The sequence below is a fragment of the Klebsiella ornithinolytica genome, assembly GCF_030505655.1.
Classification (GTDB): Bacteria; Pseudomonadota; Gammaproteobacteria; order Enterobacterales; family Enterobacteriaceae; genus Klebsiella; species Klebsiella ornithinolytica.
Window position 1 is genome coordinate 512,569 of sequence record NZ_CP130153.1, and the last position, 55,525, is coordinate 568,093.

Below are 55,525 nucleotides of genomic sequence, written 5' to 3' on the forward strand. Positions count from 1 at the left end.
ATTTCAAATTCATTATCAGGGCGCACGCTGTACTCAAGCCACGAATGGCTGGCGAGATCGGCCGGTTTTTCCGGGATCCCCGCCTGCTGCAGGTAGCTTTTCGCTGCGCAGAGCACCATCGGCATCGAGCCAAGCCGGCGGGAGAAGAGACTGGAATCCTGCAATGCCCCGACACGGATCACCACATCGAGCCCGTCAGCAATCAGGTCCGGCGCCGGAATTCCGGTAACCAGGTTGACGGATAAACCCGGGTACTCTTTCAGCATTCCAGCGGTAATGTGGGCCAGGACATTCTGTGCCATAGTTGAAGAGCAGCCGACGCGCAGCGTACCGATGGGCGTATTGTTAAACGCGTACAGTTGCTCATGGACGTCCTGCGCTTCGAACAGCATTCGTCGGCAGCCCTGGTAATAGATCTTGCCGGCTTCTGTTAAGCCAAGGCTGCGGGTGCTGCGGTTGAGCAGCTTCACCTGGAGTTCATCTTCCAGTCTGGAGACAGTCTGGCTGATGGATGAAACGCTCATCTGGAGCTGGTGTGCCGTGGCGGTAAATGAACCAAGTTCAACCACTTTGGCAAAAACGGACATGCGTTTTAATCGTTCCATTGTTCACTCTGACTTAAAAGTGATTTAGATCACATAATATAGATCATGCTGCAATTGTTACGTTACTATATTGTTAGCTACATAATAAACGCTTCACGCATATCACCTGTACGCTTCTTATCAAGGTCATCATGAGTCTGTTTCCTGTCATCGTGATTTTCGGCTTATCGTTTCCGCCGATCTTCTTTGAGCTGCTAATATCGCTGGCCATTTTCTGGCTGGTACACCGGCTGCTGGTTCCCACCGGCATCTATGATTTTGTCTGGCACCCTGCACTGTTTAATACCGCGTTATATTGCTGCCTTTTTTATCTGATATCGCGTTTGTTCGTTTGAGGTCGATGTGAAAACACTAACAAGAAATATCTTCCGTACCGCAATCACTGTGATACTGGTTATCCTGGCATTTGTCGCGATTTTTCGCGCCTGGGTCTATTACACCGCGTCTCCCTGGACGCGCGACGCGCGATTCAGCGCCGACATCGTGGCTATCGCACCCGATGTATCCGGGCTGATTTCCCAGGTAAATATCAAGGATAACCAGCTGGTTAAGAAAGACCAGGTTTTGTTTGTGATTGACCAGCCGCGTTATCAGAAAGCCCTCGAAGAAGCTCAGGCCGACGTTTCCTATTACCAGACTCTGGCGCAGGAAAAACGTGTTGAAGCCGGCCGCCGTAACAGGCTGGGCGTACAGGCGATGTCTCGTGAAGAGATAGACCAGGCCAATAACGTCTTACAAACGGTAGAGCATCAGCTGGCGAAAGCCGTGGCCAGCCGGGATCTGGCAAAGCTCGATCTTGAACGCACGGTTGTCCGCGCGCCGGCCGATGGTTGGGTGACCAACCTCAACGTTTACAACGGTGAATTTATTACCCGTGGCTCGACAGCCGTGGCGCTGGTTAAGCAAAACACCTTTTACGTGGTGGCCTACCTTGAAGAGACCAAACTGGAAGGGGTACGTCAGGGATACCGTGCGGAAATTACCCCGCTGGGAAGCAGCCGCTCGATTAAAGGTACGGTGGATAGTATCGCCGCCGGGGTGACCAACGCCAGCAGCAGCAGCGACGCCAAAGGGATGGCTTCCGTGGATTCTAACCTTGAATGGGTTCGTCTGGCGCAGCGCGTGCCGGTCCGCATTCGACTCGACAAGCAGCAGGGCAATCTGTGGCCAGCGGGGACAACCGCGACGGTGGTGATTACCGGTAAAGAAGACCGCGATACAACCCAGGTGAACTTCTTCCAGAAACTGGCGATGCGCCTGCGTGAGTTTGGTTAATCGCCATGGGGATCTTCACCATTTCTCCCCGGCACCTGCGCTTCGCGATTAAATTAGCGTGTGCGGTGGTGCTGGCACTCTTTGTCGGCTTCCATTTTCAACTGGAAACGCCGCGCTGGGCGGTACTCACGGCGGCCATTGTCACCGCGGGTCCCGCGTTTGCCGCCGGCGGAGAACCTTATTCTGGCGCGATCCGCTATCGCGGGATGCTGCGTATTGTCGGGACGTTTATCGGCTGTATTGCCGCGCTGGCGATAATCATTCTGATGATTCGCGCGCCGCTGCTGATGATGCTGGTGTGCTGTCTGTGGGCGGGTTTCTGCACCTGGATCTCCTCGCTGGTTCGCGTCGAAAACTCCTATGCCTGGGGGCTGGCAGGCTATACCGCGCTGATCATTATTATCACCATTCATACCGATCCGATGCTGGCACCGCAGTTTGCCGTTGAGCGTTGCAGCGAGATTGTGGTGGGGATTGTCAGCGCCATTATGGCGGACCTGTTATTTTCCCCGCGCTCGATTAAGAAAGAGATCGATCTTGAGCTGGATAACCTGCTGATCGAACAGTACCGCCTGATGCAACTTTGTGTGGCGCATGGCGACAGCGAAGTGGTTGATAAAGCATGGGGTTCGCTGGTGCGTCGGACCAGTGCGCTGGAAGGAATGCGCAGCAACCTGATTATGGAGTCCTCGCGCTGGGCCAGGGTCAATCAGCGCCTGAAGGCCATTAATACTCTTTCTTTAACGCTGATTACTCAGGCCTGCGAAACGTACCTGATCCAGAATTCGCGCCCGGAAATCGTGACCAGTGATTACCGCGAGCTGTTTGCCGAGCCGGTTGAAACCGTACAGGACGTCCATCGACAGCTGAAAAGAATGCGCCGTTTTCTGACCTGGAAGGGGGAGCACAATACGCCGGTCACTATTTACAGCTGGGTTGGCGCCGCGACACGCTATCTGCTGTTGAAGCGCGGCGTGGTCGGCAATACCAGGATCAGCCGGGTTGAAGATGAAGTGCTGCAGGGTGAGGTGGTGATAAAGGCAGGGTCCGCCGAGCGTCATCATGCGATGGTCAACTTCTGGCGCACCTCCATTTCCTGCATTCTTGGGACGCTGTTCTGGCTGTGGACCGGCTGGACGTCCGGTAGCGGGGCGATGGTGATGATTGCGGTGGTGACGTCGCTCGCCATGCGCCTGCCCAACCCACGAATGGTGGCAATAGATTTTCTCTACGGTACGCTGGCGGCCTTACCGCTGGGGGCGCTGTTCTTCCTGGTGATTATGCCCGCCACGCAGCAGAGTATGCTGCTGCTGTGTATCAGCCTGGCGGCGATGGCGTTCTTTATTGGTATTGAGGTACAAAAACGGCGGCTGGGATCGCTGGGGGCGCTGGCGAGTACCATCAACATTCTGGTACTGGATAACCCTATGCAGTTTCAGTTCAGCCAGTTTCTTGATAGCGCGCTGGGCCAGATCGTCGGCTGTTTTCTGGCGCTGATGGTGATTCTGCTGGTACGGGATAATTCACAAGCGCGTACCGGACGTGTGCTGCTGAATCAGTTTGTTTCGGCCGCGGTGTCATCCCTGACGACCAATACCTCTCGCCGTAAAGAGAACCATTTGCCGGCGCTTTATCAGCAGCTGTTCCTCTTGCTGAATAAGTTCCCCGGCGATATCGCCCGTTTCCGCCTGGCGCTGACCCTGATTATTGCCCATCAGCGTCTGCGGGATGCGCCTGTGCCGGTGAACGACGATCTGTCGGCATTTCACCGCCAGCTGCGCCGCACTGCGGACCATGTGATTTCCGCAGGCAGCGATGATAAACGACGTCGCTATTTTGCTCGTTTGTTAGAAGAGCTGGACGTTTATCAGGAAAAACTGCAGGTCTGGGAGGCGTCACCGCAGGTGACGGAACCGGTCCGACGGCTGGTGGATATGTTGCGTAAGTACCAGCATGTATTGACCAATAGCTAACTACCTGAACCGACGCTGAAGCGTCGGTTTTTTTATCACTATACTTAATCGTCGGGGATATTCGCGTTTCGTTCAGGGAAGCAGGGAGAGAAAACCCGGCGCGTGGAGGCATAGGCAGTATTGGCAGGTGGCAATAGCGCGATGTTGACAGGGTGTGGGCGATGACTATCTATACATTTGATTTTGATGATATAGCCGATCAGCAGGATTTCTATCGTGAATTTTCGCGGAGCTTCTCGCTCAACCGCGAGCAGGTGAACAATCTGGACTCATTGTGGGAAGCCGTCACCAGCGGTCTGCTGCCGCTGCCGCTGGAGATTGAGTTTATTCACTTAAGCGATAAGCAGCGTCGGCGCTTTGGCGCCTTGATATTGCTGTTTGATGAAGCGGAAGAAGAGCTGGAAGGGGAGCTACGGTTTAACGCCAGGCAGGCATAAAAAAGCCCCCGACAAGCGGGGGCAAGTCGTCGGATAAGACGACGAGGGTTTATTTGTACAACTCAGCTGTAGCGTGCCAGCTATCGCCGGTACGGGCTTCAATAATACGGTAGCTGCTTGCGCCTTCTTTTTCGGCTTTAGCCGCCAGTTCATGGCGCATATCCATCGGGGCGCTGCCTACCTGAGAAACAGAGATGGTGCCCATCGACTGCAGGTTTTGAGCTTGTTCCGCGTTGACCTGATGTACGGCGGCGCTAGCGCCGAAGGAGAGAACGGAAGCCAGGCCCAGGGATGCGATGATCATTGAACGTTTCATAATCTTTACTCCAACCATTTGTTGCAGCGGCGGGAGGCTTTATATGGGCCTGGGCCGCTGTGAATTATTCGTATTTAGTTCGTAACCGACAATCATTACGTCTTATTTATAAAGCTCTGCCGTAGCGTGCCAGTGGTCACCGGTACGGGCTTCGATGATGCGATAAGAAGACGCACCTTCTTCCTGAGCTTTTTTGTTCAGCATCTCATGCATATCCATCGGGGAAGAACTCACCGCGCCGACGGAAATGGTACCGATTGACTGACGGCCTTGCGCCTGATCGCTGTTGATAGAGTCAGCGGCGAAAGCGCCAAAGGACAGAACAGACAGGATGCTTAGTGCAGCTACAGTTGTTTTGATTTTCATGATGTTCACCTCGTCGAATCTTATTATTGAGGGCTCTTCGTTTCGTGACCCTCATCACAAAATCAAGTATACACTAATCACCAAAAATATTAATACCACGCTAATGGTTGTATGAGTAAATAATTACAAAGAATTGTCGTTTTTATAACGTATAAGAATTAGAAATGTCATTTACTCGCCATAGAAGTCTGATATAGCGATTAAAATCATATAGATAGGGTATTTTGATATTTTGTGCGCTTCTGGCCCGTTCATTCGGTAAAAGTATGTATAGAGGCCGAAAACCACACTAAATGTTAAAGAAATGCAATATTTTTGAAAAGACCCTCTGGTGGTAACCAGAGGGGAGGCTCTCAGAGTTCCTGTTCAAACAGGACGAGAATGGCGTCGTACAGATCTTTGACGGTGAAGCCTCTGGCCGGGGTCGTAAAGATAGTGTCATCGCCGGCAATGCTGCCGAGAATCCCTTCCGCCTTCCCGAGAGAGTCCAGCAGGCGAGCAATCAGCTGCGCAGCGCCCGGGCTGGTATGGATAACCACGACCGCATCGTTATAGTCGATATCCAACACGAGGTTTTTCAGCGGGCTGGAGGTCGTAGGAACGCCAAGTTCGGCAGGCAGGCAATAGACCATCTCCATTTTGGCGTTACGGGTACGAACCGCGCCAAATTTTGTCAACATGCGGGAGACTTTCGATTGGTTGATATTATCGAAACCTTCTTCCTGCAGCGCCTGGACGATTTCACCTTGAGAGCTGAACTTTTCTTCTTTAAGCAGCAGTTTAAACGCTTTAACCAGTTCTTCTTGTTTTGCCGAACTTCGCATAAGTCACCCAAATTATGGTGGTAAAAACAACATCATTATGCATAGTAATGAATTTTTATGCAAATAATCCGCAGGGGGATAAAGTAAATAATGTTATGAAGGGGGCATATTTTAGCAAATAACCCTGCTAAGGAACATGCCTTCATCACAGCGCGTAAATCGCTGTAAAAGTAAACTAAATGTTATGAGAATGATGTTGTTTTGCCGAGTGAGCTGGGTGTATTGTAACCAATAGTCGATCCGGTACTACGTTTTGCTGGATGGTCAGTCTCAGGGATGAAAATGCGAAGCGGATGCATCGCTGCGCACCAGAACGCATTCTTCAACCATACTTATTGTAATTGTTCATCTTGTGAATTAAGGTCCAGGCGACGGAGTAACGAAAGACTATATTAACCATAATAAGGAGTTTAGGATGAAAGTTGCAGTCCTCGGCGCCGCTGGTGGAATCGGCCAGGCGCTTGCCCTACTACTTAAGACCCAACTGCCTTCAGGTTCAGAACTCTCGTTGTACGACATTGCTCCGGTCACGCCGGGCGTGGCGGTTGATCTTAGCCATATTCCTACCGATGTAAAAATCAAAGGTTTCTCCGGTGAAGACGCAACTCCGGCGCTTGTTGGGGCTGATGTGGTGCTGATTTCCGCCGGCGTAGCCCGTAAACCAGGCATGGATCGCTCCGATTTATTTAACGTTAACGCTGGTATCGTGAAGAACCTGGTACAGCAGATAGCGAAAACCTGCCCGCAGGCCTGCATCGGTATCATTACTAACCCGGTGAACACCACGGTGGCCATCGCGGCAGAGGTGCTGAAAAAAGCCGGCGTTTACGATAAGAACAAACTGTTTGGCGTGACCACGCTGGACATCATCCGTTCAAATACCTTTGTGGCTGAGCTGAAAGGTAAATCCGCATCCGACGTTGAAGTGCCGGTTATTGGCGGCCACTCCGGCGTGACCATCCTGCCGCTATTGTCACAGATTGCTGGCGTGAGCTTCAGCGAGCAAGAAGTTGCCGATCTGACAAAACGCATCCAGAACGCCGGCACCGAAGTTGTTGAAGCGAAAGCCGGTGGCGGTTCTGCCACGCTTTCTATGGGGCAGGCGGCCGCCCGCTTTGGTCTTTCCTTAGTGCGTGCGATGCAGGGCGAGAAAGGCGTGGTCGAATGCGCTTATGTTGAAGGTGATGGCCAGTACGCGCGTTTCTTCTCGCAACCGTTACTGCTGGGCAAAAACGGCATCGAAGAGCGTCAGTCGTTCGGTAAGCTAAGCGCATTTGAGCAACAGGCGCTGGAAGGCATGCTCGATACGCTGAAGAAAGATATCGCCCTGGGCGAAGATTTTGTTAACAAGTAATTGTTCTGATTTGCCAATGATATAAACGAGCGGGCAGCCTTGCCCGCTCGCTGTTTTTAAAGCCTCCGCCGTTTCGCCCCGCTGTTGATTGTTATCAAAATGTGATCGCCTCTGCAACTTCGGCAATCCCTTCCTGATTCTTGATTTTTTGGTCACGCCCCGCCCGAATTTCCACCCGGCTCTTAAGGCGGCCCGGCTTTTGGCTGGCTTATATTGATTCCACCTTGCCGCCATCACCGGGAAAAACATGACCTCCTTAATGCTCAAGCGCAGTGATTACTTCACTAGTGCCGCCCATCCGGTGGCGGTGGAGCACCGCTGCCCGCAGGATATCTTTCCTCTGCATCGCCATGATTTTGACGAAATCGTTATTGTCTGGCGCGGCAACGGATTACACATCTGGAACGGACTGCCGTACCGCATTACCTACGGTGACGTGCTGTATGTGACCCAGCAGGATAGCCATTACTACCAGTCGGTCGATAACCTCGAGCTGGGCAACATCCTGTTTTGCCGCGACCGCCTGCGCCTGGGCACCGACTGGCACAATCTGCTGCCCGGCACGGAAACCCACCAGCAAAGCCGTAGCTGGCGATTAACCCGGGAGTCGCTGGCAGTGATCCGCCAGCACGTCGAGCGCCTGGCCAGCGAGTGCGGCAGGCGGGACCCTGTTTCTTTACGCCTGAGCGAGTCGATATTTCTCGAACTGGTGCTTCTGCTGATGCGCCACCGCTACGCGCCGGACAAGCTGGCCTCTCACGCCCGTCAGGATATCGATCTGGTCATCGCCAGCCTCGGCTCGCGGCTGAATGAGAGATTTGAGCTGGAATCCCTCTGCGCGCAGCACCAGCTTTCTCCGCGTTCGGTACGCGACGCTTTCAAACAGATAACCGGTATGACCATCAGCCGCTACCAGATGCAGCGCCGCCTGTGCCGCGCCATCACGCTGCTCGGCACCAGCGACCTCTCCATTGCAGAAGTGGCGGAGGTAAGCGGTTTTAGCGACAGCAACTATTTCTCGGTCATCTTTCAGAAAAGCTTTAACCAGTCTCCCAGCCATTGTCGACGAGCGCTTCAGGCGCGGGGTCTGGGACGTGGACATTTTCCTTTCTCAGACGATTTATCCTCATCAGGAGACAACCTATGAATATACCCGCCACGCTTAATACCGCGCTATTTGGTATCGGGCTCAATACCTACTGGCCGCAGTTCAGCGGCCTCGAACAGCGCCTGCTGGGCTACCTGCAGGAGATTGAAGAGCAGCTCTCTGCGCCATCGCTCACGGTGCTGAACGGTGGGCTGGTGGATTCGCTGGAGAAAAGCGATGCGCTGGCCCTGCGTCTCAGGCAGTTTTCCCCGGACGTTATTGTGATAGCCATCAGCACCTATGCCCTGAGCTCCACCGTGCTGCCGCTGGTGCAGCAGTTTAGCGTGCCGGTGCTGATCCTGGCCCTCCAGCCGGAGCGGACGTTGCCGTACAGCGTGATTCGCGATCTGCCCGATCGCGGGGCGCGCACCGGCGAGTGGCTGGCGCATTGCCAGGCGTGCAGCGCGCCGGAACTGGCGAACGTCTTTAATCGCGCCGGGATCCACTGGGAAATGATCGTCGGAGCATTGCACAACGATCCCCACGTCTGGCGGGAAACCTGCGCCTGGCTGACGGCGCTGACGCTGAAAAAGCAGCTGGCGCAGACGCAGATTGGCGTGCTCGGCCACTACTACAACGGCATGTACGACGTCTATTCCAACATGACGAACCTCTCAGCGAAGCTGGGCGTTCGCTTCCAGCCGCTGGAGATGTGCGAGCTGCTGAGCTGGCGCGAGCAGGTTTCCGACAGGCAAATAGAAGAGAAACGGCGGGAAATAAGGGAAAAGCTGGTCATCGATGACAGCTGCGATGAGCGGGAGTTGCTGCGGGCAACGCATACCGCCGTCGCTCTCGACGACCTGGTACGGGAAAACAAACTGCACGCGCTGGCGTACTACTACGAAGGCACGCCGGGCAGCGCCCATGAAAATATCGTCACCTCGCTGATTCTGGGCAACACGCTGCTTACCGGGCGGGATATTCCGGTTGCCGGGGAGTACGAAGTTAAAAACGTTATCGCGATGAAAATTCTCTCTTTACTCGGGGCCGGAGGCTCGTTTGCCGAACCTTACGGCATTGATTTCGATGATGATGTCGTGCTGTGGGGGCATGACGGCCCGGCTCATCCGGCGATGGCCGAAGGTGAAGTGCGCCTGGTGCCTTTGCCGGTTTATCACGGTAAGCCCGGCAAAGGGATCTCGATCCAGATGAGTGTACGCAACGGGCCGGTCACCTTCCTGTCGGTGGTGGAGGACGTCAACAACCGGGTGATTTTGCAGTACGCCGAAGGAGAATCGCTGGCGGGAGAAATACTGGATATCGGCAACACCAACAGCCGCTACCGCTTCGCCTGCGGCGCCCGGGCCTTCACCGAAAGCTGGTCGCGCGGCGGGGCGGCTCATCACTGCGCCATCGGTATCGGGCACCACGGTACGACGCTTGAAAAGCTCGCCAGTCTGCTCGGCGTGACGGCTACCCGCATTGTATAACCGCAAAGGAGAACCTTTATGAGTGCAAAAATTGGTATTTTCGCCATCGGTCTTGAAGCGTACTGGCCGCAGTTTTCGGGCATGAAAGAGCGGCTGATGGAGCATCATCAGCGGCTGCTGGAGAAATTCTCGCCGCGCGACGTCGTTGCCGCAGGCATGGTGGACAATCCGGCAAGAGCGCGGGAGGCGGGGCTGCGCTTTCAGGCGGAAGATGTGGATATTATTTTCTGCCACCTGACAACCTACGCCTCGTCCGAGGCCCTGCTGCCGGTAGTGCGCGCGCTGGGCAACGTGACGCTGGTGCTGCTGAACGTGCAGTCGGTTCCCGCGTTGGATCTGGATAGAACCTTGACTATCGACGACTGGCTGGGCAAAGGTTGTACCTGCGCCGGGCTGCCCGAAATGACCGCCGTGCTGCGCCGTTTCGAGCATCCTTTTGCGGTGGTTTCCGGCTACCTTGAAGGAGATACGATCCTTGATGAGAAGATTAGCCAGTGGTGCGACGCGGCCAACGCCTGCCGTCGCCTGAAGTCGGGGAACATCGGCATTCTTGGCCGTCCGTATCCGGGGATGATGGATCTCAACGTCGATGAGACGCAGATTTTCCGCACCTTCGGCAGCTACGTGAAGCATCTGAACTGGGAGGATATCGCGGCCAATATTGCCCACGGCTTTAACCAGGACGACATCGAGCGGGCGGGTCGGGAGGTGAAAGAGGTTTTCCGCCTGCCGGAGGATCTGGATGAGCAGCATCTGACCTCAATGATTGAGGTCTATCTGGCCACCCGCAGGCTGGTGGATGAGCACCGGCTGATTGCGCTGTCGAACCACTTCGAGGTGCAGCCCAGCGGCTATATGCACCAGATTATCTCCGCATCGAATCCGGTCTTCTCCATGCTGACCCGGCAAGGGATCGCCTGCCCGGTTGAGGCCGACGTCAAAACGGCGATCGCGCTGACGCTGATGAAATCCCTGGCCGGCAGCGCAACGCTGACCGAGCTGTATTCGATGGATTTCAATCAGGATCTTTGCATCGTCGGGCACAGCGGGGCGGGCGATCCGGACATCGCCGATGAAAAATCCCTGCTCAAAATGAGCGCCGTCTTCCACGGCAAGCCGGGCAGCGGTTTTCTGACCCAGTTTACCCCGGCCACCGGGCCGGTAACCCTGGCTTCCGTTACTCAGGGGGCCGACGGTCAGTACATGCTGGTGCTGGCCGAGGGCGAGCTTGTGGAAGGCAAAACGCTGCAGCTTGGGGATACGAACGCCCTGTTCCGCTTCCGCAAAGGGCTGCGCGCTTTTGTGGATGACTGGTCCGCCTGCGGCCCGACCCATCACTGCGCGATGGGACGGGGATACCACGCCCAGGCGTTTCATAAACTTGGGCAGCTGTTGAAGATCCCTGTCCACGAGGTGTGATCTTCAGGCGCACGATCGTCCTGATCCAATTGCTGTCGCGCGCCGTACGACCTGTGGGAAGCCCGCTTTCTCCCATTTAATCCTTACTTTTTTGTGATACCCGCTATCGCCTGGCCTCCCTTGGCCGAAATTTGGCCCGGGGAGCCTGACTATTCTCTTGTGAGGTTAATATGAACACGTTATCGACCTGTCCCACGGCCGTCGCCCACGGCAGACGCTACAGCTTTCTGGTCGCCATCGGGGCAAGCATCGGCGGCCTGCTGTATGGCTACGACACGGGCATTATTGCCAGCGCCTTGCTCTTTCTGCGCGAGGATTTCGCCATCGCGGACAACGCCTTTATGCAGTCGGTGGTCACCTCCGCCACGCTTCTCGGCGCGATATTTGGCGCGCTGCTGACCGGCCCGCTCTCGGATCGTCTGGGGCGGCGCAGAACCGTCATCGTCATCTCAATACTGTTTGCTTTATTCGCTCTCGGCTGCGCTTTAGCGACCTCCCTCAATATGCTGATTGTCATGCGTTTCCTGCTTGGCCTGGGCGTCGGAGGCTCCTCGCAAATTGTTCCGATGTATATCGCCGAGCTGGCGCCTGCCCATCGGCGCGGCGCTCAGGGCGTGCTGTTCCAGATGATGATCTGCGTCGGCACGCTGCTGGCCTACGCCGTAGGCTATCTGCTTGGGCCGTCCGGCGCCTGGGAGTGGATGCTCGGGCTGGCGGTTATCCCGGCGGTGATTTTTATCGTGATGATGCTGTATCTGCCGGAAAGCCCGCGCTGGCTGGTGGGCAAGCAGCAGGCTAAACGGGCGGAGGAAATCCTCGTCCGCGTAGGGCGCACCGGGCACGAAGCCGCTCAGGAAGTCAAGGAGATAGGGCGGCTGCATCAGGACCAGCAGTCGAGCTGGAGAGAGCTGTTCCAGCCCTGGGTGCGGCCCGCGCTGGTCGCCGGTCTGGGCATCGCTATTTTCTCTCAGGCTACCGGCATCAGCGCCATCATCTATTACGCCCCTTCCTTGCTGGTGATGGCGCAGTTTGGCAAGTCGGTGGCGATCCTCGGCTCCGTCGGGATCGGTGTGGTGCTCACGGTATTCACCCTGTTAGGCATTTGGCTGCTGGACGTGCTCGGGCGGCGGCGCCTGATGCTGATTGGCCTGCCCGGCGCGGTGGTGGTGCTGGCGGTGATGTCGATGCTGTTGCCATGGTCCGCCCACGCGCAGGAGCTGCTGAGTGACGGCCATAAAATTATCGTGCTGGCCTGCCTGCTGGGATATTTCGCCTTCAACGGCGGCAGCCTGTCGGTTGTGACCTGGCTGTACTGCGCCGAAATCTTCCCCCTTGGCGTGCGGGGAAAAGGCACGGCTTTGTGCTCGTTTGCGCTGTGGGTGGTCAACTTCCTCGTCACCCTGCTGCTCTATTTCACGGCCGATGCGCTTGGCATCGGCCTGGTGTTCGGCGCGCTGGCCGCGGTCAACGCGCTCGCCTGGGTCTTCGTGTGGCGCTATGCCCCGGAGACGCGGGGGAGAACGTTGGAGGATATCGAACAGAGCCTGCTTAACGGGCAGTTCAACGCGCGCAATGCCGCTTCTTCGGGCGTTTTGCTCAATAAAATCAACTCAGACTGAGAGGTCGTTATGGCATTTGAAACAGATATTCCGGACAGCCAGCGTGCGCTGTTCCTGATGGCGAAAGAAACCCTTGAGCTACAGACTACCGCCGTGCCGCAGCCGCAGGCCGGGGAAGTGCTGCTGAAAATCGGCTCGGTCGGCGTGTGCGGTTCGGATAAGCATTTTTACTTCGACGGCCGCTGCGGCAGCGAAATGATTACCGCGCCGATGATTATGGGACACGAGTTTGGCGGTGCGATTGTGGCGGTGGGGCAGGGAATTTCGCCGCACCGCGTCGGGCAGCGCGTATCGGTGGATCCGCTGGTACCCTGCGGCCGCTGCCGGCACTGTGTGCAGGGCAATTATAATATCTGTCCGACGCAGAAGTTTTTCGGCGTACCGGGTACCTATGGCGCCATGCAGCAGTATCTGTGCGTCCCGTCAGGCAACGCGCACGCTATCAGCGACGCCATTAGCGACGGCGCGGCGGCGATGGTTGAAACGATTTCAGTCGCGCTGGCAGGGGCGCAAAAAGGGCAGATTGGTCTGGGGTCCCGCGTGTTAATCACCGGCGGCGGCCCGGTGGGGTTATTCGCCGTTCAGGTCGCTAAAACGCTGGGCGCCACGGAAGTGGTGCTGGTTGAGCCTCAGGAGGGGCGGCGCAAAATTGCCCATGAGCTGGGGGCTGAAACGCTGAGCACTCTGGCCGATAACGACCGGCAGTATGACGTGCTGCTTGAATGCACGGGCGTACAGTCCGTGCGCCACGACGCCTGTCTGAGCGTACTTTCCGGCGGGCGGGCAATCATGATCGGCGTGGGTGAACAGGTGGGCGGCTTTCCCATGTCAGCGGTGATAGAACGCGAAGTCACCATTCACGGGGTGATGCGCTATAAGTTCACCTGGCCTGCGGTTATCGCGGCGCTGGAGGAGCAGAGGCTGAACGCCGATATTTTGATCAGCCGACGTTTGCCGCTGGCGCGCGCCCAGGAAGCATGGACGCTCCCGATGACGAATGAAATTAAGACGATGATCGACGTTAACGCCTGATTGACGTTAACGTCACTGTCAAAAGCTAAAGCCCGGTCTCGGGCTTTAGTTGGTTGCCGGATATTCCTGAACGGCGATATGCAGCGTGATTTTTTTGTCATCGCGCATGATAACCACCGGAATTTCTGAGCCTGGGCGGATTTCCGCGACCTGGTCCATGGTTTCGAGAGCAGAAACCGCCGGTTTGTCATTCACCGAAATGATCACGTCGTTGGCGCGGATACCGGCCTGGGCCGCCGGACCATCCGGAGCAACGTCATTAACCACAATCCCCTGCAGCTGATCGATGCCGCCGCCCTGAGCATGCAGCGGCGCGATCTCGCGGCCGCTGATACCGATATAACCGCGGATCACGCGGCCATCGCGGATCAGCTTATCCATAATCTTGGTTGCCAGCTGGAAGGGAATCGCAAAGCCGATCCCTTCCGGCGTTTCGCCATCGTTGCTTTTATCAAATGACAGCGTGTTGATGCCCATCAGTTCGCCCAGCGAGTTCACCAGCGCACCGCCGGAGTTGCCGTGGTTGATTGAGGCGTCGGTTTGCAGGAAATTTTGCCGTCCGGTCGGGTTCAGGCCGATACGACCGGTAGCGCTGATAATCCCTTGCGTAATCGTCTGACCGAGGTTGTAAGGGTTACCAATCGCGAGGACAACATCGCCGATATGCGGCACCCGTTTCGGGTTGATAGGAATGACCGGCAGGCCGGCATTGGCGTTAATTTTTAATACCGCCAGGTCAGTCAGGGTATCAGAACCAACCAACAACGCTTCAAAAACGCGACCATCCTGCAGGGCGACAATAATCTGATCCGCGTCATTGATGACGTGTTTGTTGGTCAGAATGTAGCCACGCTGGTCCATGATAACGCCGGAGCCCAGAGTCAGCTGATTATGGCTGGTACCGTTCAGCGCGCGGTTATAGACGTTGACCACCGCAGGGGCAGCGCGGCGAACGGCAGAATTATAGCTGGCGGGCGACTCGTCCGCGCTATCGTACTGGGTCGTCGTCGACAGTTGCCATTGACGCAGCGAAGGCATTACGGCCAGCAGCAGGCCTCCGACGATCAAACCAATGAGTACAGAACGTAAAAACTTTCCAGGCATGATACCGGTATCGTTGATGGATGGACATGCGCAGCATAGCACGAGTTATCCGGACATCGTACTGCGGGCGATGTCCGGAAAGGCGTGTTATCGCAGCAGCAGATAGATGCTTTCGTTACCGCGAATGACGTTCAGGGCGATGACAGCCGGCTTGCTCTCCAGCACTTTACGTAGTTCGGCAATAGAGCGCACGCGCTCGCGGTTAAGGCCGATAATAATATCGTCCTTATGCAGGCCAACCTGCGCCGCCGGGCTTCCTTTATCGACGTTGTCGACGGCGACGCCTTTGGTGCCGTCTTTCAACTGACCGTCGCTCAGCGATGCCCCCTGAAGCGCAGGGATGATGAGATCGGCGCTGGCGGTAGACGAGGTGCTCTTATCCAGAGTGACTTCGACATCCAGCGGTTTCCCGTCGCGCAGCAGGCCCAGCTTCACTTTGGTGCCCGGCTCGGTCGTGGCAATTCGCGAACGCAGCTCGGCAAAGCTGCTCAGCGGTTTACCGTTCATGCTGACAATCACGTCGCCGGACTTAATCCCGGCTTTCGCTGAACCTGAATTTGGTAAGACTTCGCTGACGAAGGCCCCGCGCTGAGCGTCGATATTCATCGCTTTAGCAATATCCGCGCTCATTTCCATGCCTTTAATTCCCAGCAGGCCGCGTTTGATTTCACCAAACTGGATCAGCTGTTGAGCGAGGGTTTTCGCCATATTACTCGGAATGGCAAAGCCTATGCCGACGCTGCCGCCGCCTGGCGCCAGAATCGCGGTGTTGATACCAATCAGCTCGCCGTTCAGGTTCAGCAGCGCGCCGCCGGAGTTACCCCGGTTGATAGAGGCATCGGTCTGGATAAAGTTCTCCAGCCCTTCAAGGTTGAGACCGCTGCGACCGAGTGCGGAAATAATACCGGATGTGGCGGTCTGCCCGAGGCCAAACGGATTACCGACGGCCACGGCGAAATCGCCAACGCGAAGTTTATCGGAATCGGCGATCGCGATTTGCGTCAGATGGCTGGGGTTTTGTAATTGCAGCAGGGCGATATCGCTCTGATCGTCGCTGCCGACCAGCTTCGCATCAAATTCGCGGCCATCGTTAAGCTGAACGCTGATTTTCTGTGCCTGGCTGATCACGTGATTATTGGTTAAGACATAGCCTTTGGCGGCATCGATGATGACCCCGGAGCCCAGACCTTCAAAAGGCTGAGCCTGCTCCTGCGGCGCATTGTCGCCAAAGAACTTTTTCAACTCTTCCGGCATGTTTTGCGCCGGGGCGGCGGTCCCTTCAACCTGTACGCTCACGACCGCGGGCAGCACTTTTTCCAGCATCGGCGCAAGGCTTGGCAAAGCTCCCTGGCCGGGTACCTGCGTGGGTAACGATGCCGTCGCCGTAGGTAAAACCGACAACGATAACCCGATGCTTAACGCTAACGCACTCAACAGCAAAGTCTGTTTCTTCATTAGATGCTGGCTCTCGTAACCTGAGGTGTATGGAAAAACGTCCCGAATGGCCTGATGTTATTGAATTTTCAACCGGCTAACAATGCGGTCAATGATTAAATAATAGCTGGGATGTGGGGTTGAGGCGGGCGCAGAGAGTGCGCCCGGATAATATTTTTGCTGGCAGGGATAAATCAGTCGCGTTTTGCGCCACCGCGCAGCAGGCCGGATGCGCCTTCAGAATAATCGCGCGGCATCTGGACCGGTGCCTGATCGTTACCGGCTTCTGATTCTGCCAGGCGATTGCGGAACGGGTTTGCATCCGCCATGGTATCCGGCAGCAGACTGCTGGAGCTTTTAGCCATGTGCTGATACAGCTGGCGGTAATCATCGGCCATGTTATCCAGCAGTTCAGCGCTGCGGGCAAAATGACTGACCAGCTCTTCACGATACTCTTCAAGCTCTGTTTTATTCTTTTCCAGTTCGAACTGCAGCGCCTGCTGTTGACGTAATTTGCGGTTGCCAAAACGCATGGCGACGGCACCGATGATGATACCGACAACTAGCCCAATTAGCGCATATTCCCAGGTCATGTACATCTCCCGTTGTTTTGTGGTTCCGTAGGGTGGCTGTAAGGCTCTCCGCCTGCGCCCGATAGTGCCACTATAACCGCTAATTCCACAGAAGTGGAATCCTGGCGTATCATCGCGTAGTGTAGAACGGCCTTTTTTTCGTCAATCGTGAGCTTCAGCATTACGGTTTTCAAGGAATAACAATTAGATCATGCAAAGCCTGTCCCCAACATCGCGTTACCTTTTAGCTCTCAAAGAGGGCAGCCATCAACCTGACGACGTCCAGCAGGAAGCGGTAAGCCGCCTCGATACTATCTATCATGAACTGCAGAATAAACCCGTTCCGGCGCCGCAAAGCAGCGGCCTGCGGGCAAAATTCGGCAAACTGCTGGGTAAGCGTGAACCTACCGTCGAGACGGCTGCCGTACGTGGCCTCTATATGTGGGGGGGCGTCGGGCGAGGGAAAACCTGGCTGATGGACCTGTTTTATCATAGCCTGCCCGGCGATCGTAAGCAGCGCCTGCACTTCCATCGCTTTATGCTGCGCGTCCATGAAGAGCTGGTGGCCCTGCAGGGACACAGCGACCCGCTGGAAATCCTCGCCGATCGCTTCAAGGCGGAAACCGACGTTCTCTGTTTTGATGAGTTTTTTGTCTCCGATATTACTGATGCCATGCTGCTGGGCGGTCTGATGAAAGCCCTGTTTGCGCGTGGCATCACGCTGGTGGCTACCTCGAACATCCCGCCAGATGAGCTCTATCGCAACGGCCTGCAGCGCGCCCGTTTCCTGCCCGCGATCGAGGCGATTAAACAGCATTGCGACATTATGAATGTGGACGCGGGTATTGATTACCGCCTGCGCACGCTGACGCAGGCCCATCTTTGGCTGTCGCCGCTCGATGCGCAGACGCAGCAGCAGATGGATAAACTGTGGCTGGCCTTAGCGGGGGCGAAACGCGAGCAGACGCCGACGCTGGAAATTAACCATCGACCGCTCCCGACATTAGGCGTCGAAAACCAGACGCTGGCGGCCTCGTTTGCTACCCTATGCGTGGACGCGCGCAGTCAGCACGATTACATCGCGCTTTCGCGCCTGTTCCATACCGTCATGTTGTTTGATGTACCGGTGATGACGACGCAGCTGGAGAGTGAAGCCCGGCGGTTTATCGCCCTGGTGGATGAGTTCTACGAGCGGCACGTTAAGCTGGTTGTCAGCGCCGCGGTGCCGCTGTATGACATTTATCAGGGAGAGCGGCTGAAGTTTGAGTTTCAGCGCTGCTTATCGCGCCTGCAGGAAATGCAAAGCGAAGAGTATTTGAAACGCCCGCATATGCCTTAACTGGCGGGCGTTCCCCCGCGCATCGTGTTGCCATGACATAAGGATATCGCGCGGCAACGCGCCGCCGAAAAAAGCAGGTTCAAATCACATAAAGGGGTCGATCTTTGGCCCCGACTTCTCTATAATCTTGCGACCCCACGTTACAAGAAGGTTTTTTTCCCAAAACTTTCTATAGTGCCGGCATAGGCTATTCGAAGGGGTAGGTTTGCTGGACAATGTCGTGTGAACCTCAACTGACTAAACGTTTGGGTGTTCACCAACGTGTAACTTATTATTTGGGTAAGCTTTTAATGAAAACTTTTACAGCTAAACCAGAAACCGTAAAGCGCGACTGGTATGTTGTTGACGCGACCGGTAAAACTCTGGGCCGTCTGGCTTCTGAACTGGCTCGTCGCCTGCGCGGTAAGCATAAAGCGGAATACACTCCGCACGTCGATACTGGTGATTACATCATCGTTCTGAACGCAGAAAAAGTTGCTGTAACCGGCAACAAGCGCGAAGACAAAATGTACTACCATCACACCGGCCACATCGGTGGTATCAAAGAAGCGACCTTTGAAGAGATGATTGCTCGCCGTCCTGAGCGTGTGATTGAAATCGCGGTTAAAGGCATGTTGCCAAAAGGCCCGCTGGGTCGTGCTATGTACCGTAAACTGAAAGTTTACGCGGGTAACGAGCACAACCACGCGGCACAGCAACCGCAAGTTCTTGACATCTAATCGGGATTATAGGCAATGGCTGAAAATCAATATTACGGCACTGGTCGCCGCAAAAGTTCCGCAGCTCGCGTTTTCATCAAACCAGGCAGCGGCAAAATCGTTATCAACCAGCGTTCTCTGGAACAGTACTTCGGTCGTGAAACTGCCCGCATGGTAGTTCGTCAGCCGCTGGAACTGGTCGACATGGTTGAGAAACTGGATCTGTACATCACCGTTAAAGGTGGTGGTATCTCTGGTCAGGCTGGTGCGATCCGTCACGGTATCACCCGCGCTCTGATGGAGTATGATGAGTCCCTGCGTGGCGAACTGCGTAAAGCTGGCTTCGTTACCCGTGATGCTCGTCAGGTTGAACGTAAGAAAGTCGGTCTGCGTAAAGCACGTCGTCGTCCTCAGTTCTCCAAACGTTAATTGTTTTCTGCTTACGCAGAACAATTTGCGAAAAAACCCGCTTCGGCGGGTTTTTTTATGCATAAACCTGCGGTTATCCACAAGCAAATCGCCTGTTCTTACCACTTTTTCAGCATTTCCAGAATCCCCTCACCACAATGCCTTCAAGATCTGGTAAACTATCATCCAATTTTCTGCCCAAATGCTGGTGATTGTTCGTTTTTTGTTTTTTTCGCATAAACAATAATGACTTCACGCGAATGGGGTTTTTACATCTGGCTGGCCACGCGTGGCTGGTAGCAGTACAAAAATTCTGAATATACCTGGAGGTTTTCATGGCTGTCGCTGCCAACAAACGTTCGGTAATGACGCTGTTTTCTGGTCCTACTGACATCTATAGCCACCAAGTCCGCATCGTGCTGGCAGAAAAAGGTGTTAGTTTTGAGATAGAGCACGTGGAGAAGGACAACCCACCTCAGGATCTGATTGACCTCAACCCGAATCAAAGCGTACCTACGCTGGTGGATCGTGAGCTCACTCTGTGGGAATCCCGCATCATTATGGAATATCTGGATGAGCGTTTCCCGCATCCACCGTTAATGCCGGTCTATCCGGTCGCGCGTGGAGAAAGTCGTCTGTACATGCAGCGTATCGAGAAAGACTGGTATTCGTTGATGAACACCATTCAGACCGGTACCGCAGCGCAAGCGGATACCGCACGTAAACAGCTGCGTGAAGAGCTGCAGGCGATTGCGCCTGTCTTCACTCAGAAACCTTACTTCCTGAGCGATGAGTTCAGCCTCGTTGATTGCTATCTGGCGCCGCTGCTGTGGCGTTTGCCGGTTCTCGGTGTTGAAGTTATTGGTGCCGGCGCGAAAGAGCTCAAGGGCTATATGACTCGCGTCTTTGAACGTGATTCCTTCCTCGCTTCTTTAACTGAAGCCGAGCGTGAAATGCGTCTCGGTCGGGGCTAACCGATGGATGTATCGCAGCTAACGCCGCGTCGCCCGTACCTGCTGCGGGCGTTCTATGAGTGGCTGCTGGATAACCAGCTGACTCCACACCTGGTTGTGGATGTGACACTGCCAAACGTACAGGTGCCGATGGAGTATGCGCGCGACGGACAAATCGTTCTGAATATTGCTCCTCGCGCCGTGGGTAATCTGGAACTGGCTAATGACGAAGTCCGCTTCAACGCGCGCTTCGGCGGTGTCCCGCGTAATGTTTCCGTGCCTATGGCTGCCGTTCTGGCTATCTATGCTCGTGAAAACGGTGCGGGTACCATGTTCGAACCTGAAGCGGCTTATGATGAAGACGTCACCACCCTGAATGATGACGATGCATCGGTAAGCAATGAAAGCGAGACGGTCATGTCGGTGATCGACGGCGATAAGCCGGATCGCCATGATGATGACCCGGATGATACGCCTCCGCCGCCGCGCGGTGGGCGTCCGGCGCTGCGCGTCGTGAAGTAATCCAGCAGGTCGTGGATTTCAGATTGCAGGCCCTTCGGGGCCTGTTCTGTTATCTACGCCGCCAGCATGGCATTCTTGTGTTAAGATGGTCCGGTCGTCACTTGCTGTCACACATCACACATGGTCCCTATGAGCGCATTTGATCCCCAGACAGAAGAAGCATCCACCCCAATCGGTAACAGCCTGCACCGCCGTCCTCTGGCGCGCAAAAAGCTGTCGGAAATGGTGGAAGAAGAGCTTGAGAATATGATTCGCCGCCGTGAGTTTGCCGAAGGCGAGCAGCTACCTTCTGAACGTGAGCTGATGACGTTTTTCAACGTCGGACGACCTTCTGTGCGCGAAGCTCTGGCCGCCTTAAAGCGTAAAGGACTGGTGCAGATTAACAACGGTGAACGCGCCCGCGTCTCACGGCCTTCTGCCGACACCATCATTGGCGAACTTTCGGGGATGGCGAAGGATTTTCTCTCTCACCCCGGCGGGATTGCGCATTTTGAACAGCTGCGTCTGTTTTTCGAGTCCAGCCTGGTTCGCTATGCTGCGGAACACGCCAGCGACGAGCAGGTTGCAAAGCTGGAGCAGGCGCTGAAGATCAACAGCCAGTCGCTTGATGATAACGCGCTGTTTATCCGTTCAGACGTTGAATTTCACCGCGTACTGGCGGAAATTCCCGGGAATCCTATCTTCCTGGCTATCCATGTCGCCCTGCTGGACTGGCTCATCGCCGCACGCCCTACCGTCCCGGAGCACGAGCTTCACGAACATAATAACGTGAGCTATCAACAACATATCGACATCGTCGATGCGATCCGCCGCCATGACCCTGACGAGGCCGATCGCGCCTTGCAGACCCACCTCAATAGCGTTTCCGCCACCTGGCACGCCTTCGGCCAGAAAAAACAATCACGTAAGTAACAAGAGCGATCGTCTGGATCCTCGTTTAGTGAAGCCGATCGCATAATAAGCGTTCCCTATGAGGCCGTCGCTTAATTCATCTGGTATAACAGGTATAAAGGTACATAGTTAATCATAACAACTAGCATACGAGGTGAGATATGGCGGTTAATTTACGTGGAGTCATGGCAGCGCTGCTTACGCCGTTTGACGGGCAACAAAAGCTGGATAAAGAGAGCCTGCGTCGGCTGGTGCGTTTCAATTTGAGCCAGGGAATCGACGGGTTGTACGTTGGCGGTTCGACCGGGGAAGCTTTTGTGCAAAGCAGCGCAGAACGCCAGCAAGTGCTGGAGATCGTCGCTGAAGAAGCGAAGGGAAAAATGACGCTGATTGCCCATGTTGGCTGCGTCAGTACGCTGGAGAGCCAGCAACTTGCCGAAGCTGCGCACAGCTATGGCTACGATGCGGTGTCCGCCGTCACGCCGTTCTACTATCCCTTCAGCTTTGAAGAGCACTGCGCTCACTACCAGGCCATTATTGATTCAGCTAATGGCTTACCGATGGTGGTCTACAACATCCCGGCGCTGAGCGGCGTGAAACTCTCCCTGGATCAGATCAATACGCTGGTGACGCTGCCGGGCGTGGGGGCATTGAAGCAGACATCAGGCGATCTTTTCCAGATGGAGCAGATCCGCCGGGCGCATCCGGATCTGGTGCTTTACAACGGCTATGACGAGATTTTTGCTTCTGGCTTGCTGGCCGGTGCCGATGGCGGGATCGGTAGTACCTATAACATTATGGGCTGGCGCTATCAGGGGATCGTGAAAGCGCTGCGGTCGGGCGATATAGCGGAAGCGCAGAGGCTGCAGTGTGAATGCAACAAGGCAATCGATCTGCTGATCAAAACCGGCGTATTCCGGGGGCTGAAAACCGTGCTGCACTACATGGACGTGGTTGCTGAGCCGCTATGTCGCAAACCGTTCGCTCCGGTTGCTGAGCAGTTCCTGCCGGAGCTGAAAGCGCTGGCGCAGCAGCTGCAGCAGGAGAAAGCGCAGCTGGGTTGAGGCTAACGGCTTCCCCGCCGCGTGTGCGAGCGGGGCATTCCCGGATGGAGGCGCTATGCGCCCGGTCCGGGTCATAACACGAGCTATATCGGATGCAGTGATAGCGACATCTGGTATGGCAAACCAAGCGTGGGTCTGACCCATCGCGGGAGAGTAAAATGATCGCAACGACCCAGAACATCCCGTGGTATCGCCATCTCAACCGGGCGCAGTGGCGGGCTTTCTCCGCTGCCTGGCTGGGATATTTGCTTGATGGTTTTGATTTTGTCCTGATTGCCCTGGTGTTGACAGAAATCCAGGCAGACTTTGGTTTGACGACCGTAGAGGCAGCGAGTCTGATCTCAGCCGCCTTCATTTCTCGCTGGTTTGGCGGCCTGATGTTGGGCGCAATGGGCGATCGTTACGGACGGCGGCTGGCGATGGTCACCAGTATTATTCTGTTTTCCCTCGGAACGCTGGCCTGCGGCTTTGCTCCCGGTTTTACCACCATGTTTATCGCGCGTCTGGTGATTGGCATGGGGATGGCGGGGGAGTATGGATCCAGTGCGACCTATGTTATTGAAAGCTGGCCAAAGCAGCTGCGCAACAAGGCCAGTGGTTTTCTGATTTCCGGCTTTTCCGTCGGGGCGGTGATTGCCGCGCAAATCTATAGTCTGGTGGTACCGGTCTGGGGATGGCGTGCGCTCTTTTTCATTGGCATCGTGCCGATTATTTTTGCGCTGTGGCTGCGGAAAAACATCCCGGAAGCCGAAGACTGGAAAGAGAAACATCAGGGTAAAGCGCCGGTGCGGACCATGGTGGATATCCTCTATTGTGGCAAACACCGGGCGATCAATATTTTCCTGACCATTGTGGCGGCGACGGCGCTGTGGTTCTGTTTCGCCGGCGAGCTCAACAATGCCGGAATCGTGGTCGCACTGGGGCTGCTTTGTGCCACGATCTTTATCAGCTTTATGGTGCAAAGCAGCGGTAAGCGCTGGCCAACCGGCGTGACGCTGATGGTTGTCGTCCTGTTCGCCTTTCTCTATTCATGGCCTATCCAGGCGCTTTTGCCCACCTATCTTAAAACGGAGCTCGCTTACGATCATACGACCGTGGCCAGGGTGCTGTTCTTCAGCGGTTTTGGTGCTGCGGTCGGCTGTTGCGTCGGCGGTTTTCTCGGCGACTGGCTGGGAACGCGCAAAGCCTATGTTTGTAGCCTGCTGGCCTCCCAGCTGTTGATTATTCCCGTCTTTGCTATCGGCGGCACCAACGTGTGGGTGCTGGGGCTGTTACTGTTCTTCCAGCAGATGCTGGGGCAGGGGATCTCCGGGATCTTACCTAAATTGATCGGCGGCTATTTCGATACCGATCAGCGTGCTGCGGGTCTGGGTTTTACCTATAACGTCGGTGCCTTAGGTGGGGCGATCGCGCCGGTGCTCGGTGCGCTGATCGCGCAGCGGATGGATCTGGGCACGACGCTGGGATCGCTCTCTTTCGGCCTGACCTTTGTGGTGATCCTGCTTATCGGACTGGATATGCCCTCGCGTGTTCAGCGCTGGATCCGCCCGGAAGCGGTGCGAACGCACGATGCGATTGATGGCAGGCCCCTGAGCGGGGCGGTGATGCCCGGCGCCAGCAAACGTGGATTAGTGAAAACCAGGTAACCCGTGCCCGGCGCTGGCGCCGGGCAACGAGATAAATCAGGGAGTTATTATGTCTTTGCTTGAACAACTGGGTCGTCGCATCAGCGCCCACGGCGGATTAATTGTCTCATGTCAGCCGGTCCCCGGTAGCCCGCTGGATACGCCGGCGATTGTCGCAGCGATGGCGCTGGCAGCCGAACAGGCTGGCGCGGTGGCATTGCGTATTGAAGGTGTTGAGAATCTGCGGGCGACCCGCGCCCGGGTGACAGTACCCATTATCGGTATTCTCAAACGTGACCTCGATGATTCACCGGTACGCATTACCCCATTTTTAGAGGATGTTGATGCTCTGGCGCAGGCGGGGGCGGATATTATTGCTTTCGATGGTACCCGTCGGACGCGCCCGGTGGCGGTGGAAGCACTGCTGGCCCGTATCCATCAGCAGTACAAGCTGGCAATGGCCGACTGTTCATCCGTTGAAGATGGCATCTTCTGTCAGCAGCTCGGTACGGAAATTATCGGCACCACGCTGTCGGGTTATACCACGGCGCACACGCCGAAAGAGCCTGATTTGGCGCTGGTACAGGCGCTACACGCAGCGGGATGTCGGGTGATTGCCGAAGGGCGCTACAACACGCCAGCGCAGGCGGCAGAGGCCATGCGTCATGGCGCCTGGGCGGTGACCGTAGGCTCCGCCATTACGCGGCTGGAACACATTTGCGAGTGGTACAACACGGCGCTGAAAAAGGCGGTGCAATGACGACGCTGGCGATTGATATTGGCGGCACCAAGCTAGCCGCCGCACTGATAGACAGCCGATTGACCCTCCTGGAGCGGCGTGAAGTCCCCACGCCAGCCAGTCAGACGCCGGCGGCATTAGCTGCCGCGCTGGCGGCGCTGGTGGCCCCCCTCTCGGCGCGCGCGGATCGTTTTGCTATCGCCTCCACCGGCATCATTCAGGACGGCATTCTGACCGCCATCAATCCAGCGAACCTGGGCGGACTGGCACATTTTCCTCTGCAGGCGTGTTTATCCGACCTCACGGCGTTGCCCGGTATTGCCCTCAATGATGCTCAGGCAGCGGCGTGGGCGGAATATCATGCGCTGCCGGAGAAAGTCAGCGAGATGCTCTTTTTGACCGTTTCAACCGGCGTTGGCGGGGGGATCGTCAGCCAGGGCAGGCTGCAGACCGGTCGCGGAGGCCTGGCCGGCCATTGCGGTCATACGCTGGCGGATCCTGCCGGGCCGCTCTGCGGCTGCGGTCGGAAAGGCTGTGTCGAAGCTATCGCTTCCGGGCGCGGTATCGCGGCGGCGGCCGGCGGTGAGCTTTGCGGGCTGGATGCAAAAGCGATATTTGCTCTGGCGAGGGAGGGACACCCGCAGGCGCAGATATTAATTCAGCGATCGGCACGCACGCTGGCGCGACTGATTGCCGACCTGAAGGCCGTGACGGACTGCGCCTGCGTTGTGATCGGCGGCAGTATCGGTCTTGCAGACGGCTACCTGAAGCTGGTTGAGACGTACTTGTCACAAGAACCCGCGCTTTATCATGTTCCGCTGCGGGAAGCTTACTATCGGCATGATGCGGGCCTGTCAGGAGCGGCATTATGGGCACAGGGAGGAAAGATATGATTCTGGGTCATCTACAGCAGCCTTCGCATGCCGGTCTTCCGGCGGTTCTGGTCCGGGCTATCGCCCTGGCGCAGGCCCACGATTTACACACTATCGCTCCCGGAAGCTATGAGCTTCAGGGCGACAATGTATTGATGAACGTCATGGCGTTTCATACCGGTGTGCCGGAAGAGAAAAAAGCCGAACTGCATAGCCAGTTTATTGATATCCAGATTTTACTGGCGGGGGAAGAGCGGATCTTTTATGGCGTCGCCGGGTCGGCCTGTGAGTGCGAAGAAGCGCATCCTGACGAGGATTATCAGCTTTGCCGTCGGATACGCGGGGAACAGGTACTGACATTGCATCCGGATATGTTTGCGGTTTTCATGCCCGATGAACCGCACAAACCCGGTTGCCAGGTCGGGGACAGCGCCGGGATTAAAAAAGTGGTCATTAAGGTCCGCGCCGCCCTGCTGGCATGATAAAAAAAGCCCGCGGGCTTGCGCCAGCGGGCTCTGTCAGAGACCCGGACAGACAGTTTGTCCGGGTTTGTTGATTACACTTCCAGGTAGTTCAGGATCCCGTCAGCCGCTTTACGACCTTCGGCAATCGCCGTCACCACCAGATCGGAACCGCGCACGATATCGCCGCCGGCAAAGATTTTCGGGTTACTGGTCTGGAACGCGTTTTCATGGCCTTCCGGCGCAATAATACGGCCCTGAGAATCCAGCTCAACATCGTGCTTCGCCAGCCATTCCATGCTGTGCGGGCGGAAACCAAACGCCATCACCACCGCATCTGCCGGGACCACGTGCTCGGAGCCTGCGACGATCTCCGCACGACGACGCCCTTTGGCATCAGGCTGGCCCATCTCGGTACGCGCCATTTTCACGCCGCACACTTTGCCGTTAGCATTCACTTCTACGCCCAGAGGCTGAACGTTGAACTGGAACTCGACGCCCTCTTCACGCGCGTTTTTCACTTCGCGTTTGGAGCCCGGCATGTTTTCTTCGTCACGGCGGTAGGCGCAAATAACGTGAGTCGCGCCCTGACGTACGGAAGTACGCACGCAGTCCATCGCGGTGTCGCCACCGCCGAGAACCACCACCCGTTTGCCTTCCATATTGACGTAAGGCTCGCTGGCGGTTTCGCCAAAGCCCATGGTCTGTTTGGTGTTGGCAATCAGGAACGGCAGCGCATCAAAGACACCATTTGCGTCTTCGTTTTCCAGTCCGCCGCGCATGGACTGATAGGTCCCCACGCCGAGGAACACGGCATCATACTCTTTCAGTAACGCGTCGAGCTGAACATCACGGCCCACTTCGGTATTGAGTTTGAACTCAATACCCATGCCGGTGAAAATTTCACGGCGACGGGTCATTACCTCTTTTTCCAGCTTAAAGGCGGGGATGCCGAAGGTCAGCAGGCCACCGATTTCCGGATGGCGATCGAATACCACCGCTTTGACGCCGTTGCGGGTCAGGACATCTGCACAGGCCAGTCCTGCCGGACCGGCACCGACGATCGCCACCGTTTTACCGGTGGGCTTCACGCCGGAGAGATCCGGGCGCCAGCCCATCTCGAACGCTTTATCGTTGATGTAGCGTTCGATGTTACCGATAGTCACCGCGCCAAACTCGTCGTTCAGCGTACAGGAGCCTTCGCACAGACGGTCCTGCGGGCAGACGCGCCCGCAGACTTCCGGCAGGGTGTTGGTCTGATGCGACAGCTCTGCCGCTTCAAAAATACGCCCCTCATTGGCGAGCTTCAGCCAGTTCGGGATGTAGTTATGGACCGGACATTTCCATTCGCAGTACGGGTTGCCGCAGGACAGGCAGCGATCTGCCTGGGCTTTGGCCTGGCCTTCTGAAAACGGCTCATAAATTTCAACAAATTCAATTTTACGGATCTTCAGCGGTTTCTTTGGCGGATCAACGCGCTGTAAGTCGATAAACTGGTATACGTTCTGGCTCATCTGAATTCCTTACTGCGCCTGCACACGCAGCTCTGCTGCGCTACGACTACGGTGACCCAACAGTGCCTTAACATCGCTGGACTTTGGTTTAACCAGCGCGAATTTCGCGGCAAAAGCCGGCCAGTTGGCCAGGATCTCTTCGCCTCGAGACGAACCGGTAAGCTGCACGTGTTCGGTAATCAGACCGCGCAGGTGCTCTTCATGGATAGCGAGAGAGTCAACGCCCAACACTTCCACCAGTTCCGGGTTCACACGTTTACGGAAATCACCGTCTTCATCCAGGACGTAAGCAAAGCCGCCGGTCATCCCTGCGCCAAAGTTGACGCCGGTTTTACCCAGTACGCAGACGATGCCGCCGGTCATGTATTCGCAGCCGTTATCGCCGATGCCTTCTACCACGGTGATGGCACCGGAGTTACGCACCGCAAAGCGTTCGCCTGCACGGCCCGCAGCGTACAGACGACCGCCGGTCGCGCCATACAGACAGGTATTACCGATGATGCTCGCTTCGTGACTGCGGAAGGCGGAGCCCACCGGAGGACGGATTGACAGCAGACCGCCTGCCATCCCTTTACCCACGTAGTCGTTCGCGTCACCGGTCAGATGCAGTTCCACGCCGCCGGCGTTCCACACGCCGAAGCTCTGGCCTGCGGTACCGCTGAAGTGCGCGGTAATCGGATCTGCTGCCAGCCCCTGATCGCCATGGGTCTGGGCGATATAGCCAGACAACGACGCGCCAACGGAGCGATCGGTATTACGGATATCGAACCAGAAGGTTTTGCTCTGCTTGCTGTCCACGAACGGTTTAGCCTGCTGTAGCAGCTGCGCGTTCAGCACGCCGTTATCAAACGGCGGGTTGCTTTCGGTGCAGTACAGCGCTTTACCCGGATGCGGCTCGGCGGTTTCCAGCAGTTTGCTGAGATCCAGCTTCTGCTGCTTCGCGGTAAAGCCATCCAGCACTTTCAGCAGGTCGGTACGGCCAATCAGGTCCACCAGACGCTTCACGCCAAGCTCAGCCATCAGCTCGCGGGTTTCGCGGGCGATGAATTCAAAGTAGTTGGTCACTTTGAACGGCAGGCCGTGATAGTGATTCTTACGCAGTTTGTCATCCTGAGTTGCTACGCCGGTTGCGCAGTTGTTCAGGTGGCAGATACGCAGATATTTACAGCCGAGCGCGACCATCGGGCCAGTGCCGAAGCCGAAGCTTTCTGCGCCAAGAATTGCCGCCTTGATGATATCGAGGCCGGTTTTCAGGCCGCCATCCACCTGCAGACGGATCTTGTGACGCAGACCGTTCGCCACCAGCGCCTGTTGGGTTTCCACCAGACCCAGCTCCCACGGACAACCCGCGTATTTCACGGAGGAGAGCGGGCTGGCACCCGTACCACCGTCGTAACCGGCGATGGTGATAAGATCGGCATAGGCTTTGGCCACGCCGGTGGCGATGGTGCCGACGCCCGGTTCGGAAACCAGCTTCACAGAAATCATCGCTTTCGGGTTGACCTGTTTCAGGTCGAAAATCAGCTGCGCCAGATCCTCGATAGAGTAAATATCGTGGTGCGGCGGCGGTGAAATCAGGGTTACACCCGGGACCGAATAGCGCAGTTTGGCAATGTACGGGGTGACTTTGTCACCCGGCAGCTGCCCGCCTTCGCCCGGCTTCGCGCCCTGAGCGACTTTAATCTGAATAACGTCGGCGTTGACCAGGTAAGCCGGTGTGACGCCGAAGCGGCCAGAAGCGACCTGTTTAATACGCGACACTTTGTTGGTGCCATAGCGCGCCGGATCTTCGCCGCCTTCGCCGGAGTTAGAGAAGCCGCCGATGCTGTTCATGGCTTCCGCCAGCGACTCATGAGCTTCCGGGCTTAACGCACCGATAGACATGGCGGCGGTATCGAAGCGTTTGAACAGGTCTTTGGCCGATTCGACGTGGTCGATGCTGATGGCGTCATCGCCAGGGTTCAGCGCCAGCAGATCGCGCAGTGTGGCGGCCGGGCGTTCATTCACCAGGTTCGCATACTGCTGATAGTCGTGGTATTCACCGCTCTGAACCGCTTGCTGCAGCGTGCGGACGACGTCCGGGTTGTAGGCGTGATATTCACCGCCGTGAACGTATTTCAGCAGACCGCCCTGATCCAGCGGCTTACGGACCAGCCAGGCGCGTTTGGACAGATTCAGCAGATCCTGCTGGAAGTCATCGAAGCCCGCGCCGCCGATGCGGCTGACAACGCCGAGGAAGCACAGATCGGAAACCTCACGATGCAGGCCAACCGCTTCGAACAGCTTCGAGCAGCGGTAGGAGGCGATGGTCGAAATGCCCATCTTAGACATGATCTTGTACAGGCCTTTGTTGATGCCGTTACGGTAGTTCAGCATCACGGTACGATAATCTTTCTCAATGGCCTTGTTATCAACCAGTTTCGCCAGCGTCTCATAGGCCAGGTACGGATAGATAGCCGTGGCGCCGAAGCCCAGCAGCACCGCGAAATGGTGCGGGTCACGGGCGCTGGCGGTCTCAACGATAATGTTGGCATCGCAGCGCAGGCTCTTATCCACCAGGCGGGTTTGAATCGCGCCTACCGCCATCGGTGCCGGAACCGGCAGACGATCTTTGGCGATATTACGATCGGAGAGCACCAGCAGAACGGTACCGTTACGGACCATCTGTTCCGCTTTATCGCACAGCGCCTTCACCGTTTCGGCCAGCGAGGTTTCTGCGGCGTTAAAGGTGATATCCAGGGTATCGGCGCGATAGTGCTCCTCTTCCATGGTGGTGAGCTGTTTGAAATCGGAGTACAGCAGGATCGGTGATTTGAAGCTCAGGCGGTGAGCCTGGCCTTCCGCTTCGCAGAAGACGTTCATTTCACGGCCGATGCTGGTGGCCAGCGACATCACGTGAGCTTCACGCAGCGGGTCGATCGGCGGGTTAGTCACCTGCGCGAACTGCTGACGGAAGTAGTCGTAAATGATACGCGGCTGGCTGGAGAGCACGGCAAACGGGGTATCGTCGCCCATTGAACCGACCGCTTCCTGGCCGTTTTCACCCAGTACACGCAGGACGGAGTCCAGCTCTTCTGCGCTGTAGTTAAACTGTTTCTGGAAGCTGGCGAGCGTGTCGTCATCCAGCTGGCGGCTGCCGACGTCTTCGTCCGGTAGATCTTCAAACGGCACCAGGCGGCGGACGTTTTTCTCCATCCACTCTTTGTAAGGGTGGCGACTTTTCAGGTCATCATCGGTTTCCGCGGAGTGCAGAATACGTCCGCCGCGGGTATCGATAACCATCAGTTCGCCCGGGCCTACGCGGCCTTTTTCGACCACTTCGTCAGGCTGGTAATCCCAAATCCCGACTTCTGAAGCGCAGGTAATCAGTTTGTCTTTGGTGATGACGTAGCGCGCCGGGCGCAGACCGTTACGATCGAGGTTACAGGCGGCGTAGCGACCGTCGGACATCACGATGCCCGCCGGGCCATCCCATGGCTCCATATGCATGGAGTTAAAATCAAAGAAGGCGCGCAGCTCCGGATCCATATCCGGGTTGTTCTGCCAGGCTGGCGGTACGAGAAGACGCATGGCGCGCACGATATCCATCCCGCCGGCCAGCAGCAGCTCAAGCATGTTATCCATCGAGCTGGAGTCGGAGCCGGTTTCGTTCACGAACGGCGCCGCATCATGCAGGTCCGGAATTAACGGCGTCTGGAACTTGTAGGTACGCGCGCGCGCCCACTGGCGGTTGCCGGTGATGGTGTTGATTTCGCCGTTGTGCGCCAGGTAGCGGAACGGCTGTGCCAGCGGCCAGCGCGGCACGGTGTTGGTGGAGAAGCGCTGGTGGAACAGGCAGATTGCCGACTCCAGACGCAGGTCCGCGAGGTCCAGATAGAAGCGCGGCAGGTCAGCCGGCATACACAGACCTTTGTAAATGTTCACCAGATTCGACAGGCTGCAAACGTAGAAATCTTTATCTTCCTGCAGACGCTTTTCAATGCGGCGACGGGCGATGAACAAACGACGTTCCATATCGCGCGGGCGCCAGCCTGCCGGGGCGTTAACAAAAATTTGTTCAATACGAGGCAGCGAGGAGAGGGCGATTTCACCGAGAACCCCTTCGTTGGTCGGCACTTCGCGCCAGCCGACGATAGACAGGGTTTCACGTTGTAGTTCTTCTTCAACGATGCGGCGTGCCGTAGCCGCCAGTTCAGGATCTTTATTAAGGAATAACATCCCGACGGCGTAATTTTTGGCTAAACGCCAGCCGCGCTCTTCCGCAACGATACGGAAGAAACGGTCAGGTTTTTGCAGCAGCAAGCCACAACCGTCGCCGGTTTTACCATCGGCAAGAATCGCGCCGCGGTGCTGCATTCGGGCCAGTGCGTGTATAGCGGTACGCACTACCTTGTGGCTAGGTTCGCCTTCTATGTGGGCGATCAGGCCGAAACCACAGTTATCCCTCTCAAGGGATTTATCGTACAACATATCAGTGAACCTCCCCAGGCTCTACGGGACACCCTCCGATACCGATTGCGCACGGGCACAGAAAGAGCATGGCGACGGGGTTTGCACCTCGCATTCGCCCTCTTTAAATCCTTTTCGCATCGGTACGCAAGTTTGAGGACTTGCTGTAAGAGGGAATCTCAATTACTGCATAAATATGATGAGCAGAGTGCTCATCCAGAAAGCTTCCAGCGGATTCCCAACTTATCGGGAATCGGCACTTACGTCAAATGGCAATCTTATTTATACAAAAATGTGCTATACATGGTTTAACATTATGATAAATAAGATAATAACTGTGTTTTAAGCGGCGCTGAAACGTAGCGGAAAGCATAATCTAGTGTGATCTGTCTCACTATATCGATAGCGTAACATTATCGATCTGTGCTGAACTGCCTATTTATCGCAGAGTATTTATCTGCCTGTTACCTCTAGCGCGGTAAATAACACTGTTTTTTGCCCTGATGAAGATAATGGCAAACCTGAGGTTAAGTATAAGGAAAAGTCATCACAGAGTGAGTGAATGAAATTGCAGTTATCTTGAGTGTTTATGCAATGAGATGAGCGGCCGCGCTGACGATTGATCCAGGTCATCGCCGTCGGTGGCTAAAAATGGCAGGCTTGGCCCCTTTCTTCAGGCCGGTCTATCAGATTATGCAGTTACAAAAATTAGTCAATATGTTTGGTGGGGATCTTTCGCGGCGCTATGGCGAAAAGGTTCATAAACTGACGCTGCATGGCGGGTTTAGCTGCCCGAATCGCGATGGCACTATCGGCCGCGGAGGCTGCACGTTCTGCAACGTCGCCTCTTTTGCTGACGAAGAGCAGCAGCACCACTCTATTGCTGAACAGCTGGCACATCAGGCGCAGCGGGTTAATCGCGCCAGGCGCTATCTCGCTTATTTTCAGGCTTACACCAGCACCTTTGCCGAAGTTCAGGTACTGCGCTCGATGTATCAGCAGGCGGTGAGTCAGGCCAATATCGTCGGGCTGTGCGTGGGTACTCGTCCTGACTGCGTCCCGGAGGCGGTGCTGGATCTGCTCGGCGGCTATCGGGAACAGGGCTACGAAGTATGGCTGGAACTCGGCTTACAGACGGCGCATGACAAAACGCTGCAGCGGATTAATCGTGGGCATGATTTTGCCTGTTATCAGCGTACGACCCGGCTGGCGCGCGAGCGCGGGCTGAAGGTCTGCGCGCATTTGATCGTCGGGCTACCGGGCGAGGCGCAGAGCCATTGCCTGCAAACGCTGGAGCAGGTTGTGAATACCGGTGTGGATGGCATCAAACTGCATCCGCTGCATATCGTCACCGGCAGTACGATGGCCAAAGCCTGGCAGGCGGGACGGTTTCAGGCGATTGCGCTGGATGAGTATACGGTCACTGCCGGGGAGATGATTCGCCACACGCCACCCGAGGTGATCTATCACCGCATTTCCGCCAGCGCCCGGCGGCCGACGCTGCTGGCGCCCCTGTGGTGTGAGAACCGCTGGACCGGGATGGTTGAACTTGACCGCTATCTCAACCAACACGGCGTGCAGGGCTCGGCGCTGGGACGAGCCTGGGTGCCGCGCGCAGCTTTAGAGTAAGGGCGCCCGCATTTTTTGCACAACTTACAGCGTATTGCTCAGAATTGGGTATTATTGTGCGGAGTTGTCGCGAAGGAATCCCTTATGAAGCAAATCCGTATGCTGGCGCAGTACTATGTCGACCTGATGATGAAGCTGGGTCTGGTGCGTTTTTCCATGCTGTTGGCCCTCGCCCTGGTGGTGCTGGCGATTGTGGTACAGATGGCCGTCACGATGGTTCTGCATGGCCAGGTTGAGAGCATCGACGTTATCCGCTCTATCTTCTTTGGTCTGCTGATCACCCCCTGGGCAGTTTACTTTTTGTCGGTGGTGGTGGAGCAACTGGAAGAGTCGCGGCAGCGTCTCTCCAGGCTGGTGGAAAAACTGGAGGAGATGCGCGAGCGCGACCTGCAGCTTAACGTGCAGCTCAAAGATAATATCGCGCAGCTCAATCAGGAGATTGGCGAGCGTGAAAAGGCGGAAGCCGAGCGCGAGACGACGCTGGAACAGCTGAAGATTGAGATGAAAGAGCGCGAAGAGACGCAAATTCAGCTGGAACAGCAATCCTCCTTCCTCCGTTCTTTCCTTGATGCCTCGCCGGACCTGGTATTCTATCGCAATGAAGACAAAGAGTTTTCTGGCTGTAACCGGGCGATGGAGCTCCTGACCGGGAAAAGCGAAAAGCAGCTTATCCACCTGAAACCTCAGGATGTCTATAACGAAGAATCGGCGGTTAAAGTGCTGGAGACTGACGAAAAGGTCTTCCGCCATAATGTGTCGCTGACCTACGAGCAGTGGCTGGATTATCCGGACGGGCGTAAAGCCTGCTTTGAAATCCGCAAGGTCCCTTACTATGACCGCGTCGGCAAGCGCCGTGGACTGATGGGCTTTGGCCGCGATATTACCGAACGTAAGCGCTACCAGGATGCGCTGGAGCGCGCCAGCCGCGATAAGACCACCTTTATCTCAACCATCAGCCACGAGCTGCGTACGCCGCTCAACGGCATCGTCGGGCTGAGCCGTATCCTGCTGGATACCGAGCTGACCGGTGAGCAGGAAAAATACCTCAAAACCATCCATGTCTCTGCCGTTACGCTGGGGAATATTTTCAACGATATTATCGACATGGATAAAATGGAGCGGCGCAAAGTCCAGCTGGATAATCAGCAGGTCGACTTCACCGGTTTCCTGGCCGATCTGGAAAACCTCTCCGGCCTGCAGGCGCAACAGAAAGGGCTGCGCTTCGTCCTGGAACCGACGCTGCCGCTGCCGCATAAAGTGGTGACCGACGGGACGCGTCTGCGGCAGATTCTGTGGAACCTCATCAGTAACGCCGTGAAATTCACCCCGCAAGGTGGAAACGTCACCGTTCGCGTTCGCTACGATGAAGGCGATATCCTGCATTTTGAAGTGGAAGACTCCGGCATCGGCATTCCCGAAGCCGAGCAGGATAAGATCTTCGCGATGTATTATCAGGTGAAAGACAGCCACGGCGGCAAGCCTGCGACGGGTACCGGGATCGGTCTTGCCGTATCGCGTCGTCTGGCTCGCAATATGGGCGGCGACATTAACGTCTCCAGCCAGCCGGGCCAGGGGGCCACATTTACGCTGACCGTGCATGCGCCGGCGGTGGCGGAAGAAGTGGAAGATATGCTGACGGAAGATGAGATGCCCCTGCCGGCGCTGAACGTGCTGCTGGTCGAGGATATCGAGCTCAACGTGATTGTGGCGCGCTCGGTGCTGGAGAAGCTGGGTAACAGCGTCGATGTGGCGATGACCGGTAAGGCCGCGCTGGAGATGTTTGAACCGGGCGAGTACGACCTGGTGCTGCTGGATATCCAGCTGCCGGATATGACGGGCCTGGATATTTCTCGTCATCTTAAGCAGCACTTTGCCGCCGACGAGCTACCGCCGCTGGTTGCCCTGACCGCCAACGTCCTGAAGAATAAAAAAGAGTATCTTGATGCCGGAATGGACGACGTCCTGAGTAAACCGCTATCGGTGCCGGCGCTGACGGCAATGATTAAAAAATTCTGGGATTCGCCGGAAGAGGATGAGTGCGAAATGCCGACCGTGGATGTGAGTAAATCGGCATCCGTGCTGGATATTCCGATGCTTGAGCAGTATATCGAGCTGGTGGGGCCAAAGCTTATCAACGATGGTCTTGCGGTTTTTGAGAAGATGATGCCGGGCTATATGGCGGTACTGGAGTCTAATCTGACCGCTCGCGACCAGAAAGGGATCGTCGATGAAGGGCATAAAATTAAAGGCGCGGCGGGCTCGATTGGCCTGCGGCATATCCAACAGCTGGGACAGCAGATTCAGACTCCGGACCTGCCGGCGTGGTCGGATAACGTTGGTGAATGGGTTGAAGAGATGAAATCCGAGTGGCAGAACGATGTAGCGGTGCTGAAAGCATGGGTTGCGGCGGCACATAAAAAATGACCCCGGATAAACCGGGGTGCGCGAATACTGCGCCAACACCAGGGAACTGGTCGTTGCGCCAGAATTTTTAGAGATATTTTTACGTAGCGCAACCTGAGGATTTGGTTTGCTCGCTCATTAAGATAGCAAACCTTAAATTATTTGTTACGTGAATCAGTAAAATATGTGAAGCAATGCGTGTAAATCAAAATTTTTGACTGGTTTCAGCAAGTTGCACTAAGGAGCTGGCAGTATGAAAAAGATTGGCGTGGTATTGAGCGGCTGTGGCGTCTATGACGGAACGGAGATCCATGAAGCGGTCATTACCCTGTTGGCGATCGCCCGTAGCGGCGCACAGGCCATCTGTTTCGCCGCGGATAAAGCGCAAACGGACGTGATCAACCACCTGACCGGTGAGCCGATGGCCGAAAGCCGCAACGTTCTGGTGGAGGCTGCGCGTATTGCCCGTGGCGATATCCAGCCTCTGGCTGCGGCCCGGGCTGAAGATCTGGATGCGCTGATTGTCCCTGGCGGGTTTGGCGCGGCGAAGAACCTCAGCAATTTTGCCTCGCAAGGGGCTGAATGCCAGGTCGATAGCGACCTGAAAGCGTTGACGCTGGCGATGCACGAGGCGGGTAAACCGCTGGGCTTTATGTGTATCGCCCCGGCGCTGCTGCCAAAAATTTTCCCGATCCCGCTGCGGATAACCATCGGCACCGATCTTGATACTGCTGAGGTGGTGGAAGAGATGGGCGCAGAACACGTTCCTTGCCCGGTCGATGATATCGTCGTCGATGAAGAACATAAGGTGGTGACGACCCCGGCCTGGATGCTGGCGCAGAACATTGCGGAAGCGGCAAGCGGGATTGAGAAGCTGGTGGCTCGCGTGCTGGCTCTGACTGCATGAGCGTGCGTTCGGCCCCGTTGCGAATGATTAAACGCCTTTTATTGCGCATTCTGCTGATTGCGGCAGCCTTTTGGGGAGGCGGCATCGCGCTCTTTAGCATACTGCCGGTGCCGTTTTCAGCCGTTATGCTCGAGCGACAAATCGGCGCATGGCTGAGCGGTGATTTTCATTATGTCGCCCACTCCGACTGGGTCGGGATGGACGAGATCTCGCCGTGGATGGGGCTGGCGGCAATCGCTGCGGAGGATCAAAAATTCCCTGAACACTGGGGTTTTGATGTCTCAGCGATAGAGAAAGCGCTGGCACACAATGAACGTCAGGAAAACCGCGTGCGCGGCGCCTCCACGCTTTCGCAGCAAACGGCGAAGAACCTGTTCTTGTGGGATGGCCGTAGCTGGTTGCGCAAAGGGCTGGAGGCAGGGTTAACGGTAGGGATTGAGACGGTGTGGAGTAAAAAACGGATTCTGACCGTCTACCTGAATATCGCTGAATTTGGGGAAGGAACGTTCGGCGTCGAAGCGGCGTCCCGGCGCTACTTTCACAAGCCTGCGAGCAAGTTAACGGCTTCTGAAGCGGCGCTCCTGGCTGCGGTATTGCCCAACCCGATTCGCTTTCGCGCCGATGCGCCGTCCGGCTATGTTCGCAGTCGGCAGGCGTGGATCCTGCGTCAGATGCGTCAGCTAGGCGGAGAAGGATTTATGCAGGCGAATAAGCTGAAGTGAGGTCGCGGCAGAAACAATAGCCCCGGTCAGCGTCGTGCAGCCGGGGAAGAGGCGGGAATGTTTAGTCTTCGTCAAAACCGGCGTTGAACAGCGCGATAACCGCTGCCAGCGCCTCGACTTCCTGCGGACCGTTGGCTTCAATCTCGATTTGCCGACCTTTGGCCGAGTCGAGCATCAGCAGGGCAATTACGCTATTGGCCTCCGCTTCCGTCCCCTCGTCGTTGCGCAGCAGGACTTCCGCATCATAATTCTGCATCAGCTCAAACAGCTTCATCGCCGGGCGGGCATGCATCCCCAGTTTATTGGTGATTTCAACGATCTGCTTTACGGTCATGATTTGCGTTTTTCCAGCGTCCGATGACGAGACTGCACGTTCTTACCGCGTGAGCGGAAGTAATCAGCCAGCTGTTCGGCAATGTAGACCGAACGGTGTTTACCGCCGGTACAACCAATCGCCACCGTCAGATAGCTGCGATTATTGGTCTCCAGCATCGGTAACCATAGCTCAAGATAGCTGCGGGTCTGGTAAATAAAATTGTGAACTTCCGTGTGCCGGTCAAGGAAGGCGGCCACCGGCTTATCCAGACCGGTCATTGGACGCAGTTTCGGATCCCAGTGTGGGTTTGGCAGGAAGCGTACGTCAAAGACGTAATCGGCATCAATCGGGATACCGTGCTTAAAGCCAAAGGATTCAAAGACCATGGTCAGCTCACGTTCACGCTTGCCGAGCAGACGGGTACGTAGCATTTCCGCCAGCTCGTGTACCGACATCTCTGAAGTGTCGACGATCAGGTCGGCGCGGGAACGCAGCGGCTCCAGCAGCGCGCTCTCTTCGTCAATCGCGCTTTCCAGCGACAGATTTTTGCTCGATAGCGGATGCAGACGACGGGTGTCGCTGTAGCGGCGGATCAGCGTATTGCGGTCAGCATCAAGGAACAGCAGCTGAGGGGAAAATGCCTCAGGCAGGTTTTTCATCGCCTGTTCAAAGATCTCTGGCGATTCCGGCATGTTACGCACGTCAATGCTGACGGCGGCAGAGATGTTTCTGTCGGCCAGCGATCTCGCCAGCTCAGGCAACAGCACTACCGGCAGGTTATCTACGCAGTAGAAGCCCATATCTTCCAGCGCCCGCAGAGCGACGGATTTCCCCGAGCCTGAGCGGCCGCTGACGATCATCAGTACCATGTACCGTTTCTCCTCAGTACGATAAAGGGTAGGGGGCGACGGCCGTTATACGTCATCGTTGCTTCCTGCTTCGGTGATGATCTCATACAGCTCTTCATCGCTTTGCGCTGCGCGCAGGCGACGGCAAATCGTTTTATCCGCCAGTCGTTTTGCAACCAGAGACAGCGTATGCAGATGGGTTTTGGTCTGGTCAGCCGGGACCAGAAGCGCAAACAGCAGATCGACCGGCTGATTGTCGATGGCATCAAATGCGATCGGAGTCTCCAGCTGGACAAACACGCCAACGGCGCGCAGCGTATCCTCTTCAAGTTTACCGTGCGGAATGGCAATCCCGTTGCCAATCCCGGTACTGCCCATTTTCTCGCGGGTAAGGATCGCCTCAAACACCACCTGCGGCGGCAAACCTAACTGTTTTGCTGCCAGTTCACTGATGATTTCCAGCGCGCGCTTTTTGCTCTGGCAGTGAACCTGGCTACGGGTACATTCCTGGTTAAGGACGTTGCTCAGTTGTAGAGCCGAATCGTTGTTCATCATAATTTCACCTGAGCGCGCCCCTTGCCTGCTACCGATGAAGGCTGGCAGCAGGCAAGGGCGGCGCCCGGACAATTAGTGTTGTTTTAGTTTATCTTTATGTTTTGTTAACTGTCTTGCCAGCTTATCGATGAGTCCATCGATAGCGGCATACATATCCTGCCCTTCCGCACTGGCATGGATTTCGCCACCGTTGACATGCAGATTGGCATCCGCAATTTGCGTCACCTTCTCTACTTTTAACACAATATAGACCTGATTGATCCTGTCGAAAAACTGCTCCAGCTTGCTGAACTTCGCATTAACGAATTCGCGCAGTGCAGGGGTGATCTCGACGTTGTGTCCTGTAATGTTGAGCTGCATAGTGTCTTCCTTATCGGTTGTATCAAACCAGTTGTTTACGCTGGTTAGATGGCGGAATGGATAAAGACTCTCGGTACTTAGCGACGGTACGACGTGCCACCATGATACCCTGTTCGGACAGGATGGTGGTCAGCTTACTGTCACTCAACGGCTTCGCGGGATTCTCCGCGGCGATTAACTTCTTCACCAGCGCACGAATGGCCGTCGACGATGCCTCGCCGCCGCCTTCCGTATTCACGTGGCTGGAAAAGAAATATTTCAGCTCAAAAATACCGCGCGGACTGTGCAGATATTTTTGGGTGGTAACGCGTGAAATGGTGGATTCATGCATTTCGACGGCCTGAGCAATATCCGCCAGCACCATCGGTTTCATGAACTCTTCACCCTGATCGAAGAAGGCCTGCTGCTGTTCGACGATGCAGCGGCTGACGCGCAACAGCGTATCATTGCGGCTTTCCAGACTCTTGATCAGCCAGCGAGCTTCCTGCAGGTTGCTGCGGATAAACTGGCTGTCTGCATCATTGCGCGCGCTATTGCCCATGGCCGCGTAATGCTGATTAATCTTCAGACGTGGGATGCTGTCGGAGTTAAGCTCCACGACCCAGCGGCCGCTGACCTTACGTACCAGCACGTCGGGAATGACGTATTCCGGCTCGCTGGTCTGAATCGACTGACCGGGGCGCGGATCGAGGGACTGGATGAGATTAACGGCTTCTTTCAGCACCTCTTCTTTCAGTCGGGTGACGCGCATCAGGGAGCGGAAATCATGGTTGGCGAGCAGATCGAGATGATCGCTGATGATCAGCCGGGCTTCTTCCAGCCACGGCGTCTCTTTAGCATATTGGGAAAGCTGAACCAGCAGACAGTCGCGCAGATCTTTTGCCGCGACGCCGACCGGGTCAAAGCGCTGGATACGCTTTAGCACCGCTTCCACTTCTTCGAGACCAATGTCGTCATCGTCGATACTCTCGACAATATCTTCCAGCCGAATGGTGAGATAGCCGGTGTCATCAACGGCATCGACAATCGAGGTGGCAATGGCGCGGTCGGTGTCGGTAAACGGCGTCAGTTCAACCTGCCACATCAGGTAATCCTGCAGGCTTTGGGTCGTTTCGCCTTGATAGACAGGCAGCTCGTCGTCCTGGTAATCAACGCCGTTTCCGGACGGGGTGCCGGCGGTGTAGATTTCATCCCAGCTGGCGTCGAGCGGCAGCTCTTCCGGCATATCTTTTTGTTCAAGAGCGTCGACGGTGTCCAGCGATTCGCGGTCCTCGACCTCTTTGGTTTCTACCTCATCGTGAAGATCGGTTTGCTCAAGCAGCGGATTACTCTCCAGCGCCTGCTGGAGTTCTTGCTGGAGTTCTAACGTGGACAGCTGCAGCAGGCGAATAGCCTGTTGCAGTTGTGGCGTCATGGCAAGCTGTTGGCTTAGCCTTAATTGCAAACCTTGCTTCATATTCAGGGCTAATATCTCCGGCTAAAACGTCTGTAACCTCTACCCTATCAGAGTCTGAAGTCTTCCCCAAGATACACGCGCTTAACCTGCTCGTCTTCAAGGATTTGCTGCGGGGTGCCGTGGGCGATCAGGTGGCCCTGGCTGACGATATAGGCGCGTTCGCAGACGGCCAGCGTCTCCCTGACGTTATGGTCGGTGATCAGCACGCCAAGACCGCTGTCGCGCAGATGTTCGATGATGCGTTTGATATCAATAACGGAAATGGGGTCAACGCCGGCAAAAGGCTCATCCAGCAGAATGAATTTCGGATTAGCGGCCAGCGCGCGGGCGATTTCAACGCGGCGGCGTTCACCGCCGGAAAGCGCCTGTCCCAGGCTGTCGCGCAGATGCTCGATGTGAAATTCTTCCATCAGCTCTTTCGCGCGGTCTTCACGCTGCTCGCTGCTGAGATCGTCGCGAATCTGCAAAACCGCCATTAAATTATCGTACACGCTCAGGCGGCGGAAAATGGAAGCTTCCTGCGGCAGATAGCCGATCCCCCGACGCGCGCGGGCATGCAGCGGCAGCAGGCTGATATCTTCATCGTCGATAATAATGTTGCCAGCGTCGCGCGGCACAATGCCGACCACCATGTAGAAGGTCGTGGTTTTACCGGCGCCGTTTGGCCCAAGGAGGCCAACGATCTCGCCAGAGTTCACGGTCAGACTGACATCTTCCACCACGCGGCGGCCTTTATACGCCTTGGCGAGATTCTTTGCGGTTAATGTTGCCATAACGAATTAGTTACCCTTCTTTTGCTGGTTGGTGCTTTTGTCTTGCAGCTGCGAAGGAACCAGAACCGTCGTCACGCGTCCGCCTTTATTGCTGAACGCCTGCATTTTCTGCTCTTTCACCAGATAGGTAATTTTGTCGCCCTGGATGTTGCTATCGATCTGTTCCAGATGCGCATTACCGGTCAGGACGACGAAATCATTCTGCAATTCATAGTGCATTTTTTGCGCGCGGCCTTTCACCGGCTTGCCGTTGTCCTGCATCTGGAAGAAGGTTGCCGGATTACCGTAACCGTCGATCACTTCTTTACCTTTTTCACCGCCAGGACGGGTCACCACCACCTTATCGGCGTTGATTTTAATGGTCCCCTGGGTGACGACGACATTACCGGTGAAGGTGACGACATTGCCCTGCATATCCAGTGACTGCTGATCGGATTCGATGTGAATCGGTTGATCGGTATCGCCGGTTTTTGCCAGTGCCGGCAGGCTGGCGGCCAGTAAGGCGCTGGCGAGCGCAATCTTAAGGCTGAGTTTGTTTGTTCTGAATTTCATAAGAGGTTCTAACCTTTTCAATCAGCTCGGCAGTTTTGCTGCGTAAATTTCCGCGCATTTTCAGGCCGCTGGAATTAAATGTCGTCCCGTACAACGTCACCATGTCATCAGAGGTAACATCTTGCGTCACCAGGTTTATCTGGGCGTTATCCGTCGTAATTTTGCGCAATTGAGAGTCCGCGCTCAGCGCGTCCACCTCTACGTTTCCGTAAAGATACAGCATGCGGTCTTTAGTCAGTTTGGCTTTATCCGCTTTGATAGACCAGGTGGGTACCTTGTTGGTATCAAATGTGGTCATCACCGGTTTGGTGAACCACGAGACTTCCTGGGCGGAAAAATACTCCACGTGCTCAGCGATTAAGCGGTAGTTAAGCGCCCCTTCCGGGCTGTAAACAACGGTGTCGGTATGTTCACTGGTATAGGTCGGGTCATCAGGATTGATCTCTTGCTGAGTGGTATCGTCCGTACCCGCCAGATTCAGGCCGATCAGAATAAGCGCGACCAGCGATAGTAAAATGATAACCCAACGTCTGGTTTTACTCATATTGATTGCCCTTTGGCCTCATCCAGCTTGCCCTGCGCCAATAGTAACAAATCGCAGACTTCGCGTACCGCTCCGCGTCCACCGTTGATGCGGGTAACATAATCTGCGCGCGGTAGCAGCAACGGGTGCGCATCCGCCACTGCCACGCTTAAACCGACCTCGGCCATCACCGGCCAGTCGATCAGGTCATCGCCGATGTAGGCAACTTCGTCCGGGCGAACGGCCAGCTTGCGCAATAATTCGCGAAATGCCAGCAGTTTATCGGACTGCCCCTGATACAGGTGCGTAATACCCAGCGTCTGACAACGATCTTCTACCAGTTTAGCTTTTCGTCCGGTAATAATCGCGACTTCAATACCTGAGGTCAGCGCGCAGCGAATTCCGTAACCGTCGCGAACGTTAAACGCCTTCAGCTCTTCACCGCTGTTGCCCATGTAGATCAGGCCATCGGACAGCACGCCGTCTACGTCGAGGATCAATAAACGGATCTTCGCCGCCCGATCGATAAATTCAGGGCTTACTGGCCCGTAGCAGGTTTCCTGCAGAGCATCAGCATTATTCATTATTTTATCCTTACTTACACTACGCCTGCGCGCAGGAGATCGTGCATATGTACCACACCCAACAGGCGGTCGCCATCGGCAACTAACACACAGGTGATATGGCGAGATTGCATCAGGTTCAGCGCATCGACGGCAAGAATACCGGGGCGAATGCGAATGCCGCCCGGTGTCATGACATCGGCAATACTGGCATTACGCATATCGACCCCGGTATCAAACACCCGGCGCAGGTCGCCATCGGTGAAAATACCGATGATGTTCATGTCATCATCACAGACAGCCGTCATGCCTAAATTTTTACGTGTGATTTCCAGCAGCGCATCGCGCAAGGTGGCCTGCACATTGACGTGCGGGATTTCATCACCCGTATGCATAATATCATTGACCCGCAACAGCAGCTTACGACCCAGTGCGCCGCCAGGGTGCGACAGCGCAAAATCTTCAGCGGTAAAGCCGCGCGCTTCCAGCAGGGCAACCGCCAGCGCATCGCCCATAACCAGCGCGGCGGTGGTGCTGGAGGTCGGGGCCAGCCCTAACGGGCAGGCTTCTTTCAGTACCTTCACGCAAAGATGGATGTCCGCGGCGCGCGCCATGCTGCTTTCCGGACGGCTGGTCATGCAGATAAGAGGCACCTGCAGGCGTTTAAGTACCGGAATCAGCGCCAGGATCTCGTTCGACTCGCCGGAATTCGAGAGCGCGATAACCACATCCTTCGGCGTCACCATGCCTAAATCGCCGTGGGCCGCTTCGCCGGGGTGCACAAAAAACGACGGCGTACCGGTGCTGGCAAACGTCGCCGCCATTTTACGCCCGATATGGCCGGATTTGCCCATCCCCATCACCACGACTTTACCCGCGCAGCGGAAGATCTTCTCGCAGGCATGGGTGAAATCTTCATTAATGTACTGATCGAGTTGAGCCAGACCTTCACGTTCAATTTCCAGAACTTCACGTCCTACCCGTTGAAAGTCAAAATCCGTTGGCAAATCTATTTGCGACATAGTGTTATCCCGATTCATTCAACGAAGAGCGGTGCTGCCCAGTACAGCATCGCTAACCAAACCACAAAACCGCCGACCAGCAGCGCACCCACCAGGCGACCGGGTTGCCATTTGCGACGCCAGCATAGCAGGACGAATATCACGCTGACGAACAGCATCACGGCATAGTCGCGCGTAAAGGCCTCCGGTGCGAATGCTCCCGGGGCGATCAGTGCCGGTAATCCGAGAACCAGGGCGATATTCAGGATATTCGCGCCGATAATATTCCCGATAGCGATATCGTCTTCCCCTTTTCGCGCCCCGGCAATCGTCGTTGCCAGTTCCGGCAGGCTGGTGCCGATCGCCACCACCGTTAAGCCGACGGTGAGCTCGCTGATAGCGAAGTAGTTTGCCAGCACGGTAGCATTATCCACGACCATTCGGGTTGCCATGGGCATCACAATCATGGCTACACCCAGCCAGAGCAGGGCCACGGGAAGCGAACCTTCCCGCGGAAGCTCCGCCATCTGTTCCCGGGTCAGGCTATCGCTGCCCTGACGTTCCGCCAGCCGGGCGATTTTAATCGTAAACAGCAGCCACAGCAGGGCCAGCGCCAGTAAGAAAAGACCGTCCATACGGGACAGTTGCCCATCGTACAGCACAAAGCTTGCCAGCAAACTGACCAGCAACATTAGCGGTAACTCGCGGCGCAGGATATCAGAATGCACGGTAAATGGACGCAACAAGGCAGCGAGGCCGAGTATTAATAATATATTGGTAATATTGGATCCGAGCGCCGTGCCGATCGCCAGATCGGTCTGTCCGTGCAGAGACGCAGCGGCGGAAACGATGATCTCCGGCAGGCTGGTGCCGATACTTACCACCGTCATCCCGATAATGAGCGGGGGGATCCCTATCATGCGGCAAAGTATTGAAGCGGCGTAGACCAGACGATCGGCGCTGTAGACTACCAGCAGTAAACCAATTATTAACAGAGCCGTCGCTAAGAGCATCTAAAGTCCTTTCTTCAGGTATAATCGTTGATTCGCTGTAGCGGTCCATCTGCAGCGTAACGAATTCTTAATTTTGACTTTATGTTTGTCAAAAGTAAAACAAATGCCAGCTTTCGCTAACCCAGGCAGGTAAGATTCTGTAAAAATGTTGGGTTTGTGGCGAAGGTACGCGCCATGCTTAGCCCGAGGGATGTTTAGTAAGGATGATTTTATGAGCCAAACTCTGGCGAATTTGGTCGAAGTACGCGGTATCCGCTTCTCTCGCGGCGATCGCGTCATCTTTGACGATATCTCGCTGTCAGTGCCGCGCGGTAAGATCACGGCGATTATGGGACCATCGGGGATCGGTAAAACGACGCTGCTGCGCCTGATCGGTGGGCAGATCCCGCCGGATAAAGGTGAGATCCTGTTCGATGGTGAAAACGTGCCGCAGATGTCACGCTCGCGCCTGTATACCGTGCGTAAGCGCATGAGCATGCTGTTCCAGTCCGGAGCACTGTTCACCGATATGAACGTGTTCAATAACGTAGCCTACCCGCTACGTGAACATACGCGTTTGCCGGAGGCGTTACTGCATACGACCGTCATGATGAAGCTTGAAGCGGTCGGGCTGCGCGGAGCGGCGAAATTAATGCCTTCTGAACTCTCAGGCGGGATGGCGCGCCGCGCCGCCCTGGCCAGGGCTATTGCGCTGGAGCCGGACCTGATTATGTTCGACGAACCGTTTGTCGGACAGGATCCCATCACCATGGGCGTGCTGGTTAAGCTGATCTCAGAACTCAACAGCACGCTGGGCGTGACCTGTATCGTGGTGTCACATGACGTGCCAGAAGTGCTGAGCATTGCTGATTACGCGTATATCGTGGCGGACAAAAAAATCGTGGCTCACGGCAGCGCGCAGTCGCTGCGTGAAAACGGCGACCCGCGGGTTCGCCAGTTCATTGATGGTATTGCCGATGGTCCGGTACCGTTCCGCTATCCGGCCGGGGACTATCAGCATGATTTATTAGGCAAGGGAGCGAGCAACTGATGCTGCTAAATGTGCTGGCATCACTCGGACACCGGGGAATTAAAACGACCGCGGCTTTCGGGCGTGCCGGATTAATGCTTTTCAATGCGGTAGTGGGCAAGCCGGAATTTCGTAAGCATGCGCCGCTGTTGGTCCGTCAGCTCTACAACGTTGGCGTGCTATCGATGCTGATTATCATCGTGTCGGGGCTGTTTATCGGCATGGTGCTGGGGCTGCAGGGCTATCTGGTGCTCACCACCTATAGTGCGGAAACCAGTTTAGGCATGCTGGTGGCGTTATCCCTGCTGCGCGAACTGGGGCCGGTGGTTGCTGCGCTGCTGTTTGCCGGGCGTGCGGGTTCCGCGCTGACCGCGGAAATTGGCCTGATGCGTGCGACCGAACAGCTCTCCAGCATGGAAATGATGGCGGTCGATCCGCTGCGGCGCGTGATTTCCCCTCGCTTCTGGGCAGGGGTTATCTCGCTGCCGCTGTTGACCATTATTTTTGTCGCCGTGGGCATCTGGGGCGGCTCGCTGGTGGGCGTAAGCTGGAAGGGGATCGACAGTGGCTTCTTCTGGTCTGCGATGCAAAATGCCGTTGACTGGCGAATGGACCTGGTTAACTGCCTGATTAAGAGTCTGGTGTTTGCCATTACGGTGACATGGGTTGCGTTATTTAATGGTTATGACGCTATCCCCACTTCCGCCGGGATTAGCCGGGCAACGACGCGTACCGTGGTGCATTCGTCGCTGGCGGTTCTGGGGCTGGATTTTGTGCTGACTGCGCTGATGTTTGGGAATTGAGTTCATGCAAACGAAAAAAAGTGAAATCTGGGTAGGTGTGTTCTTACTGGTTGCGTTGCTGGCTGCGCTGTTTGTCTGTCTCAAAGCCGCCAACGTGACCTCTTTACGTACCGAACCGACGTACCGTATCTATGCGACCTTTGACAATATTGGTGGGCTGAAGGCGCGTTCTCCGGTTCGCATTGGCGGTGTGGTCGTGGGCCGGGTTGCGGATATTACGCTTGACCCGAAAACCTACCTGCCGCGCGTAGCGCTCGATATTGATGAGAGCTACAACCATATTCCTGATTCCAGCTCGCTGGCTATTCGTACCTCAGGCCTGCTGGGAGAACAGTACCTGGCGCTGAATATCGGTTTCGACGATCCGGAACTGGGGACGTCTATCCTTAAAGATGGCAGCACTATTCAGGACACCAAGTCAGCCATGGTTCTGGAAGACCTGATTGGTCAGTTCCTTTATAGCAGTAAGGGCAGTGACAATAAGAATTCTGGCGATGATTCGGCAGCGACAGAGAGTCATACTGACGCCACGCCACCGGCCGCCACGACGCATTAATTTCAGGAGAGACACCCTATGTTTAAACGTTTATTGATGATCGCCATGCTGGCGATTGCTCCCTTGACGGCTGCTACGGCGGCGGATCAGTCCAACCCCTATAAGCTGATGAACGAAGCGGCGCAGAAGACCTTCGATCGTCTGAAAAATGAACAGTCGAAGATTCAGGCTAACCCGAACTATCTGCGTGATATCGTTGACCAGGAGCTGATGCCGTATGTCCAGGTGAAGTATGCCGGCGCGCTGGTTCTGGGCCGGTATTATAAAGATGCGACCCCGGCGCAGCGCGAAGCCTACTTTGTCGCCTTCCGTGAATACCTGAAGCAGGCCTACGGCCAGGCGCTGGCTATGTACCATGGTCAAACTTACCAGATTGCTCCGGAACAACCGCTGGGCGATGCAACGATCGTCCCTATTCGCGTGACGATCGTCGATCCCAATGGCCGCCCTCCGGTACGCCTGGATTTCCAGTGGCGTAAAAACACCCAGACCGGTAACTGGCAGGCTTACGATATGATTGCCGAAGGGGTGAGCATGATCACCACCAAACAAAACGAGTGGAGCGATCTGCTGCGCACCAAAGGCGTTGATGGTCTGACCGCGCAACTGAAGGCGATCTCCGCGCAGCCGATCACTCTGGAACAGAAAAAATAATGACCGGGCAGCTGAGCTGGACTCGCGACGGCGAGCGACTGGCGCTGCACGGGGAGCTGGACCAGGATCTGCTGGTCCCGCTCTGGGAAGCCCGTGCGCAGGCGACCGATGGCGTGTCGACTATCGACCTGAGCGCACTAACCCGGGTGGATACCGCCGGCCTGGCGCTGCTGATGCACTTTGTGGCGTTAATTCGCCACCAGGGCCGGGAGGCGAAACTGATTGGTAAGAGCGACAACCTGCAAACTTTAGCCAGTCTTTACAACCTTCCCGCCGATATGATCCCATAGTTTTTCAGTGCGTTACTGCTGAGGTTATCCTGAAAGCCCCATCAATATCTTCGATGGGGCTTTTTGCTTATTTAAGACCGCGCCACTTTCCTCTAAGATGTTGGGCTATTTTCACTACCAGATAAAATTTGAACCCATGGAAAATCATGAAATTCAGACCGTGCTGATGAACGCACTCTCCCTTCAGGAAGTCCACGTCTCTGGCGATGGCAGTCACTTTCAGGTTATTGCTGTGGGTGAGATGTTTGACGGCATGAGCCGGGTAAAGAAACAGCAGGCTGTCTACGCTCCGCTGATGGAATACATTGCCGACAACCGCATTCATGCTCTGTCGATCAAAGCATTTACCCCGCAAGAATGGGCCCGGGACCGCAAACTCAACGGCTTTTAAGCTGCAGGGATGTTCCCCGCAGCGTATGTGAATTCTTAACAGAGAACAGAATCAATGGATAAATTCCGTGTTCAGGGGCCGACACGCCTCCAGGGGGAAGTCACCATCTCCGGTGCGAAAAATGCCGCCCTGCCGATCCTCTTTGCCGCCCTGCTGGCAGATGAGCCGATTGAGATCCAGAACGTACCAAAACTGAAAGACATCGATACCACGATGAAACTGCTGAGCCAGCTCGGCGCCAAAGTGAAGCGCAATGGGTCAGTCTGGATCGATGCGGGTCCGGTCGACGTCTTCTGCGCGCCGTACGATCTGGTCAAAACGATGCGTGCTTCTATCTGGGCGCTGGGCCCGCTGGTGGCGCGCTTTGGTCAGGGACAGGTTTCACTGCCGGGCGGTTGTGCTATCGGTGCGCGTCCGGTCGATCTGCATATTATTGGCCTTGAGCAGCTGGGCGCAGAGATCAAACTGGAAGAAGGCTATGTGAAGGCGTCGGTTAACGGACGTCTTAAAGGCGCGCATATTGTGATGGATAAGGTCAGCGTCGGCGCGACCGTGACCATTATGAGTGCAGCGACGCTGGCGGAAGGCACCACCGTGATTGAAAACGCCGCTCGCGAGCCGGAAATCGTCGATACGGCGAACTTCCTCAACGCGCTGGGCGCGAAAATTAAAGGTCAGGGGACTGACCGCATCACCATCGAAGGCGTAGAACGTCTGGGTGGCGGCGTATATCGCGTTCTGCCTGACCGTATCGAAACCGGTACTTTCCTGGTCGCTGCGGCAATCTCCGGCGGTAAAATTGTTTGCCGCAACGCACAGCCTGATACCCTGGATGCCGTACTGGCCAAGCTGCGCGATGCGGGCGCCGATATCGAAATCGGCGAAGACTGGATTAGCCTGGATATGCACGGCAACCGCCCGAAAGCCGTCAATGTGCGTACCGCGCCACACCCGGGTTTCCCGACCGACATGCAGGCGCAGTTCACGCTGTTGAACCTGGTTGCGGAAGGGACCGGCGTGATTACCGAAACGATCTTTGAAAACCGTTTCATGCATATTCCGGAACTGATCCGTATGGGTGCACACGCGGAGATCGAAAGCAATACGGCGATATGCCACGGCGTGGCGCAGCTCTCCGGTGCGCAGGTGATGGCAACCGACCTGCGTGCGTCAGCAAGCCTGGTCCTGGCCGGCTGTATCGCGGAAGGCACCACGATTGTCGATCGCATCTACCACATCGATCGTGGATACGAGCGCATCGAAGATAAACTGCAGGCGCTGGGCGCGAATATCGAACGCGTGAAAGGCGAGTAACTCTGTCGTGATAACAGCCCCTTGACGTGTGTCAGGGGGCTGTTTTTTTATTCCGTTCTGTTGACTCAGCGAACCGCTTTCATTGGCTCTCTTTCTTCTGACGTATCATTTGCGTTCTGTCGATAAACTGATGCGTCACCGGGTCATGATAGCGTGAGGGCCAGATAATCCACGGTTTGGTATCCAGCGCATGAGCAATAATCAGCTCACCTTTTGGCCACGGCCGGGTCAATGCATTCGCCAGCGTTGAAGAACTCAAGCCGTTACGCCGCGACTCCGCTGCCAGCGACGTCCCTTTTTTGCGCAATCCAGCAATGATATCTGCCGGATGCCAGTCGATGAACTTTTCCATAAATTCTCCTGGTGGTGATGATCCCAATTGCCTGATATATGAGCAACGGAATGACTATACTCCCAGGTTTAATTAAGTTCTAACAAGTTCTTGTAAGGTGTCTTTATATTCGGAATATACCAGGAGGCAAGGCGATATATGGATTTTACTGGAACTTTGTGGGGCGTTCCCGCGACAGGCGCGGGAACGGGGCAGGGGGAGATCAGTGGTCGCGTTGAACCGCAATATGGGCAAGACCGATAAGCGCTTCACGCCACGGGGAATCCGGTAAGACCTGAAGCACGGCAATGGCTTTGTCCGCTTCTTCTTCCGCGCGTTTACGGGTCCATTCCAGTGAGCCGCAGGCCGCCATCGTCTCGAGAACCGCGTCGAGAAGGTGACGCCCGTTGCCTTGTTCAATCGCTCCGCGAATCATCGCTGACTGCTCTGGAGTGCCATGACGCATGGCATGCAATAACGGTAAAGTCGGTTTGCCTTCGTTCAGGTCATCACCCACGTTTTTGCCGAGACGTTCGCCATCAGAGCTGTAGTCCAGTAAATCGTCGATCAGCTGGAATGCCGTGCCGAGATAACGACCATAGTCCTGAAGCGCTTGCTCCTGTTCGGCGGTACAACCGGCCAGGATGCCTGAGCACTGTGCGGCGGCTTCAAACAGACGGGCTGTTTTGCTGTAGATGACCCGCATATAGTTTTCTTCAGTGATATCCGGGTCGTTGACGTTCATCAGCTGCAGCACTTCGCCTTCGGCAATGACGTTAACGGCTTTAGACATCACTTCCAGCACTTTTAACGAGCCGAGGCTGGTCATCATCTGGAAAGAGCGGGTATAGATAAAATCACCAACCAGCACGCTGGCTGCGTTGCCAAAAGCGGCGTTTGCCGTCGCCTTGCCGCGGCGCATATCGGATTCATCAACGACATCATCATGCAGCAAGGTGGCGGTATGAATAAATTCGATCAGTGCGGCAATAGTGACGTGCGCGTCGCCCTGGTAACCCACTGCCCGGGCGGCAAGAACCGCAATCATCGGACGAATACGTTTACCGCCTCCGCTAACGATGTAATAGCCTAATTGATTGATAAGCTGAACATCTGAGTCAAGTTGCTCAAGGATTGTCGCATTGACACCCGCCATATCCTGCGCGGTTAACTCATTGATTTTTTCTAAATTCATCGCAAAAGCCGGGCCACATGTCCTGTTACCGCGAATCCAGGTGGGTTCACAGAAGGATTAAGATAGAATTAAACGAAGCTATGATTGTACTGAAAAATTGCCATAGATAAACGTTAGCGTGAAAGTTGTGTTTTTTTTCTGCGTTGATCGCTAATCGCTCTTGTCAAAGGCTCGCGTTTTGCGTAATATTCGCGCCCTATTGTGAATATTTATAGCGCACTCTGAATCACACAAAGAGGTGCGCGGAAGCGGAGTTTTATATGTACGCGGTTTTCCAAAGTGGTGGTAAACAACACCGAGTAAGCGAAGGTCAGACCATTCGCCTGGAAAAGCTGGACATCGCAACTGGCGAAGCTGTTGAGTTCGCTGAAGTGCTGATGATCGCAAACGGTGAAGAAATCAAGATCGGCGTTCCTTTCGTTGAGGGCGGCGTAATCAAAGCTGAAGTTGTTGCTCACGGTCGTGGCGAGAAAGTTAAAATCGTTAAGTTTCGTCGTCGTAAACACTACCGTAAGCAGCAGGGCCATCGTCAGTGGTTCACTGATGTGAAAATTACTGGCATCAGCGCCTAAGACCTGAGGAGAGATTTAAATGGCACATAAAAAGGCTGGCGGCTCAACTCGTAACGGTCGCGACTCAGAAGCTAAACGCCTGGGCGTTAAGCGTTTCGGTGGCGAATCCGTTCTGGCGGGTAGCATCATCGTTCGTCAGCGTGGCACCAAATTCCACGCAGGCACCAACGTAGGTTGCGGTCGTGACCACACTCTGTTTGCTAAAGCAGACGGTAAAGTGAAATTTGAAGTTAAAGGCCCGAATAACCGTAAATACATCAGCATCGTTGCTGAGTAAGTTTTTCGTGGTCCGGTAACGGATTAAAGCCCCGCAACGTGTTGCGGGGCTTTTTACATTAGAATCCCGGATATTTTTCTGCAGGGAAAACGGGTATGAAGCAGCAGGCCGGCATTGGCATTCTTTTGGCCCTCACCACCGCGATGTGCTGGGGTGCGTTGCCAATTGCAATGAAGCAGGTTCTTGAAGTGATGGCGCCGCCGACGGTGGTGTTTTATCGCTTTTTGATGGCAAGTATCGGCCTTGGCACAATCCTCGCTATCAGAGGTAAACTGCCGCCGCTGCGCCTCTTTCGCAAACCGCGCTGGCTGGTACTACTGGCTATTGCGACGGGCGGCCTGTTTGGTAACTTCATTCTGTTCAGCTCTTCCCTGCAATATCTTAGCCCCACGGCTTCTCAGGTGATCGGACAGCTATCTCCGGTCGGCATGATGGTGGCCAGCGTATTCATCCTTAAGGAGAAAATGCGCGGTACCCAGGTTGTGGGGGCGCTGATGTTGATTTGCGGGCTGGTGATGTTCTTTAACACCAGCCTGATTGAGATTTTTACCCGCCTGACGGATTACACGTGGGGGGTAATTTTTGGCGTTGCAGCGGCTGCGGTTTGGGTCAGCTACGGCGTCGCGCAAAAGGTGTTATTACGCCGCCTGGCGTCACAGCAGATCCTCTTTTTGCTGTACACTTTATGTACGATAGCGTTGCTGCCGTTGGCGACGCTCTCACAAGTTCTGGCGTTAAGCAACTGGCAACTGGCGTGCCTGATTTTCTGCGGGTTAAATACCCTGGTAGGCTACGGTGCGCTGGCGGAAGCCATGGCGCGCTGGCAGGCAGCTCAGGTGAGCGCGTTGATTACCTTAACGCCATTGTTTACGCTGCTTTTTTCAGATTTATTATCACTGGCCTGGCCCGATGTTTTCGCCAGACCGATGTTAAACCTGTTAGGTTATCTCGGTGCGTTTGTCGTGGTTGCGGGCGCGATGTATTCCGCCATAGGCCACCGTCTTTGGGGTGGCTTACGTAAGCGTGAAGCGGTTGTACCGCTGCCCCGCTCAGGCGAATGATTTTCGGAGAGTAAAATGAAGTTTGTTGATGAAGCAACAATCCTGGTCGTAGCAGGTGATGGCGGCAATGGTTGCGTTAGCTTCCGCCGTGAAAAATATATCCCGAGAGGCGGCCCGGACGGCGGCGACGGTGGTGATGGTGGTGATGTCTGGCTGGAAGCGGACGAAAACCTGAACACCCTGATCGATTACCGTTTTGAAAAATCCTTCCGCGCTGAGCGTGGACAGAATGGCCAGAGTCGCGACTGTACCGGTAAACGTGGTAAAGACGTGTCGATCAAAGTGCCTGTAGGGACCCGTGTTATCGATCAAGGCACCGGCGAAGTCATGGGCGATATGACTAAGCATGGTCAGCGTCTGATGGTCGCTAAAGGCGGCTGGCACGGTCTGGGCAACACCCGTTTCAAATCGTCCGTCAACCGTACCCCGCGTCAGAAAACGATGGGGACGCCGGGTGATAAGCGCGATCTGCAGCTGGAGCTGATGCTGCTGGCAGACGTCGGGATGCTGGGTATGCCGAATGCCGGTAAATCTACCTTCATTCGCGCCGTTTCTGCGGCGAAGCCGAAAGTGGCTGATTATCCGTTTACCACGCTGGTGCCGAGCCTTGGCGTTGTGCGTATGGATAACGAGAAGAGCTTCGTTGTTGCGGATATTCCTGGGCTTATCGAAGGCGCAGCGGAAGGCGCAGGTCTCGGTATTCGCTTCCTGAAACACCTTGAACGCTGTCGCGTGCTGCTGCACCTCATCGATATCGAACCGATCGATGGTTCCGATCCGGTTGAGAACGCGCGCATTATCATCGGTGAGCTGGAAAAATACAGCGAGAAGCTGGCTGAAAAACCACGCTGGTTGGTCTTCAATAAGATTGACCTGATGGATAAAGCGGAAGCTGAAGCGAAGGCGAAAGCCATTGCCGATGCGCTGGGCTGGGAAGAGAAGTTCTACCTGATCTCCGCGGCAAGTCAGCAGGGCGTGAAAGATCTGTGCTGGGACGTGATGACCTTTA

58 protein-coding genes (2 of these 58 running past the window's edge) are annotated in these 55,525 nt (G+C 55.6%); 36 read left to right on the top strand and 22 right to left on the bottom strand.

The features are described from left to right. A protein-coding gene (gene aaeR / locus Q1L34_RS02430) for an HTH-type transcriptional activator AaeR (protein ID WP_004868263.1) crosses the window boundary here: on the bottom strand, window positions 1-605 show its 5' portion. The gene continues 325 nt to the left of window position 1, outside the view; 605 of the gene's 930 nt are visible here — the first part of the coding sequence; the start codon lies at window positions 603-605; its stop codon lies beyond the left edge, outside the window. 131 nt (window positions 606-736) lie between these two features. Here aaeR and aaeX point away from each other — a divergent pair, with 131 nt between their 5' ends. The 4 genes from aaeX to Q1L34_RS02450 all read left to right on the top strand — a co-directional run bounded on the left by aaeX (window position 737) and on the right by Q1L34_RS02450 (window position 4,290). Further along, window positions 737-940 (top strand): p-hydroxybenzoic acid efflux pump operon protein AaeX, encoded by a 204-nt coding sequence (aaeX, locus tag Q1L34_RS02435; RefSeq protein ID WP_004868260.1) that lies wholly within the window; start codon window positions 737-739, stop codon window positions 938-940. A 7-nt stretch (window positions 941-947) separates the two neighbouring features. After that, the gene (gene aaeA / locus Q1L34_RS02440; protein WP_004868258.1) at window positions 948-1,880 is read left to right on the top strand and encodes a p-hydroxybenzoic acid efflux pump subunit AaeA; all 933 of its coding nucleotides are present in this window, start codon (window positions 948-950) and stop codon (window positions 1,878-1,880) included. Window positions 1,881-1,885: 5 nt separating this feature from the next. Then, window positions 1,886-3,853 (top strand): p-hydroxybenzoic acid efflux pump subunit AaeB, encoded by a 1,968-nt coding sequence (gene aaeB / locus Q1L34_RS02445; RefSeq protein WP_327204346.1) that lies wholly within the window; start codon window positions 1,886-1,888, stop codon window positions 3,851-3,853. 161 nt (window positions 3,854-4,014) lie between these two features. Beyond that, window positions 4,015-4,290: a barstar family protein gene (locus Q1L34_RS02450; RefSeq protein ID WP_004868252.1), complete on the top strand. Its 276-nt coding sequence runs from the start codon at window positions 4,015-4,017 to the stop codon at window positions 4,288-4,290. 49 nt (window positions 4,291-4,339) lie between these two features. Here the strand turns inward: Q1L34_RS02450 and yhcN-B are convergent, their stop codons facing one another. The 3 genes from yhcN-B to argR form a co-directional block, all read right to left on the bottom strand. After that, window positions 4,340-4,606, bottom strand: coding sequence for a DUF1471 family stress response protein YhcN-B (gene yhcN-B, locus Q1L34_RS02455; protein WP_004868249.1), 267 nt, complete (start codon window positions 4,604-4,606; stop codon window positions 4,340-4,342). Window positions 4,607-4,708: 102 nt separating this feature from the next. Beyond that, entirely contained in the window at window positions 4,709-4,972 is a 264-nt protein-coding gene (gene yhcN / locus Q1L34_RS02460) for a peroxide/acid stress response protein YhcN (protein WP_004868247.1), read from the bottom strand. Between the two features lie 353 nt (window positions 4,973-5,325). After that, entirely contained in the window at window positions 5,326-5,796 is a 471-nt protein-coding gene (gene argR / locus Q1L34_RS02465) for a transcriptional regulator ArgR (protein ID WP_004868245.1), read from the bottom strand. Between the two features lie 415 nt (window positions 5,797-6,211). On the opposite strand from argR, the gene mdh reads away from it, so the two are divergent. From mdh to Q1L34_RS02495, 6 genes are all read left to right on the top strand, one after another. Beyond that, entirely contained in the window at window positions 6,212-7,150 is a 939-nt protein-coding gene (gene mdh, locus Q1L34_RS02470) for a malate dehydrogenase (RefSeq protein ID WP_004868243.1), read from the top strand. A 247-nt stretch (window positions 7,151-7,397) separates the two neighbouring features. Next, window positions 7,398-8,297: a helix-turn-helix domain-containing protein gene (locus Q1L34_RS02475; RefSeq protein ID WP_069476396.1), complete on the top strand. Its 900-nt coding sequence runs from the start codon at window positions 7,398-7,400 to the stop codon at window positions 8,295-8,297. Then, on the top strand, window positions 8,294-9,727 hold the full coding sequence (locus Q1L34_RS02480) for an L-fucose/L-arabinose isomerase family protein (protein WP_069476397.1): 1,434 nt from the start codon (window positions 8,294-8,296) through the stop codon (window positions 9,725-9,727). The genes Q1L34_RS02475 and Q1L34_RS02480 overlap by 4 nt, the downstream gene beginning before the upstream one ends. Window positions 9,728-9,745: 18 nt before the next feature. Then, window positions 9,746-11,146, top strand: coding sequence for an L-arabinose isomerase (locus Q1L34_RS02485; RefSeq protein ID WP_015585644.1), 1,401 nt, complete (start codon window positions 9,746-9,748; stop codon window positions 11,144-11,146). A 170-nt stretch (window positions 11,147-11,316) separates the two neighbouring features. Further along, window positions 11,317-12,765 carry a sugar porter family MFS transporter gene (locus Q1L34_RS02490; RefSeq protein WP_100663120.1) on the top strand — a complete coding sequence of 483 codons (1,449 nt, stop codon included), beginning with the start codon at window positions 11,317-11,319 and terminating at the stop codon, window positions 12,763-12,765. A 9-nt stretch (window positions 12,766-12,774) separates the two neighbouring features. Further along, window positions 12,775-13,797, top strand: a complete 1,023-nt coding sequence (locus tag Q1L34_RS02495) for an alcohol dehydrogenase catalytic domain-containing protein (protein ID WP_015585645.1) — start codon at window positions 12,775-12,777, stop codon at window positions 13,795-13,797. Between the two features lie 45 nt (window positions 13,798-13,842). On the opposite strand, the gene degS is transcribed toward Q1L34_RS02495, so the two are convergent. From degS to zapG, 3 genes are all read right to left on the bottom strand, one after another. Beyond that, the gene (gene degS, locus Q1L34_RS02500; protein ID WP_004868231.1) at window positions 13,843-14,901 is read right to left on the bottom strand and encodes an outer membrane-stress sensor serine endopeptidase DegS; all 1,059 of its coding nucleotides are present in this window, start codon (window positions 14,899-14,901) and stop codon (window positions 13,843-13,845) included. An 87-nt stretch (window positions 14,902-14,988) separates the two neighbouring features. Continuing rightward, a complete protein-coding gene (degQ, locus tag Q1L34_RS02505) occupies window positions 14,989-16,356 on the bottom strand; it encodes a serine endoprotease DegQ (RefSeq protein ID WP_004868228.1) in 1,368 nt (455 codons plus the stop codon). Window positions 16,357-16,529: 173 nt separating this feature from the next. Beyond that, on the bottom strand, window positions 16,530-16,928 hold the full coding sequence (zapG, locus tag Q1L34_RS02510; RefSeq protein WP_004868227.1) for a Z-ring associated protein ZapG: 399 nt from the start codon (window positions 16,926-16,928) through the stop codon (window positions 16,530-16,532). Between the two features lie 190 nt (window positions 16,929-17,118). On the opposite strand from zapG, the gene zapE reads away from it, so the two are divergent. The 11 genes from zapE to nanQ all read left to right on the top strand — a co-directional run bounded on the left by zapE (window position 17,119) and on the right by nanQ (window position 26,500). Further along, complete coding sequence (gene zapE, locus Q1L34_RS02515; RefSeq protein ID WP_044346960.1) at window positions 17,119-18,246, top strand: cell division protein ZapE; 1,128 nt, start codon at window positions 17,119-17,121, stop codon at window positions 18,244-18,246. 290 nt (window positions 18,247-18,536) lie between these two features. Next, window positions 18,537-18,965, top strand: a complete 429-nt coding sequence (gene rplM / locus Q1L34_RS02520) for a 50S ribosomal protein L13 (protein ID WP_004868222.1) — start codon at window positions 18,537-18,539, stop codon at window positions 18,963-18,965. 15 nt (window positions 18,966-18,980) lie between these two features. After that, on the top strand, window positions 18,981-19,373 hold the full coding sequence (gene rpsI / locus Q1L34_RS02525) for a 30S ribosomal protein S9 (RefSeq protein ID WP_003025138.1): 393 nt from the start codon (window positions 18,981-18,983) through the stop codon (window positions 19,371-19,373). Window positions 19,374-19,687: 314 nt separating this feature from the next. After that, on the top strand, window positions 19,688-20,326 hold the full coding sequence (gene sspA / locus Q1L34_RS02530; protein WP_004868218.1) for a stringent starvation protein SspA: 639 nt from the start codon (window positions 19,688-19,690) through the stop codon (window positions 20,324-20,326). A 3-nt stretch (window positions 20,327-20,329) separates the two neighbouring features. Then, window positions 20,330-20,827 carry a ClpXP protease specificity-enhancing factor gene (sspB, locus tag Q1L34_RS02535; protein ID WP_048024708.1) on the top strand — a complete coding sequence of 166 codons (498 nt, stop codon included), beginning with the start codon at window positions 20,330-20,332 and terminating at the stop codon, window positions 20,825-20,827. A 120-nt stretch (window positions 20,828-20,947) separates the two neighbouring features. After that, window positions 20,948-21,739: a transcriptional regulator NanR gene (gene nanR / locus Q1L34_RS02540; RefSeq protein WP_015585646.1), complete on the top strand. Its 792-nt coding sequence runs from the start codon at window positions 20,948-20,950 to the stop codon at window positions 21,737-21,739. A gap of 140 nt (window positions 21,740-21,879) precedes the next feature. Further along, window positions 21,880-22,782 carry an N-acetylneuraminate lyase gene (gene nanA, locus Q1L34_RS02545; protein ID WP_004868212.1) on the top strand — a complete coding sequence of 301 codons (903 nt, stop codon included), beginning with the start codon at window positions 21,880-21,882 and terminating at the stop codon, window positions 22,780-22,782. A 158-nt stretch (window positions 22,783-22,940) separates the two neighbouring features. Further along, window positions 22,941-24,428: an MFS transporter gene (locus Q1L34_RS02550; RefSeq protein WP_015585648.1), complete on the top strand. Its 1,488-nt coding sequence runs from the start codon at window positions 22,941-22,943 to the stop codon at window positions 24,426-24,428. Window positions 24,429-24,477: 49 nt separating this feature from the next. After that, the gene (locus Q1L34_RS02555) at window positions 24,478-25,167 is read left to right on the top strand and encodes an N-acetylmannosamine-6-phosphate 2-epimerase (protein WP_086815761.1); all 690 of its coding nucleotides are present in this window, start codon (window positions 24,478-24,480) and stop codon (window positions 25,165-25,167) included. Then, the gene (nanK, locus tag Q1L34_RS02560) at window positions 25,164-26,039 is read left to right on the top strand and encodes an N-acetylmannosamine kinase (RefSeq protein ID WP_004868203.1); all 876 of its coding nucleotides are present in this window, start codon (window positions 25,164-25,166) and stop codon (window positions 26,037-26,039) included. The genes Q1L34_RS02555 and nanK overlap by 4 nt, the downstream gene beginning before the upstream one ends. After that, window positions 26,036-26,500, top strand: coding sequence for an N-acetylneuraminate anomerase (gene nanQ, locus Q1L34_RS02565; protein ID WP_048024710.1), 465 nt, complete (start codon window positions 26,036-26,038; stop codon window positions 26,498-26,500). Before nanK ends, nanQ begins: the two co-directional genes overlap by 4 nt. Before the next feature lie 74 nt (window positions 26,501-26,574). Here nanQ and Q1L34_RS02570 read toward each other — a convergent pair whose 3' ends face one another. Both Q1L34_RS02570 and gltB read right to left on the bottom strand, forming a co-directional pair. Further along, a complete protein-coding gene (locus Q1L34_RS02570) occupies window positions 26,575-27,993 on the bottom strand; it encodes a glutamate synthase small subunit (protein ID WP_015585651.1) in 1,419 nt (472 codons plus the stop codon). Window positions 27,994-28,002: 9 nt separating this feature from the next. Next, on the bottom strand, window positions 28,003-32,463 hold the full coding sequence (gltB, locus tag Q1L34_RS02575; RefSeq protein ID WP_327204347.1) for a glutamate synthase large subunit: 4,461 nt from the start codon (window positions 32,461-32,463) through the stop codon (window positions 28,003-28,005). Between the two features lie 672 nt (window positions 32,464-33,135). Between gltB and mnmL the strand changes: the two genes are divergently transcribed. The 4 genes from mnmL to mtgA all read left to right on the top strand — a co-directional run bounded on the left by mnmL (window position 33,136) and on the right by mtgA (window position 38,103). Further along, window positions 33,136-34,071 (top strand): tRNA modification radical SAM protein MnmL/YtqA, encoded by a 936-nt coding sequence (gene mnmL / locus Q1L34_RS02580; RefSeq protein WP_327204348.1) that lies wholly within the window; start codon window positions 33,136-33,138, stop codon window positions 34,069-34,071. A gap of 84 nt (window positions 34,072-34,155) precedes the next feature. After that, window positions 34,156-36,495 (top strand): aerobic respiration two-component sensor histidine kinase ArcB, encoded by a 2,340-nt coding sequence (gene arcB / locus Q1L34_RS02585; protein WP_327204349.1) that lies wholly within the window; start codon window positions 34,156-34,158, stop codon window positions 36,493-36,495. A 232-nt stretch (window positions 36,496-36,727) separates the two neighbouring features. After that, on the top strand, window positions 36,728-37,381 hold the full coding sequence (elbB, locus tag Q1L34_RS02590) for an isoprenoid biosynthesis glyoxalase ElbB (protein WP_104895545.1): 654 nt from the start codon (window positions 36,728-36,730) through the stop codon (window positions 37,379-37,381). After that, complete coding sequence (gene mtgA / locus Q1L34_RS02595) at window positions 37,378-38,103, top strand: monofunctional biosynthetic peptidoglycan transglycosylase (protein WP_004868178.1); 726 nt, start codon at window positions 37,378-37,380, stop codon at window positions 38,101-38,103. The genes elbB and mtgA overlap by 4 nt, the downstream gene beginning before the upstream one ends. Before the next feature lie 61 nt (window positions 38,104-38,164). Here mtgA and npr read toward each other — a convergent pair whose 3' ends face one another. The 11 genes from npr to Q1L34_RS02650 form a co-directional block, all read right to left on the bottom strand. Further along, a complete protein-coding gene (gene npr, locus Q1L34_RS02600; protein ID WP_004868176.1) occupies window positions 38,165-38,437 on the bottom strand; it encodes a PTS phosphocarrier protein NPr in 273 nt (90 codons plus the stop codon). Continuing rightward, window positions 38,434-39,288, bottom strand: coding sequence for an RNase adapter RapZ (rapZ, locus tag Q1L34_RS02605; protein WP_004868172.1), 855 nt, complete (start codon window positions 39,286-39,288; stop codon window positions 38,434-38,436). Before rapZ ends, npr begins: the two co-directional genes overlap by 4 nt. Window positions 39,289-39,333: 45 nt before the next feature. After that, window positions 39,334-39,822 (bottom strand): PTS IIA-like nitrogen regulatory protein PtsN, encoded by a 489-nt coding sequence (gene ptsN / locus Q1L34_RS02610; protein ID WP_015585655.1) that lies wholly within the window; start codon window positions 39,820-39,822, stop codon window positions 39,334-39,336. A gap of 72 nt (window positions 39,823-39,894) precedes the next feature. Further along, a complete protein-coding gene (hpf, locus tag Q1L34_RS02615; protein ID WP_004868168.1) occupies window positions 39,895-40,182 on the bottom strand; it encodes a ribosome hibernation promoting factor in 288 nt (95 codons plus the stop codon). A gap of 22 nt (window positions 40,183-40,204) precedes the next feature. Continuing rightward, window positions 40,205-41,638 carry an RNA polymerase factor sigma-54 gene (gene rpoN / locus Q1L34_RS02620; protein WP_004868164.1) on the bottom strand — a complete coding sequence of 478 codons (1,434 nt, stop codon included), beginning with the start codon at window positions 41,636-41,638 and terminating at the stop codon, window positions 40,205-40,207. Window positions 41,639-41,685: 47 nt separating this feature from the next. Next, window positions 41,686-42,411, bottom strand: coding sequence for an LPS export ABC transporter ATP-binding protein (gene lptB / locus Q1L34_RS02625; RefSeq protein ID WP_004206203.1), 726 nt, complete (start codon window positions 42,409-42,411; stop codon window positions 41,686-41,688). Between the two features lie 6 nt (window positions 42,412-42,417). After that, window positions 42,418-42,963 carry a lipopolysaccharide ABC transporter substrate-binding protein LptA gene (gene lptA / locus Q1L34_RS02630; RefSeq protein WP_004868159.1) on the bottom strand — a complete coding sequence of 182 codons (546 nt, stop codon included), beginning with the start codon at window positions 42,961-42,963 and terminating at the stop codon, window positions 42,418-42,420. Beyond that, window positions 42,932-43,507, bottom strand: coding sequence for an LPS export ABC transporter periplasmic protein LptC (gene lptC, locus Q1L34_RS02635; RefSeq protein WP_004868154.1), 576 nt, complete (start codon window positions 43,505-43,507; stop codon window positions 42,932-42,934). Before lptC ends, lptA begins: the two co-directional genes overlap by 32 nt. Beyond that, complete coding sequence (gene kdsC, locus Q1L34_RS02640) at window positions 43,504-44,070, bottom strand: 3-deoxy-manno-octulosonate-8-phosphatase KdsC (RefSeq protein WP_004868149.1); 567 nt, start codon at window positions 44,068-44,070, stop codon at window positions 43,504-43,506. Before kdsC ends, lptC begins: the two co-directional genes overlap by 4 nt. A 14-nt stretch (window positions 44,071-44,084) precedes the next feature. After that, window positions 44,085-45,089, bottom strand: coding sequence for an arabinose-5-phosphate isomerase KdsD (gene kdsD, locus Q1L34_RS02645; RefSeq protein WP_369973985.1), 1,005 nt, complete (start codon window positions 45,087-45,089; stop codon window positions 44,085-44,087). Next, window positions 45,086-46,063, bottom strand: a complete 978-nt coding sequence (locus tag Q1L34_RS02650; RefSeq protein ID WP_004868144.1) for a calcium/sodium antiporter — start codon at window positions 46,061-46,063, stop codon at window positions 45,086-45,088. The genes kdsD and Q1L34_RS02650 overlap by 4 nt, the downstream gene beginning before the upstream one ends. A 211-nt stretch (window positions 46,064-46,274) precedes the next feature. Here Q1L34_RS02650 and mlaF point away from each other — a divergent pair, with 211 nt between their 5' ends. The 7 genes from mlaF to murA all read left to right on the top strand — a co-directional run bounded on the left by mlaF (window position 46,275) and on the right by murA (window position 51,080). After that, complete coding sequence (gene mlaF / locus Q1L34_RS02655) at window positions 46,275-47,093, top strand: phospholipid ABC transporter ATP-binding protein MlaF (RefSeq protein ID WP_004868142.1); 819 nt, start codon at window positions 46,275-46,277, stop codon at window positions 47,091-47,093. Next, entirely contained in the window at window positions 47,093-47,875 is a 783-nt protein-coding gene (gene mlaE / locus Q1L34_RS02660) for a lipid asymmetry maintenance ABC transporter permease subunit MlaE (RefSeq protein ID WP_004868139.1), read from the top strand. Before mlaF ends, mlaE begins: the two co-directional genes overlap by 1 nt. A 4-nt stretch (window positions 47,876-47,879) precedes the next feature. Beyond that, window positions 47,880-48,431, top strand: a complete 552-nt coding sequence (gene mlaD, locus Q1L34_RS02665; protein ID WP_004868136.1) for an outer membrane lipid asymmetry maintenance protein MlaD — start codon at window positions 47,880-47,882, stop codon at window positions 48,429-48,431. An 18-nt stretch (window positions 48,432-48,449) separates the two neighbouring features. Beyond that, window positions 48,450-49,085, top strand: a complete 636-nt coding sequence (mlaC, locus tag Q1L34_RS02670; RefSeq protein ID WP_069476401.1) for a phospholipid-binding protein MlaC — start codon at window positions 48,450-48,452, stop codon at window positions 49,083-49,085. Continuing rightward, a complete protein-coding gene (gene mlaB, locus Q1L34_RS02675; protein ID WP_004868129.1) occupies window positions 49,085-49,375 on the top strand; it encodes a lipid asymmetry maintenance protein MlaB in 291 nt (96 codons plus the stop codon). Before mlaC ends, mlaB begins: the two co-directional genes overlap by 1 nt. 136 nt (window positions 49,376-49,511) lie before the next feature. Next, window positions 49,512-49,766, top strand: coding sequence for a BolA family iron metabolism protein IbaG (gene ibaG, locus Q1L34_RS02680; RefSeq protein WP_015585657.1), 255 nt, complete (start codon window positions 49,512-49,514; stop codon window positions 49,764-49,766). 54 nt (window positions 49,767-49,820) lie between these two features. Then, window positions 49,821-51,080, top strand: a complete 1,260-nt coding sequence (murA, locus tag Q1L34_RS02685) for a UDP-N-acetylglucosamine 1-carboxyvinyltransferase (RefSeq protein ID WP_113990820.1) — start codon at window positions 49,821-49,823, stop codon at window positions 51,078-51,080. Between the two features lie 79 nt (window positions 51,081-51,159). On the opposite strand, the gene sfsB is transcribed toward murA, so the two are convergent. After that, window positions 51,160-51,432, bottom strand: coding sequence for a DNA-binding transcriptional regulator SfsB (gene sfsB / locus Q1L34_RS02690; protein WP_004868119.1), 273 nt, complete (start codon window positions 51,430-51,432; stop codon window positions 51,160-51,162). Between the two features lie 202 nt (window positions 51,433-51,634). Further along, entirely contained in the window at window positions 51,635-52,606 is a 972-nt protein-coding gene (gene ispB, locus Q1L34_RS02695; protein ID WP_004868118.1) for an octaprenyl diphosphate synthase, read from the bottom strand. Between the two features lie 260 nt (window positions 52,607-52,866). On the opposite strand from ispB, the gene rplU reads away from it, so the two are divergent. The 4 genes from rplU to cgtA form a co-directional block, all read left to right on the top strand. Next, window positions 52,867-53,178, top strand: coding sequence for a 50S ribosomal protein L21 (gene rplU, locus Q1L34_RS02700; protein ID WP_004106123.1), 312 nt, complete (start codon window positions 52,867-52,869; stop codon window positions 53,176-53,178). Between the two features lie 19 nt (window positions 53,179-53,197). Beyond that, on the top strand, window positions 53,198-53,455 hold the full coding sequence (rpmA, locus tag Q1L34_RS02705) for a 50S ribosomal protein L27 (RefSeq protein ID WP_003861831.1): 258 nt from the start codon (window positions 53,198-53,200) through the stop codon (window positions 53,453-53,455). 95 nt (window positions 53,456-53,550) lie between these two features. Continuing rightward, on the top strand, window positions 53,551-54,516 hold the full coding sequence (locus tag Q1L34_RS02710; protein WP_015585658.1) for a DMT family transporter: 966 nt from the start codon (window positions 53,551-53,553) through the stop codon (window positions 54,514-54,516). A 15-nt stretch (window positions 54,517-54,531) separates the two neighbouring features. Beyond that, on the top strand, window positions 54,532-55,525 hold the 5' portion of the coding sequence (gene cgtA / locus Q1L34_RS02715; protein WP_004868113.1) for an Obg family GTPase CgtA. 185 nt of this gene lie beyond the right edge of the window; only the first 994 of its 1,179 coding nucleotides appear in the window; the start codon lies at window positions 54,532-54,534; its stop codon lies off the right edge, out of view.

What these genes read in the sequence shown, in the direction of transcription:
- aaeX (WP_004868260.1), top strand. Translation starts at nt 737, where the DNA reads ATGAGTCTGTTTCCTGTCATCGTGATTTTCGGCTTATCGTTTCCGCCG.
- aaeB (WP_327204346.1), top strand. Translation starts at nt 1,886, where the DNA reads ATGGGGATCTTCACCATTTCTCCCCGGCACCTGCGCTTCGCGATTAAA.
- Q1L34_RS02450 (WP_004868252.1), top strand. Translation starts at nt 4,015, where the DNA reads ATGACTATCTATACATTTGATTTTGATGATATAGCCGATCAGCAGGAT.
- yhcN-B (WP_004868249.1), bottom strand. Translation starts at nt 4,606, where the DNA reads ATGAAACGTTCAATGATCATCGCATCCCTGGGCCTGGCTTCCGTTCTC.
- yhcN (WP_004868247.1), bottom strand. Translation starts at nt 4,972, where the DNA reads ATGAAAATCAAAACAACTGTAGCTGCACTAAGCATCCTGTCTGTTCTG.
- argR (WP_004868245.1), bottom strand. Translation starts at nt 5,796, where the DNA reads ATGCGAAGTTCGGCAAAACAAGAAGAACTGGTTAAAGCGTTTAAACTG.
- mdh (WP_004868243.1), top strand. Translation starts at nt 6,212, where the DNA reads ATGAAAGTTGCAGTCCTCGGCGCCGCTGGTGGAATCGGCCAGGCGCTT.
- Q1L34_RS02475 (WP_069476396.1), top strand. Translation starts at nt 7,398, where the DNA reads ATGACCTCCTTAATGCTCAAGCGCAGTGATTACTTCACTAGTGCCGCC.
- Q1L34_RS02480 (WP_069476397.1), top strand. Translation starts at nt 8,294, where the DNA reads ATGAATATACCCGCCACGCTTAATACCGCGCTATTTGGTATCGGGCTC.
- Q1L34_RS02485 (WP_015585644.1), top strand. Translation starts at nt 9,746, where the DNA reads ATGAGTGCAAAAATTGGTATTTTCGCCATCGGTCTTGAAGCGTACTGG.
- Q1L34_RS02490 (WP_100663120.1), top strand. Translation starts at nt 11,317, where the DNA reads ATGAACACGTTATCGACCTGTCCCACGGCCGTCGCCCACGGCAGACGC.
- Q1L34_RS02495 (WP_015585645.1), top strand. Translation starts at nt 12,775, where the DNA reads ATGGCATTTGAAACAGATATTCCGGACAGCCAGCGTGCGCTGTTCCTG.
- degS (WP_004868231.1), bottom strand. Translation starts at nt 14,901, where the DNA reads ATGCCTGGAAAGTTTTTACGTTCTGTACTCATTGGTTTGATCGTCGGA.
- degQ (WP_004868228.1), bottom strand. Translation starts at nt 16,356, where the DNA reads ATGAAGAAACAGACTTTGCTGTTGAGTGCGTTAGCGTTAAGCATCGGG.
- zapG (WP_004868227.1), bottom strand. Translation starts at nt 16,928, where the DNA reads ATGACCTGGGAATATGCGCTAATTGGGCTAGTTGTCGGTATCATCATC.
- zapE (WP_044346960.1), top strand. Translation starts at nt 17,119, where the DNA reads ATGCAAAGCCTGTCCCCAACATCGCGTTACCTTTTAGCTCTCAAAGAG.
- rplM (WP_004868222.1), top strand. Translation starts at nt 18,537, where the DNA reads ATGAAAACTTTTACAGCTAAACCAGAAACCGTAAAGCGCGACTGGTAT.
- rpsI (WP_003025138.1), top strand. Translation starts at nt 18,981, where the DNA reads ATGGCTGAAAATCAATATTACGGCACTGGTCGCCGCAAAAGTTCCGCA.
- sspA (WP_004868218.1), top strand. Translation starts at nt 19,688, where the DNA reads ATGGCTGTCGCTGCCAACAAACGTTCGGTAATGACGCTGTTTTCTGGT.
- sspB (WP_048024708.1), top strand. Translation starts at nt 20,330, where the DNA reads ATGGATGTATCGCAGCTAACGCCGCGTCGCCCGTACCTGCTGCGGGCG.
- nanR (WP_015585646.1), top strand. Translation starts at nt 20,948, where the DNA reads ATGGTCCCTATGAGCGCATTTGATCCCCAGACAGAAGAAGCATCCACC.
- nanA (WP_004868212.1), top strand. Translation starts at nt 21,880, where the DNA reads ATGGCGGTTAATTTACGTGGAGTCATGGCAGCGCTGCTTACGCCGTTT.
- Q1L34_RS02550 (WP_015585648.1), top strand. Translation starts at nt 22,941, where the DNA reads ATGATCGCAACGACCCAGAACATCCCGTGGTATCGCCATCTCAACCGG.
- Q1L34_RS02555 (WP_086815761.1), top strand. Translation starts at nt 24,478, where the DNA reads ATGTCTTTGCTTGAACAACTGGGTCGTCGCATCAGCGCCCACGGCGGA.
- nanK (WP_004868203.1), top strand. Translation starts at nt 25,164, where the DNA reads ATGACGACGCTGGCGATTGATATTGGCGGCACCAAGCTAGCCGCCGCA.
- nanQ (WP_048024710.1), top strand. Translation starts at nt 26,036, where the DNA reads ATGATTCTGGGTCATCTACAGCAGCCTTCGCATGCCGGTCTTCCGGCG.
- Q1L34_RS02570 (WP_015585651.1), bottom strand. Translation starts at nt 27,993, where the DNA reads ATGAGCCAGAACGTATACCAGTTTATCGACTTACAGCGCGTTGATCCG.
- gltB (WP_327204347.1), bottom strand. Translation starts at nt 32,463, where the DNA reads ATGTTGTACGATAAATCCCTTGAGAGGGATAACTGTGGTTTCGGCCTG.
- mnmL (WP_327204348.1), top strand. Translation starts at nt 33,136, where the DNA reads ATGCAGTTACAAAAATTAGTCAATATGTTTGGTGGGGATCTTTCGCGG.
- arcB (WP_327204349.1), top strand. Translation starts at nt 34,156, where the DNA reads ATGAAGCAAATCCGTATGCTGGCGCAGTACTATGTCGACCTGATGATG.
- elbB (WP_104895545.1), top strand. Translation starts at nt 36,728, where the DNA reads ATGAAAAAGATTGGCGTGGTATTGAGCGGCTGTGGCGTCTATGACGGA.
- mtgA (WP_004868178.1), top strand. Translation starts at nt 37,378, where the DNA reads ATGAGCGTGCGTTCGGCCCCGTTGCGAATGATTAAACGCCTTTTATTG.
- npr (WP_004868176.1), bottom strand. Translation starts at nt 38,437, where the DNA reads ATGACCGTAAAGCAGATCGTTGAAATCACCAATAAACTGGGGATGCAT.
- rapZ (WP_004868172.1), bottom strand. Translation starts at nt 39,288, where the DNA reads ATGGTACTGATGATCGTCAGCGGCCGCTCAGGCTCGGGGAAATCCGTC.
- ptsN (WP_015585655.1), bottom strand. Translation starts at nt 39,822, where the DNA reads ATGATGAACAACGATTCGGCTCTACAACTGAGCAACGTCCTTAACCAG.
- hpf (WP_004868168.1), bottom strand. Translation starts at nt 40,182, where the DNA reads ATGCAGCTCAACATTACAGGACACAACGTCGAGATCACCCCTGCACTG.
- rpoN (WP_004868164.1), bottom strand. Translation starts at nt 41,638, where the DNA reads ATGAAGCAAGGTTTGCAATTAAGGCTAAGCCAACAGCTTGCCATGACG.
- lptB (WP_004206203.1), bottom strand. Translation starts at nt 42,411, where the DNA reads ATGGCAACATTAACCGCAAAGAATCTCGCCAAGGCGTATAAAGGCCGC.
- lptA (WP_004868159.1), bottom strand. Translation starts at nt 42,963, where the DNA reads ATGAAATTCAGAACAAACAAACTCAGCCTTAAGATTGCGCTCGCCAGC.
- lptC (WP_004868154.1), bottom strand. Translation starts at nt 43,507, where the DNA reads ATGAGTAAAACCAGACGTTGGGTTATCATTTTACTATCGCTGGTCGCG.
- kdsC (WP_004868149.1), bottom strand. Translation starts at nt 44,070, where the DNA reads ATGAATAATGCTGATGCTCTGCAGGAAACCTGCTACGGGCCAGTAAGC.
- kdsD (WP_369973985.1), bottom strand. Translation starts at nt 45,089, where the DNA reads ATGAATCGGGATAACACTATGTCGCAAATAGATTTGCCAACGGATTTT.
- Q1L34_RS02650 (WP_004868144.1), bottom strand. Translation starts at nt 46,063, where the DNA reads ATGCTCTTAGCGACGGCTCTGTTAATAATTGGTTTACTGCTGGTAGTC.
- mlaF (WP_004868142.1), top strand. Translation starts at nt 46,275, where the DNA reads ATGAGCCAAACTCTGGCGAATTTGGTCGAAGTACGCGGTATCCGCTTC.
- mlaE (WP_004868139.1), top strand. Translation starts at nt 47,093, where the DNA reads ATGCTGCTAAATGTGCTGGCATCACTCGGACACCGGGGAATTAAAACG.
- mlaD (WP_004868136.1), top strand. Translation starts at nt 47,880, where the DNA reads ATGCAAACGAAAAAAAGTGAAATCTGGGTAGGTGTGTTCTTACTGGTT.
- mlaC (WP_069476401.1), top strand. Translation starts at nt 48,450, where the DNA reads ATGTTTAAACGTTTATTGATGATCGCCATGCTGGCGATTGCTCCCTTG.
- mlaB (WP_004868129.1), top strand. Translation starts at nt 49,085, where the DNA reads ATGACCGGGCAGCTGAGCTGGACTCGCGACGGCGAGCGACTGGCGCTG.
- ibaG (WP_015585657.1), top strand. Translation starts at nt 49,512, where the DNA reads ATGGAAAATCATGAAATTCAGACCGTGCTGATGAACGCACTCTCCCTT.
- murA (WP_113990820.1), top strand. Translation starts at nt 49,821, where the DNA reads ATGGATAAATTCCGTGTTCAGGGGCCGACACGCCTCCAGGGGGAAGTC.
- sfsB (WP_004868119.1), bottom strand. Translation starts at nt 51,432, where the DNA reads ATGGAAAAGTTCATCGACTGGCATCCGGCAGATATCATTGCTGGATTG.
- ispB (WP_004868118.1), bottom strand. Translation starts at nt 52,606, where the DNA reads ATGAATTTAGAAAAAATCAATGAGTTAACCGCGCAGGATATGGCGGGT.
- rplU (WP_004106123.1), top strand. Translation starts at nt 52,867, where the DNA reads ATGTACGCGGTTTTCCAAAGTGGTGGTAAACAACACCGAGTAAGCGAA.
- rpmA (WP_003861831.1), top strand. Translation starts at nt 53,198, where the DNA reads ATGGCACATAAAAAGGCTGGCGGCTCAACTCGTAACGGTCGCGACTCA.
- Q1L34_RS02710 (WP_015585658.1), top strand. Translation starts at nt 53,551, where the DNA reads ATGAAGCAGCAGGCCGGCATTGGCATTCTTTTGGCCCTCACCACCGCG.